Genomic DNA, 55750 nt, shown 5'->3' with positions numbered 1-55750 from the left:
GGGCCGGGGTGGGCAGCGGCGTGCGCCAGTCGTGCCACTGCCAGACCAGGACCCCGCCGAGCACGATGTTTGCGATGAGCGCGGGCGTGCGGCTCATGTCTCCTCCCCGCGCACGAAACCGAATACGTCGAGCCGCAGCATCAGCGCCCCCTCGGGCGCGGTGGCCAGTGACGGGGGGGCGGCGCGACTGGCGCGCAGCCGCTGCTCCGGCTGTGCCGCCGAGCGCGCCGAGAGCCGCTCGACGAAGAGCAGGGGGCGGGCCTGTTCGATGCGGTAGAGGATCTCGAACAGGGTCGCGGTGGTGCCCTGGATCTGGGCGCGGACATGGAGGCGGGTGGGTGCCTCGGCATCCGCGCTGGTGGCCGGCAGGAGCTGGACGCTGATCAGTCGGCCGCGGGCGGCGGCGATGATCTCCTGGAGCTGGCGCTGCAGTTCGGCGCCGGCGATCGTCTCGGTGGCGGCCTGGACATAGAGCCCGGCGAGCGTCGGATCGGTGCGTACCCGTTCGAGTTCGGTGCGCAGCACCGGGAGCCCGGCGGCGATGCGCTGATAGCGCGCGAGCCGGTCCTCGGCGCTGGCGATGCGTGCATCGAGCGCGTCGAGTGTGAGCCACCAGGGCAGCAGCGTCAGCGCGAGCAGGCCGGCCAGCAGCGACCCGGCGAGTCCCCAGACGAGCAGGCAGTCGGTGCGTCCCCGGGTCATGGTGCAGGCTCCGCCGCCTCCAGCTGGAAGGCGAGGTTGAAGCGCTCCTTGCCGTTGCGGTCGATCTGGACCACCGGCGAGCGGAATCGCACCGAGGCGATCCCGGGGGCGCCTTCGAGCAGGGCGATCAGCGCCGTGGCGCTCGCCGACTCACCGGTCAGCTCGACCTGGCGACCGTCGAACTCCAGGCTCTGCACCCAGGTGTCGTCGGGGAGGCGGGTGCTGAGCGCGCCGAGCAGTTCGAGCGCGCGGGGCTGGAGACGGCGCTGTTCGAGGGCGACGAGACTGCCCTGACGGGCCTGTTCGAGCGCCTGGCGCACCCGGTCGCTCTCGAGCGCCTGGGCGCGCGCCGCCCCGAGCGCCTGCTCGAGCCGCGCGAGATGGGCATGACGCTGCCACAGCGGGGACGCCAGCGCCGCGATCAGCAGCGTCAGCGCGAGCAGCGCGAGCCAGCCGTCGGTCCCGAGTCGCGGCGGCCGACGACGGGGACGCCGATGCGGTGGCAGCAGGTTGGCCCCGCGCCAGGCGCCGCTCCAGTCGATGCGCTCGACCGTGGCTCCGGCCCGCGCCAGCCGCGCGAGCCAGTCCTCGAGCGGGGCGCGCGGACAGAGCGCGAGCTCGACGCGGATGCGTGCGGCGCGCTTGGCCGTCGGCAGCAGCCGCGCATCATAGAAGAGCTGGTCGGCGGGGAAGGGCGAGAGCCGGTCGAGTTCGTGGTGGAGCACCTCGCTCAGGCGCGGTCTGACCTGGGCGGGGAGCGAGAGCTCGCGGCGCAGCACCGCGGTCTCGGGCAGGCGCAGCGTGGTGCGACGACGATGGTCGGCGAGTGCCTCGGGCAGCCGCTCTTCGGTGTCGAGCGTGAGGCTGCCGACCGGTTCGCGGGCCTCGCCGCGCAGCTGCGTCAGTCGGGCCTGGCCGTCATCGGGCTCGATCAGCAGTCTGCGGTTGCGCTCGATGAGCGCCCGACGCAGTCGTTCCGGCAGGCAGCGGGCGATCCGGATACGGGCGGGCTGGAGCCGCGCATCGAGTGCGTCGAGCCAGTGTGCCGCGGTGCGATGGCGGGGCTCGCGGGTGTCGGTCTGGGCCATGAAGAGGGGACGATCCTGGTCGGTCTGGCGGTCGCGGCGGGGCAAGTGTAGATCGATTGCGTGGGCGTCGGCCAGCATGCGCGACCGCTGGTCGATGCCTCGGTCTTGACAATTGCGCAGGGTGGGTGTGCGTGGTATCCTCGCGCGTTTACTGAATTTTCCACAGCCCGAGCCGGGCCAGAAGGGTCAGCCATGAAAGAAGGAATCCACCCGGAATACGCCGAAGTCAAGGTGGTCTGCAGCTGCGGGAACGAATTTGCCACCCGCTCCACCTTGGGGAACGATGTCATGCAGGTCGAAGTCTGCTCCGCCTGCCACCCGTTCTACACCGGTAAGCAGAAGGTGATCGATACCGGCGGTCGCGTCGACAAGTTCCGTCGTCGCTACGCGCGCTAAGTCTCGCGCCGCCCGCGTCGTCCCCGCTCCGCCGCGCCGCACCTCTCGTGCTGGCGCGGAGTTCTCCCGCTCCCCATGCCCGGGTGTCCTGCACACCTGAGGCTGCGTGCGCCATCGTGCGCGTCGCCCCGACTCCCCCTCGCGATCTCAGCACGGCCCCGCGTGGGCGCCGGCGCGCTAGTTACGCGCGCGCGAGCGGAACGCCTCGCAGTGGAGTCCGCGCCGTTTGACTCGCGGGCCGGGCGCGAACATGATTGTTCGCTACGATCGCCCCAGTGGCACCCTGAACAATGTTGTTTGTTGGAGACCAGCAGTGACCGATCCCGAGAGCTTCGCCCATCACGACGCGGACCTGAACAAGCAGGCGCTCGCCTATCATGCCGAGCCGCGACCCGGCAAGATCGGTATCGAGGTCACCAAGTCGGCCAGCACCCAGCATGAACTCTCGCTCGCCTATACTCCGGGCGTTGCCGAGCCGGTGCGCCACATCCACGACGATCCCGAGAACGCCTACCGCTACACCAACAAGGGCAACCTGGTGGCGGTGATCACCGACGGCAGCGCGGTGCTCGGCCTGGGCAAGGTCGGCGCACAGGCGAGCAAGCCGGTGATGGAGGGCAAGTCGGTGCTGTTCAAGCGCTTCGCCGACATCGACTGCTTCGACATCGAGGTCGAGGCCCGTCACCCCCAGGCCTTCATCGAGACCGTGGTGCGCATCGCCCCGACCTTCGGCGGCATCAACCTCGAGGACATCGCCGCGCCGCACTGCTTCGAGATCGAGCAGGCGCTGATCGAGCAGCTCGACATCCCGGTGTTCCACGACGACCAGCACGGCACCGCGATCATCATCGCCGCCGGTCTGCTCAACGCCCTCGAACTCCAGGGCAAGTCGCTTGCCGAGGCGCGCATCGTGGTGCTCGGCGCCGGTGCCGCGGGGATCGCGGCAATCCGTCTGCTGCTCGCCCTCGGCGCCCACCGCGACAACATCTTCGCCATCGATCGACAGGGTGTGATCCATGTCGGTCGTCAGGACCTCAACCCCTACAAGTTCGGCATCGCCGCCGATACCGAGCGCCGCACCCTGGCCGACGCCATGGACGGGGCCGATGCCTTCATCGGCGTCTCGGGGCCGGATCTGGTCACCGCCGACATGCTCGCCTCGATGGCGCCGCGTCCGGTGGTCTTCGCGCTCTCCAACCCGGTGCCCGAGGTGCGTCCGGCGCTCGCCCGCGAGGTGCGCGACGATCTGATCATGGCCACCGGTCGCTCGGACTACCCGAACCAGATCAACAACGTCCTCGGCTTCCCCTTCATCTTCCGTGGCGCGCTCGACGTGCGTGCCTCGCGGATCAACGAGAGCATGCAGATCGCCGCGGTCGAGGCGCTGCGCGCCATCACCCGCGAGCCGGTGCCGGCCGAGGTGCTCGCCGCCTACGAGGGGCTGGAGTCGCTGGAGTTCGGTCCGGACTACATCATCCCCAAACCCTTTGATCCGCGTCTGCGCGAGCGGGTGTCGGCCGCCGTGGCCCGTGCCGCCATCGAGAGCGGTGTCGCGCGTGCCCCGTATCCGGCGCACTATCCCGGCTGAGCCCGCAGCGGGCGCGATCTCCGTCCCATCCATCCACTGAGCGGCGTGCCAGCCCCGAGAGGAGGCTCGCCGCTCACCGACGGGAGACAAGCGACGTGAACAAGATCAGCATCGTTGGTGGGGCCGGCCGAGTCGGCGAGACGACCGCGCAGATCCTGGCCGAACAGGAGCTGTGTCGGGAGGTGGCGCTGCTCGACGTGAACGAGGGCATGAGCGAGGGTGTGGCGCTCGACATCGTTCAGACCTCACCCTTCTTCAAGTTCGACAGCCGGGTGATCGGCAGCGATGACCCGAGCATCCTCGCCGGCTCCGATCTGGTGGTGATCACCGCGGGGCAGGCGCGCAAGCCGGGGATGTCGCGCTCGGACGTGCTCGAGGCCAACGTGCGGGTGATCGACGCGGTCACCGACGAGATCATGACCCACGCCCCGGATGCGATGATCCTGGTCGTCTCCAACCCGGTCGACACCCTCACCTATCGCGTCGCCCAGCGCACCGGCTGGGACCGGCGGCGGATCTTCGGTCAGGCCGGGGTGCTCGACGCCTCGCGGATGGCCGGATTCATCGCCCAGGAGACCGGCTTCTCGGTGCGCGACATCACCACCATGGTGCTCGGCGGCCATGGTGACACCATGGTGCCGGTGTCGCGCTTCTGTACCATCAACGGCATCCCCCTCAGTCATTTCCTTCCCGAGGAGCGTATCGCGGCGATCATGGAGCGCACCCGCAAGGGTGGCGCCGAGATCCTCGCGCTGCGCAAGAACTCCAGCGCCTACGATGCCCCCGGTGCGGCGGTGGCGACGATGATCGACGCCATCGTGCGCAACCGACGTCGGCTGCTGCCCTGTGTCGCCATCCTCGATGGCGAGTACGGCGAGCGCGATATCGCCATGGGCGTGCCCTGCGTGCTCGGCTGGCAGGGCGTGGAGCAGGTCGTCGAACTCGACCTCGAAGCGACCGAGCGCGCCGACTTCGACCGCTCGGCGGCCTCGGTGCGCGCCGATATCGAGCGACTGCGCGAGATCAGCTGAAGACCCCGGGCCGCGCGTGCGCGGCCCTGCTTTTCGAACCGACCATTCGCGGACGTCCAGTCGGACGGATGCCGGGGCCGGCCCGAGCGCGGGCGGTCCCCTCGGGCGATACGCGAATCCACCCAACCATCCACCGGCCCCGCGACCAGGCGTCCCGGGACCGCTCAGGAGCGAGCCTATGGCGAACGATACCGTCACCATCAACAACAACGCGACCGGGGAGCAGTTCGAGTTCCCGTTGCGTCGTGGCACCGTGGGTCCGGCCGCGGCCGACATCTCCTCGCTCTATAAGGAGGCGGGCATCTTCACCTACGATCCCGGCTTCATGTCCACGGCCTCCTGCAACAGCGCCATCACCTATATCGACGGCGAGCAGGGCATCCTGCGCTATCGCGGTTATCCGATCGAACAGCTCGCCACCAAGGCGAGCTTCCTCGAGGTCGCCTATCTGCTGCTCTACGGCGAGCTGCCCAAGGAGCAGGAGCTCGATAACTTCGAGGGTGTGATCACCCGTCACACCATGCTCAACGAGAACCTCAAGGACTTCTTCAAGGGGTTCCATCACGACGCCCACCCGATGGCCATCCTGGTCGGCGTGGTGGGCTCGCTCTCGGCCTTCTATCACGACTCGCTGAGCGTCCACGACGAGCGCCACCGCGAGATCTCCGCGCACCGGCTGATCGCCAAGGTGCCGACCATCGCCGCCGCTGCCTACAAGCACAGCATCGGCGAGCCGATCATGTATCCGCGCAACGACCTGCGCTACTGCGCCAACTTCCTGCGGATGATGTTCGCCACCCCGTGCGACGACTACGAGCCCGAGCTGATCGCCGAGAAGGCGCTCAACCTGCTGTTCATCCTCCATGCCGACCACGAGCAGAACGCCAGCACCTCGACCGTGCGTCTGGCCGGCAGCTCCGGGGCCAACCCCTTCGCCTGTGTCGCCGCCGGCATCGCCTCGCTGTGGGGTCCGGCCCACGGCGGCGCCAACGAGGCGGTGCTCGACATGCTGCTCGAGATCGGTGACGTCAAGGAGGTCCGGCGCTTCATGGAGAAGGCCAAGGACAAGGACGACCCCTTCCGGCTGATGGGCTTCGGCCACCGTGTCTACAAGAACTACGACCCGCGCGCCAAGATCATCCGCGAGGTCTGTCACCAGGTGCTCGAAGAGGTGGCCGACGTCAACAACCCGCTGTTCGAGCTGGCGATGGAACTCGAGGAGATCGCCCTCAACGACGACTACTTCGTCGAGCGCAAGCTCTACCCCAACGTCGACTTCTACTCCGGCATCATCTATCGCGCACTCGGCATCCCGCGCAACATGTTCACGGTGATGTTCGCGGTGGCGCGCACCGTCGGCTGGGTGTCGCACTGGATGGAGATGATGTCCGACCCCAACAACCGCATCGGTCGTCCGCGTCAGATCTACTGCGGCCCGGACCAGCGCGACTACCTGCCGATCTCGCAGCGCTGAGCGCCCATCGCGCCCCGTCCCGCCGTCGGGACTGGGGCGCGTGTCGATTCCGCCCTACAATATCCCCCGATCCATCAACCCGAGCCTAGCGGCAGCAAGCACATCATGTCCGACTCCGAGCGTTTCGCAGACCTCCTCCAACAGTTCGATCAGGCCAATCCGCAGTCCGTCAAGGGCGAGCCCAAGGTGGGCGAGCCGGTGAGCGGCACCCTGATCGCGATCGACGGCGAGTACGGCTTCGTCGACCTCGGCGCCAAGTCCGAGGGGCGCATCGAGCTGGCCGCCCATCGCGACGCCGAGGGCCAACTCAAGCTCGAGATCGGCGATCGCATCGAGAGCAAGGTCAGCGGCAAGGATCCCGAGAGCGGCATGCTGCTGCTCGGCACCCAGCACGGCCAGCGCTCCCACGGCATCGAAGAGGTCGAGCGCGCCTATCAGGCGGGACAGCCGGTGCAGGGCCAGGTCAGCGGCGCGGTCAAGGGCGGGCTGGAGGTCCAAGTCGCCGGGCTGCGCGGCTTCTGTCCCGCCTCCCAGGTCGATGTCCGTTTCATCGAGGATCTCTCCGAGTTCGTCGGCCAGCGTCTCGACTTCCGCGTCACCAAGCTCGAGGGCGGGCGGCGGCCCAACCTGGTGCTGTCGCGCCGCGCGGTGCTCGAGGAGGCGCAGCGCATCCAGGCCGAGGAGACCCGCGCCAAGCTCGTCGAGGGCGCGGTGCTCAGCGGCACCGTCACCTCGCTCAAGGACTATGGCGCCTTCGTCGATCTCGGCGGGATCGAGGGCATGATCCACGTCAGCGAGCTGGCCTACGGCCACATCAAGCACCCCAACGAGGTGCTCACCCAGGGGCAGGTGGTCGAGGTCGCGGTGCTGCGCATCGAGCCGGCCACCGCAAAGCGGCGCGAGCGTATCGCGCTGTCGGTCCGTGCGCTCGCGCGCGATCCCTGGCTGGAGGTCGCCGATCGTCATCCGGTTGGCAGCTTGGTCAGCGGCAAGATCTCGCGGCTGCAGCCCTTCGGCGTCTTCGTCGCCATCGCCCCCGGGGTCGACGGTCTGATCCACATCAGCGAGCTCGGCGCCGGACGGCGCATCAACGACCCGAGCGAGGTGGTCAAGGTCGGTGACGAGGTCGAGGCGACGGTGATCGCGATCGATCGCGAGCGCAAGCGCATCAAGCTCTCGCTCGACGCCGAGCGCGCCGCCGAGGCGGTGGTCGACGCCAGCGCCTATGCGCCCAAGGCCCGCAAGGGGCAGGGCGAGGAGAAGGCCATCGGCAGCTTCGGCGAGCTGCTCAAGGCGCAGTTGCAGAAGGACTGAGGTCCGTGGCGGGCGCCGTCCGGCGCCCGTCGCCACGCACAACACCAACGAGAAGAGAGGGACCCATGCAACGTCGTGACTTCATCAAGGGGGTGGGTGTCGGTTCGCTGGCGCTCGGCGCGGCCGCCACCGGGGCGGCGCACGCCAAGGCCGAGTATCGCTGGAAGATGGTCACCACCTGGCCGAAGAACTTCCCCGGGCTCGGTACCGGCGCCAACAAGCTCGCCGAGCTGATCGGCGAGATGAGCGGCGGGCGCATCGCGGTGCGCGTCTACGGCGCCGGCGAGCTGGTCCCCGCCTTCGAGGTGTTCGATGCCGTCTCGCGCGGCACCGCCGAGATGGGTCACGGCTCGGCCTACTACTGGAAGGGCAAGAGCGAGGCCGCGCAGTTCTTCTCCACCGTGCCCTTCGGCATGACCGCCCAGGAGATGAACGCCTGGATCTACTACGGCGGCGGACTCGAGCTGTGGCAGGAGCTCTACGGCCGGTTCGGTCTGGTGCCGGCGCCGGCGGGCAATTCCGGGGTGCAGATGGCCGGCTGGTTCAACAAGGAGATCAACTCGGTCGACGACCTCAAGGGGCTGAAGATGCGCATCCCCGGTCTCGGCGGCGAGGTGCTGGCGCGCGCCGGCGGCACCCCGGTCAACCTCCCCGGCGGCGAGCTGTTCACCGCGCTGCAGAACGGCACCATCGACGCTACCGAATGGGTCGGTCCCTACAACGACCTCGCCTTCGGTCTCTACAAGGCCGCGCGCTACTACTACTATCCCGGCTGGCACGAGCCGGGCACCATCATGGAGGCGATGGTCAACCGCGAGGCGCTGGAGTCGCTGCCCAAGGACCTGCAGGCGATCGTGATGAACGCCTGCAAGGTGATCAACCAGGACATGCTCGCCGAGTACACCGCACGCAACCCGGTGGCGCTCTCGACCCTGGTCGACGAGCACGGCGTCGAGCTGCGCCGTCTGCCCGATGACGTCATCGCCAAGCTGCGCGGCCTGGCCGACGAGGTGGTCGCCGAGATCGCCGAGCGCGATGCCTTCTCGGCCAAGGTCTACACCTCCTATCGCAAGTTCCTCGCCCAGGCCCGCGAGTGGAGCGCGATCTCCGAGCAGACCTACCTGCGCGCGCGCGACCAGGTGTGACCGGGCGCGCCGCCGGGGCCGGGGGCGGCGCGCCGCCCCTCGGGCTCTATATCCATCTGCCCTGGTGCGTGCGCAAGTGCCCTTACTGCGACTTCAACTCCCATCCGGTCGCCGGGGCCGCGCTCGCGGCCTATGTCGAGCACCTGCTCGCCGATCTCGACCGTGCGCTCGCCGTCCCCGAGGCACGCCGTCCGGTGGTCTCGATCTTCATCGGCGGCGGCACCCCCAGCCTGCTCCCGGGGTCAGCGGTGGCCCGCCTGCTCGACGGCGTACGGGCGCGCCTGACGCTCGCCCCCGATGCCGAGATCAGCCTCGAGGCCAACCCCGGTACCGCCGAGGCGCGGCGCTTCGCCGCCTATCGCGAGGCCGGGGTCAACCGGCTCTCGATCGGGGTGCAGAGCCTGGAGGCCGAGCGGCTCGTCGCGCTCGGGCGCATCCACTCCCCGGAGGAGGCGCGCGCGGCGGTGACGATGGCGCGCGCGGCGGGCTTCGACAACCTCAACCTCGACCTGATGTTCGGCCTCCCCGGACAGACCCCGTCGCTCGCGCGCGCCGACCTCGAGGCAGCGCTCGCGCTCGCGCCCGAACACCTCTCCTACTACCAGCTCAGCCTGGAACCCGGTAGCGCCTTCCACGACGACCCGCCGCCGCTGCCCGACCCCGACCTGGTGGCCGACATCGCCGCCGCCGGGCAGGAACGGCTCGCCGCCGCCGGGCTGGCGCGCTACGAGGTCTCGGCCTACGCACGCGCGGGGCGGCGCTGCCGTCACAACCTCAACTACTGGCGCTTCGGCGACTATCTCGGCATCGGCGCCGGTGCCCACGCCAAGCTCTCGCGCTGGCGCGACGGACGGGTCGAACGGGTGTGGCGCGAGGCGCGCCTGGCCGACCCCGAGGCCTATCTGGGGGCCGCGCCCGAGGCGCTGATCGCGGAGCGGCGGGTGCTCGATGCCGATGACCTGATCGTCGAGTTCGCGCTCAACGCGCTGCGGCTGGTCGAGGGCTTTGCGCCGGCGGACTTCGTCCGCGCCACCGGGCTACCGGTGACGCGCCTGGCCGCCCCGCTCGAACGCGCGCGCGCGCTGGGACTGATCGAGCCCGATCCGGCTCGGGTGGTACCGAGCGCGCGCGGGCGCGACTTCCTCGACGATCTGGTCGGGCTGTTCGTCCCGGGGGACGACTGAGCCGCCCTCAGGGCAGCAGGGTCGAGCCCGGCAGCAGGGTCTCGAACAGCTCCACCACCTCCAGGTTGATCGCCTCGGGCATGCCGTCGAGCGCCGAGTCGACCAGCCCGAGCGCGCGTGCCTGGGCGTGCAGCAGCTCGGCGTCGGGCGCGCGCCCCTCGAGCAGACAATCGCGCAGCTCGCGGGCGATGCGCTCGGCGGCGCCGAGGATGGCGGCGTCGCGTGTCCGCTCGGCGGTGCTCGCGCGCTCCGGGTGGAGGCGGCAGGCGATCGGCTCGCGGATCGATTCGGGGAAGTGCCAGTGCGCGAGCAGCGCCGCGCTCACCGCGTCGGCGTCGAAGCCGAACTCGGCGCGCTCGGCCTCGGCGAGCGTCGCGCCCTTGGTGTCGACCTGCTCGAGTACCCGCAGATAGCGCTCGGGGCAGCGCGCGAAGAACACCAGCCGTCCCAGCCCGTGCAGCAGCCCGGTGATGAACAGCCGCTCGCCGTCGTGCCTGCCGCTACGCATCACGAGCTGGCGCGCGGCGATCGCGCAGGCGATGGCATGGAGCCAGAAGCGTTCCATGTTCACCCGCTCCGGCGGCAACCCCTTGAACATCTCCACCGCGCAGGTGGCGAACACCAGATCGCGCAGTGCGCGATAGCCGATCAGCCCGATCGCCTGACCGACCGTCTCCACCGCCTGTACCTGGCTGCGCCCGGCGCTGTTGACCAGCCGCAGCAACCGCGCCGAGAGCGCGGGATCGCAGCGCATCACCTCGGCGAGATCGGCTGGGGTGGTCTCGGGGTGGTCGATCAACTGATTGAGCCGCAGTGCGACCTCGGGCAGGGAGAACAGGGTGTCGATATCGCGGACCAGGGTATCGGGGTGCATGTGACTCGGCTCCGGCTGCGGTGACGGGGCGCGTGTCCGGCGCGGGGCCGCACGCGCGTGCGCTCCTCTGGCCCCAGGTCCTTGTGCACCCTGGGTCGGGCGGTGGTGACGCGCCGGGGTGCGTGCTGGAGCCGTCGGCTCAAACATACTGGATGCGCCGGGGCTGTGGTAGGGGCGGTGGTCGGTGTCAGCCGCCGGCGAGGCGGCGATAGAGCGCGAGATACTGATCCATGATCACCGCGCGGCCGAACTCGTGCTCGACCCGCTCGCGCCCGCGCGCCACCAGCGCGGCGCGCAGCGTCTCGTCGCCGAGGGTCTCGCGGATGCCGGTGGCGAGCGCCGCGGTGTCGGCGCAGGGCACGCACCAGGCGTCCTCGCCGTGACGGGTCAGTTCGCGCGCGCCGCGGAACTCGGCGGTGACCAGGGGGCGCCCCCAGCTCCAGGCCTCGAGGATGACGTTGCCCAGGGTCTCGGCCTCGAGCGAGGGGAAGACCACCAGATCGGCCAGTTGCAGATAGGGTCGGGGATCGCGCTGCCAGCCGGCCCAGACGATGCGTTCCTCCTGACCGAGCTGGCGCGCCTGGGCGCGCAGCGGTTCGGCCAGCGGGCCGTCGCCGACCATCACCAGACGCAGCGCTCGTCCGGCGATGCGCTCGGGCAGCGCCGCGAGCGCCGCGAGCAGATGGGCCTGCCCCTTGACCGGGACGAAGCGCCCGAGCGTGACCAGCACCCAGGCGTCATCGGGGATGGCGTGATGCGCGCGCAGCGCCGCGACCGTGTCGGCTGCGACCGGCACCGCCGGGTCGGCGAAGTTGTAGATGTGATGGACGCGGTCGGCGGGCAGCCCCTGGCGCACCATCCAGTCGCACAGCCCGCGGGTGTTGCCGATCCAGCCGTGGGCATGGCGATAGGGCGAGAGCTTGTAGTAGCCGCCGAGCCGGGCGAGATGGATCGGGCCGCCGCGCGGGGAGAGCCGCGTCAGCCGGGTGGCGCGTCCCATGTAGGTCTGCACGATCTCGGGACGGCGCCGCGCGATCAGCCGCGAGAGGGCATGGCGCGAATAGGGGTCCCAGGTGGTGAGGAAGGGCAGGCGGTGACAGGCCAGAGCGCCGAGCGGGTGGCCGTCGAGCGCGCTGTCGCGGCGGATCGCCAGCTCCGCCGGCGCACCGCGCTCGGCGAGCGCCTCGGCGAAGCGGATGAACCAACGCTCGGCGCCACCGAGCGCCTTGCTGGCGACGATCTGCAGACTACTGGGGTCGGACATGCGGAATTCCTGAGGTCGAATCGGCTCGGGCTCGCGAGCGCAGGGGAAGGATCGAACCGCAAAAGATTGAACCGCGAAGGCGCGAAGGACGCGAAGGGATCGAAAGTGCGCCTTTGCTCGGTGTTCAGCACGTCTTCATCCCTGATCGCGGTCTTTGCGGGTCGATGGTTGTTCGGTAAAGACGCCGAACCCAGCGGCGATCCCGCCGCGTGCTCGGCGTCTTCTCGCAGCCGTCATGGCCTGCGGTACTGGCGACTGGAGGCTGGGGGCCGGTCGCTGTCGGCGCTCGCGCCTGCCACTGAGCCTTGCCGTGACGCTTGATCCAGGCGCCGAGTCCACGAAGCCGCGCATCCCTTTGCGCACTTCGCGCCTTTGCGGTTGCCATCTTCACGGTCGCCGGGCTTTTCGGGCACGTTTGATACCGGCGCGAAGTGCACAAAGACGATCATTCCTTTGTGCGCTTCGCGTCTTGGCGGTTGTGATTCCCAGCGCGCTCGGCGAGCAGTTCGCGGTAGACGGCGAGGTTGCCCTCGACCATGCCGTCGATGGAGAAGTCGCGGCGCATCAGCGCCTGACCGCCGGCGCCGAGCGCACGGCGACGCGCCGGGTCGGCGAGCAGGGCGCTGATCGCCGCGCCCAGCGCCTCGGCGTCGCCCGGCTCGACCAGTACCCCGTTCTCGCCGTCGCGCACCGCCTCGGGGATGCCGCCGGCGCGGCTGGCGACGATCGGTACCCCGGCGCTCGCCGCCTGCAGTAGCGACACCCCCAGTCCCTCCATCAGCGCCGGGTGCACCACCAGATCGAGACAGGGCAGGATCTCGGCGAGGTCGTCGCGGAAGCCGCACAGATGGACCCGGCCCTGCAGCCCCAGCGCGTCGATACGCTCGGCCAGCGCCGCCGCCTCCGGTCCCTGACCGAAGCAGCAGAGGTGCAGCCGGGGGTGGCGCGCGATCAGCGCGGGCAGGGTCTCGAGCAGGATCGCATGGCCCTTGCGCCGGATCAGCTGGGCGATCACCCCGACCATCAGCGCGTCGGCGGGTAGCCCGAGCCGGGCGGTGATCAGCGCCCGCGCGCAGGGCCCGGCATAGGGCGCGGGGTCGATCGCGCTGCGCACCACGCGCAGCCTGTCGGCCGCCAGCCCCTCGTCGCGCAGCACCCGGGCGATGCCCTCGGAAATGGCCACCACGCGGTCGTGCAGCCGGTACTTGAGCGCCACCAGCCAGCGCGGCTCGGGGTTGTCGACGCGGCGGGTGTGGATCACCGGCACCCCGCGCAGCCGTGCGGCGATGCCGCCCATGACGTCGGCGCCGATGCGGCTGTGCAGGTGTACCAGGTCGGGCCGGGTGCGGTCGATCAGCCGCGCCAGCCGCGCGGCCATCAGCAGGTCGGCGTCGCCGTGCATCGGCATGCCGTGGACCTCGGCCACCGGGGCCGCGGCCCGGGCCAGGTCGCAGCCGCGCGGACAGGCGAGCAGGTTGTGATGACCGCGCGCGTGCAGTCCGCGCAGCAGGTGCAGCACCTGGAAGGCGCCGCCGTAGAGATGACGCCCGCCCTCGACGTGGAGGACGCGCAATGTCCGCTCAGGGGTCGGCTCAGTCATCGGCGAGCAGCTCGCGGGCGGCCTCGACCACCGCCTCGACGGTGATCTCGCGCATGCAGTCGAAGCGCCCCTCACAGCTCGGATGGCGCTTGCACGGTGAGCAGGGGCGCGGGTGATAGAGCACCCGGGCGTTGTCGCGGGTGGTGTCGAGATAGGGACAGGTCGAGCCGAACAACAGCAGGCTCGGGGTGTTCATGGCGATGCCGATGTGGCCGAGCCCGGTGTCGACCGCCACCGCGAGCGCCGCGCGGTCGATCAGCGCGGCGGCCTCGGTGAGGCTGGTGGCGCCGGCGAGATCGAGCAGCGGCGCCTTGCAGCGCGCGACGATCCGCGCCGCCGCCGCGCGGTCGCCGGGGCCGCCGAGCAGTACCGGGACGAGCCCCAGCTCCTGATGCAGCCGCTCGGCGAGGTCCGCCCAGCGCGACTCGATCCAGTGCTTCTGGGGCCGGGTGGTGAAGGGGCTGAGCGCGACCAGCCGCGCCCCGGCCCCGGCCGGCGCGACCAGCTCGGCGACGCGCGCGCGCTCGGCCTCGCCATGGTGCACCGCCATCGCGAAGGGCTCGACGGCGAGATCGAGGGTCCGGGCCAGGTGCAGATACTCGGAGCCGATGCGCTTGTAGGGACCGTCGCGCGCCACGGTGCGGGTCATCAGCCACTGGCTGCCCTCGCGCGAGCCCAGACCGATGCGCTCGGGCGCGCCGCTGAACCAGGTCAGCATGCCGCTCTTGAGCAGCCCCTGGAGGTCGATGGCGCGATCGAAGCGGCGCGCGCGCAACTCGGCGCGCATCGCGCGCAGCTCGCGCGCGAGCGTGCCCAGGCGACGCTCGCGCACCAGTCTGCGCCAGCGGTTGATCGGGCAGGGGATCACCTCGTCGAGGTCGGGGTGCTGGGCGAGCAGCGGCGCGCACTCGGGTTGGACCAGCCAGGCGATGTGGGCGTGTGGATGACTGCGGCGCAGCGCCGCGACCAGCGGCGAGGCGAAGACCACGTCGCCGATGGCCGAGAGGCGCACCAGCAGGATGCGCGGGGCGTTGGGGTCTGGGCTTGGTGACATGTCGGTTGATCGGGTTCGGCGCAACGATGGTGTCCGGCCGGGGCGACCGGCGGGGTTGCTGATGGTCGTTATGATCCCAGAAATCGCCGGGCGCCGCGCGGCTGTCCGGACCCCGCCGGTTTTCGCCATAATGATGTCCATCCCGCCGGCCACGCGTCGGCCCACCGCCAGCCTCCGGACCCCGAGCATGACCCCAGCGACCCCCAGCCAGCCGAGCCCCCGCCCCGTGTGTCTCTTCATCCCCAGCTTCGGCGACGGCGGGGTGGAGCGGATGATGGTCAACATTGCCCGCGGGATCGCCGGGCACGGCCATCCGGTCGACTTCGTGGTCAACGACGCCGGGGCGCCCTTCGTCGACACCCTGCCGCCCGAGGTGCGGGTGCACGTGCTCGCGGCGAGCGGGCTGCGCGCGCGCACCCGTTTTCTCGCCGAGCTGGTCGCGCGCACCCGCCCGGCGGCGGTGCTCACCGCCAAGACCCGCGACGACCGGGTCGCGCTCGCGGTCAAGCGTCGGCTCGGCGGCGACACCCGCTACGTGCTGCGTCCCGGCACCGCGATGAGCGAGCGCTGGCGCGCCCGCGGCAAGGGCTGGCTGTGGCGCTGGCGCGAGACGCGCCGGCTGCGCGCGCTCTATCGTCGCGCCGACGCCGTGGTGGCGGTCTCCGAGGGCGTGGCCGAGGACATCGTCGCCATCACCGGCATCCCGCGCGAGCGGGTGCGGGTGATCCGCAACCCCAACATCACCCCGGAACTGGCGGCGCTGGCCGCGGCCGAGGTCGACCACCCCTGGTTCGCGCCCGGCGCCGAGCCGGTGATCATGGGGGTCGGTGGGCTGCGTACCCAGAAGGATTTCGAGACCCTGATCCGCGCCTTCGCCCGGGTGCGCGAGGCTCGTCCCTGTCGGCTGCTGATCCTCGGCGAGGGCCGTCAGCGCGAGCGCTTGCTGCGTCTGGCCGCCGAGCTGGGGGTGGCGGACGCGGTGGCGCTGCCCGGGTTCGAGTCCAACCCCTATCGCTTCCTCGCCCGCGCCGCGCTGTTCGCGCTGTCCTCGCGCTGGGAGGGCTCGCCCAACGTGCTCACCGAGGCGCTCGCGCTCGGCACCCCGGTGGTCGCCACCGACTGTCGCAGCGGTCCGCGCGAGATCACCCGTGGCGGCGAGTACGGCCCGCTGGTCGCCGTCGGCGACGTCGCGGCCCTGGCCGCGGCGATCGAGCGCACCCTCGATCGGCCGCTGCCCGCCGAGCGGTTGCGCGAGGCAGTCGCCGAGTACCGTCTGGAGACCAGCGCCGGGCGCTATCTGGAGGTCTTCGGGCTGCGCTAGCCGGGCGCTGTTCGCCAATCGCGACCGCTGCCGATGCCGGACTCGGCATCGGCGCGCGCCGCTGTCGCGCTGGTGCCGCGACCGTGGTGGCCGCAGTGCGCGCACTCGAGCAGATGGAAGCGCTCGGCGAGTCGATAGTGGGCGAGGCGGGGCTGGCCGCACTGCGGACAGGTCTCGGTGCCGACCCGACTGCGCGCCTTGTGCGCCTGCTCGGCGTCGCGGATGAGCTGGTGCAGCGCCGCCTTGGAGCGTCGGCAGGCCTGGGCCTTGGGGCCCTGGCTGAGTTGTTCGAGGATCAGCGACTCCGGGGTCGCGCTGCCGCGGATGCCGTAAGCACCGGGGGCCGGGTGGGGCGTCTCCGGGGTGTCGTCGCGTGGTTCTTTGGGGGAAGTCATGACGATTCCTGGCTGGTCGATGTTGACGGATGATCGGGGTGCGAACGGTCGGTGGCAAGTCGCACCGAGCGTCTCGTCAATGCTGGTCCTGCGTTCGTTCGTGGTGCTGCTATGCTTAACGCTCTGGACCCGATGGTGTTCCGATCGCAACCGCAGGAGCCTGTGTATGAGCAAGCGCATCACGACCGTCGCCGCGGCCTGTCTGGCCGCCGGTATCGGCCTGCCCCAGGGCGGCGAGGCCTGTACCCGCACCCTCTATGTCGGCGACGACGAGACGGTGATCACCGGTCGCAACATGGACTGGATGCAGTCGATGGAGACCGCGCTCTGGGTGTTCCCGCGCGGCATGGCGCGCGATGGCCGGGCGGGACCGGACTCGCCGAGCTGGGTGTCGAAGTACGGCAGCCTGGTCGCCTCGTCCTACGATCTGGCAACCAGTGACGGCATGAACGAGAAGGGGCTGGTGGCCAACCTGCTCTATCTGGCCGAGTCCGACTACGGTGAGGACGCCGCGCTGCCGCCGCTCTCGATCGCGCTCTGGGCGCAGTACGCGCTCGACAACTACGCCACCGTCGCCGAGGCGGTGCAGGGGCTGACCGAGCAGCCGCTGCGGGTGGTCGCCAAGGATCTGCCCAACGGCAAGCCCGCCGCGCTCCATCTCTCGCTCTCCGACCCCAGTGGCGATTCGGCGATCTTCGAGTACCTCGACGGCGAATTGGTCGTCCATCACGGCCCCGAGTACCGGGTGATGACCAACTCGCCGCCCTATGCCGAGCAGCTGGCGATCGATACCTATTGGCAGGGGGTCGGCGGTATGGCCTTCCTGCCCGGCACGGTGCGCGCCGCCGATCGCTATGCGCGCGCCTCCTTCCTGCTCGATGCGGTGCCCAAGTCGCTCGACGACGACTATCTCGACGCCGTGCCCAATCGTACTTATGCCAACCAGGCCGTCGCCCAGGTGCTCTCGGTGCAGCGCGCCGTCTCGGTGCCGTTGGGCATCAGCGTCGAGCAGCAGCCCAACCTCGCCTCGACCCTGTGGTCGGTGGCCGCCGACCAGAAGAATCGGGTCTATTACTTCTCCTCGGCGACCACGCCCAACACCTTCTGGGTCGCGCTCGACGACCTCGATTTCTCGCCCGGGGCCGAGGTCAAGACCCTGCCGGTCGACGGCGGCTATGTCTATGCCGGCAACGCCGCCGCGCATTTCACCGCCGCCGAGCCCTTCACCTTCATGGACGCCTCCGGCAGCGACTGAGCCGGTGCGCCGGGGCCAGCGCGCCCCGGCGCGCGCCCTCAGTGGGCGAAGCTGGGCGCGGGCGGCGCCGGGTCGTGTGCGCGTAACCCCTCGAAGTGGGCGACGGCCTTGGCGAGGTCGGCGAGCAGCAGCTCGGCGAGATCGGCGCTGAAGCCCTCGCGCACCACCACGCGCAGCACCGCGACCGACTCGGCGTGCTCGGGCATGGTGTAGGCGGGTACCTGCCAGCCGCTCTCGCGCAGCTTGTGGGAGATGTCGAAGACGCTGTAGTCGGTGATCTCGTCGCGCAGCTTGAAGGCGAACACCGGGATGGTGCTGGCGTCGCTGACCAGCTCGAAGGGGCCGAGGTCGGCGACGTTGCGCGCCAGTTCGGTAGCCACCTCGCGCAGTGCCGTCATCACCTGGGTGTAGCCGGCGCGCCCCAGACGCAGGAAGTTGTAGTACTGGCCGACCACCTGGTTGCCGGGGCGGGAGAAGTTGAGGGTAAAGGTCGGCATGTCGCCGCCGAGATAGTTGACCCGGAAGATCAGCTCCTCGGGCAGGTCCTCGTGGCCGCGCCACACCACCCAGCCGACGCCGGGGTAGACCAGGCCGTACTTGTGCCCGGAGACGTTGATCGACTTGACCAGCGGCAGGCGGAAGTCCCACACCAGCTCGGGGTCGAGGAAGGGGGCGACGAAGCCGCCGCTGGCGGCGTCGACGTGCATCGGGATCTCCCAGCCGGTGGTGGCGTTCTGCGTCTCCAGCGCGGCGTGGATCGCTTCGATCGGCTCGTACTCCCCGGTGAAGGTGGTGCCGAGGATGGCGACCACGCCGATGGTGTGCGCGTCGGTGCGGGCGATCACCTCCTCCGGGGTGATGACGTAACGCCCCTTCTCCATCGGGATGTAGCGCGGCTCGACGTCCCAGTAGCGACAGAACTTCTCCCACACCACCTGGACATTGGCGCCGAGGATCAGGTTGGGACGATGGGTATCCTCGCCGCGGGCGCGGCGCCGCGCCCGCCAGCGCCACTTCAGCGCCATCCCGGCGAGCATCACCGCCTCGCTCGAGCCGATCGCCGAGGCGCCGACCCCCTGCTCGGGGGCGTGGAAGAGGTCGGAGACGATGTTGACGCAGCGCGCCTCGATCTCGGCGGTGCGCGGGTACTCGTCCTTGTCGATCAGGTTCTTGTCGAAGGCCTCGGCCATCAGCCGCTCGGCCTGGGGTTCCATCCAGGTGGTGACGAAGGTCGCCAGGTTGAGCCGGGCATTGCCGTCGAGCATCAGCTCGTCGTGGATCAGGTCGTAGACCGTCTCGGGCTCGATCTCGTGCTCCGGCAGACGGTATCGCGGCACCGCCTCCAGCATGCGTCGCCGCGCATAGGCCGGCGCGAGCAGTGCATCCTGCTCCTCCGGGCTGATCGACTCGATCTTTCGCGTCACCATCGCCAATCCCTCCATCGCCACCGCCCCGGGGTTCGGGGCGCTAGGTGCAAGCGTAGTCAATGGTGCGCGGGTCGCCCGTCGGTGTGCATTCGGATCGGGCAAAGGGGCCGCAGTCGACTGAATCCGTTGTGGAAAGTTTGCCTTCCGCCGCCGCCCCGGCCATACTGCCGCCGCCCCTGAGTTGCAGCGTGGCGTCAGCGACGTTCAGCGTCGCACGTCACCCTCTTCCAACCCCGAAACGAGTCTATCCGCCGTGCCCATCGAGCTATTCTGGCTGCTCCTGCCGTGGAGCCTCGCGTTCATCTTTCTCGGTCGGTTGCGCGCCTGCCCGCCGCTGACGCGTCCGGTCGGTGGGGGCAAGGTGTCGGTGATCATCCCGGCGCGCAACGAGCAGTCGCGGTTGCCGCCGCTGCTCGCCTCGTTGCGTGAACAGGACCACGACGACTACGAGGTCATCGTCGTCGACGACAATTCCACCGACGCGACCGCGGCGCTGGCGCGTGCCGCCGGGGCAAAGACCTTGTGTCTCGGCGAGTTGCCGCCCGGCTGGCTCGGCAAGCCCCATGCCTGCTGGGTCGGGGCGCAGGCGGCGAGCGGCGACCTGCTGGTCTTTCTCGACGCCGACACCGAGCTCGAACCCGCCGGACTGCGGCGCATCGCCGCCACCCATGCCGCGCGTGGCGGGCTGGTCTCGGTGCAGCCCTATCACCGCATGGTCGCGGCCTACGAGCGGCTGTCGTCGATCTTCTTCGTCATCATGATGGCGAGCATCCGCTCCTTCACCCTGGCCGGCGACGCGCTGCGCGCCAACGGCAGCTTCGGTCCCTGCATGGTGTGCTCGCGCGCGGACTACTTCCGCACCGGCGGGCATCGTCTGGTGCGCGCCGAGATCGTCGATGACGTGGCGCTGGCGCGCGAGATGGCGCGGCGTGGTGTGCCGACCTCGAACTTCATCGGCGCCGGCACCATCGCCTTTCGCATGTATCCCGACGGGGTGCGCGATCTCGCCGACGGTTGGACCAAGAACCTCGCGCGCGGGGCGATGACCACCGGCCCGCTGATGCTGCTGATGACCACCTACTGGATCTATGGCGCGGTGGCCGCCGTCGACGCCTCGCTGGGCTGGGCGAGCCAGGGGCTGTCGGCCTGGGTGGTCGCGGGGCTGATCGCCTACGCGGCCTATGTCGCGCAGCTGTGGTGGCTGTTGCGCCGGCTCGGCAACTTCGGGCTGGCCACGGCGCTCACCTATCCGGTCTCACTGGCCTTCTTCGTCGCGGTCTTCTTCCGCTCGCTCTATCGCACCCTGGTGTGCAACAGCGTGCGCTGGAAGGGGCGCTCGATCGCGGTGCGCACGCCGGGCTAGGAGCGCGATCGCGCGCAGCAGCCGCGCGCGGTTGTAGCGTTGCACCAGGATGCAGGGGGCGTTGACCAGCGCACCATAGATCAGCATCGCCACGCCGACCGGCCAGGGGGTCCAGACGAAGAAGCTCAGCGCCATCGCCCAGGTCAGCCAGTGCGAGACCTCGGCGCGCGTGGTCTCGCGCACGAAGCGGTGTAGATAGGCGAGATCCTGACCCCGCAGGTTGCGCTTGGAGAAGCCGCCGGCATAGAAGGCCCCGGCCTCAGGCAGATGATCCTTCCACGTCTGGATGCCGAGCCGCTGATAGAGCCGACCGTCCAGCTCCCAGCGATAGCTGCGACCGAGCAGCGGCAGCCCGGCGAGCAGGCGCTCGGGCAGGCGATGCGCCAGATAGCCCGCGCCGAAGTGGATCGACAGCCAGATCAGGGCATAGAGCGCGACGGTCGTCAGCACGGCGGGGAGTCTCGCGGTAGTGGGGGAGGGGCGGCATCTTAGAGGCGTTCGGCGAGCGCGACCAGCCTTGAACCCAGGACGCGCGGCCCTCAGAGAGCACGGGTCGGCGCGCGCTGGCCGCTCTCCATGCCGGGCGCGAGGGCGCCATCACACGAGGAGGTATCGATTATGCGGGTTCACACCCTGTTGCTGGCCGTCGTCACCGGGCTGTGGGCGCTCCCGGCCACCGCCGACTGGACCGACGCGCGCTGCGAGATCTACCCCAAGGGTGAGGACCGTGCCGAGCAGACGCTTCCCTGTACCTTCAGCCAGCGCCAGGGCTATGTGACCATCACCCGCGAGGACGGCGTGGTGCACGAGCTGGCGCCGAGCGGTGAGGCGGTGGGCAACTTCCGCGATCAGGCGGGCCGCCCGGTCTATCGCCAGAGCGGGCTCGGCGACCAGGGGGTGATCTTCCGCTTCCCCGACGAGAGCCTGTATGTCTATTGGGATCGCGGCCCGACGACGACCGCCGCCGCAGACAATCCGACCTGGCCCTTCTCCACCGCCGACTACGACGCCACCACGCTGCTGCGCTGTCGCGCCCTCACCGCCGAGGCGTTCGGCCAATGCCCGGCCGGCATCCTGCGCATGGACGAGGGCCAGGCCTCGATCGTGGTGCAGAGCCCAGCCGGTGAGCAGTTCACCATCAACTTCATGACCGGGTACGTCAACGCCACCAACCGCAGCGTCGAGGCCTCACGCGATGGCGATACCTGGACCGTCGTCATCGACGGCCAAGAGGTCTATGAGGTGCCACTCGCCGCGATCGAGGGAGGCTGAGGCGATGAGATATCCGACCATTCTGCTGATCGCGCTGCTGTGCGGCGTCAGTTCGCTGGCGCTGGCCGAGTCCTCGCTCCTGGCGGGGACGGCCTGGAGGCTGGTCGAGATCCAGTCGATGGACGACCAGGTCTATGTCCCCGACGATGAGGCCGAGTACAGTCTCGAACTGCGCGATGACGGCATGGTGGCGATTCGCGCCGACTGCCAGCTCGGCACCGGCACCTGGACGTCGGACGCGCCCGGTCAGCTGCGCTTCGGCGCCATCGCGACGACCCGGGCGCTGTGCCCGCCAGGCTCCCTGTCCGAGCGCTATCTGGCGCAGTTCCAGTGGGTGCGGAGCTATGTCATCGAGGGCGGACACCTCTTCCTCGCCACCATGGCCGACGGTTCCATCATCGAGCTGGCGCTGCTCGAGCCTCCGGCACCGGTCGCGACCCTCTTCGGCGAGTCGCTGCGCGACGTCGATGCCACGCAGCTCCAGGAGATCATCCTCGGGCGCCTGTTCGAGCACTATGCCGACGAGCAGGGCATCGTCGCCGAGCCAGACGAGATCGCCGCCATGCTCGAACGGCTGCGCGCCGGTCGGGCGGCGGCGGGACTGGACGCCGAGACCGCGTTGAGCCCGGAGGAGCGTGAACAACTGGCGGTCATGCAGCGCGACATGGCCCGCGCCCTGATCCGTCACTGGAAGATCAACCGTGCCCTCCACCAAGAGTACGGCGGGCGCATCATCTATCAACAGCTCGGCCCGGAACCGCTCGATGCCTATCGCGCCTTCCTCGACGCACAACAGACCGCGGGCGCCTTCAGTATCCACGACCCCGCCCTGGCCGCGGCGTTCTGGCGCTACTTCACCGATGAGTCGATCCACGACTTCATGCCCCCGGGCAGCGACGACGAGACGCAGGCGTTCGCCGTCCCGCCCTGGGAACGTTGATCTGGTAGGCGCTGAGCGGTGAAGGCATGGCAAGGCGCGACAGGGCGTCGTGATGTCCACCAGAACGGCGCCGAGCCCTCGTGCGGTCTCCGATGCGCAGCACCTCGGGCAGGCGCTTGGCCGGCCTCAGGCCGCCAGCCCCCGCCCCGGACCGAACAGCGCCCTGGCGCGCCCGACACCCCGCAGATAACGACACTCCCGCTGCGCGGCGAGCGCCGTCAGCCGCTCTGGCGCACCGATCGCGGTACCAAACCCCTTGAGCAGGAAACCCGCGTGCTCGACGAAGCGCTCCGGCGCAATGCCGAGTCGGGTGAGGATGTCGGGCAGCTCCGCCGGGATCGCCCCGCGCTTGCGTGGATGCAGGGCGCGACCGAGCGAGTCGACCAGGGTCAGATAGTCGTCGAAGGTGAAGGGGATCGACGCGGGGATCTCGGCGGGGTTGCCGAAGGGCAGTAGTGGGGCAGGGGGAAGGCGGTCGAGCGCGGTCTCCCAGAGATTGGTGCTACGGGCGTCCGGCGAGGTGTCGTTCTCGGGTTCGGGCGGTGTGGGTGCGTGACTGGCTGGTGTCTTGCGCTGGGGAATCGGTCGTTGCGAATCGGGAGAGACCTCTGGTGGTGTCTCCGGCCCGACATCCGGGCGGTACGCCACGTCGAGATGCTGCCCGATCGCCGTACCCTCATCGCCCGCGCGCAAGTCGGCGATCCGCGCCGCGATCCCGGTATGCGCACTCTCCTCCGGCGTCTCCGCGATCCCGGCGCGGATCGGGTTGAGATCGACATAGGCCATCACCGCCAACAGTGCCGTCTCGTCGAGGATCGCCTGCGAACGGAAGCGTCCCTCCCAGAACCGCCCGCGGACCCCATCCTCCCGATTCGCCGCCCGCGCGATCGACTCGTTCAACACCCGCATGAACCACGAGAGATCCGCCAGCCGCGCCCGATAGGTCGCGATCAACCCTGCGACCACCTCCAGCTCCGCCTCGGTCATCCCGGCCCGCGTCGCAGGCGACAGGAACCGCTCCACCACCATAGGACCCCGGAACAGACACCGCCAGCGCCGCAGCACCTCGGTCTCCGACCACCCCGCCGCCCGATCGGCATCCACCCGCACCACCAGATGCACGTGATTGCTCATCACCGCATAGGCCGCGACATCAATCGCGAACACCCCCGCGAGCTGTCGCAACCGCAACTCCACCCACCCGCGCCGATGCTCGAAGCTCCGCCCCGTCAGCCGATCGAAGCCACACAGATACGCCCGGCGCACGCAACGCGTGACGACGTGATACCAGGGCGTATCGGAGAGGGAGACGAGCGAGGCGCGGGGACGAGTCATGAAGCATCTCCGCTGGGGGAGTTGGGAGAAGCGTAGGAGAGCGCCTTGGGAGCGTCAACGGTAAGTGGTAAGTGGATGTCCTTTCAACGCCACCAGGGCGTATCGGACAAGGAGACGAGCGCGGCGCGAGGACGAGTCATGGGGCATCTCCGCTGGGGGTGTTGGGAGAAGCATAGGAGAGGGCCTTGGGAGCGTCAACGGTAAGTGGATGTCCTTTTCTTGCCACCCGGCGCACGCACCGCGTGACGACGTGATACCAAGGCGTATCGGACAAGGAGACGAGCGAGGCGCGGGGACGGGTCATGGGGCATCTCCGCTGCAGGTGTTGGGAGAAGCGTAGAAGAGGGCCTTGGGAGCGTCAACGGTAAGTGGGTGTCCCTTTGCTTGCGGTTCCCTTTAATTTGATTCTACCCGTTTTAGCTGCTCAATTCTTGAGTTAATGGCTTCCTGAAGTTCGCTATAACCGGCAAACCATGTTGTTTTATTATTTTCTTCAAAATGATATCTCCATTTCTCAAAAGCCTCCGATGAATTTGATATGAGTTTACGCGGCTCCCATGCAAACTGTATTTTGAACTTCTCGTTGATTGCTTTAGCGATACTTTTGTGCCATTCAGATGGCTTTGTGATTTCTCTTGTTTTTTCTTGAATGTGGGTTTTTGATTCGCTGCTTAAACTCTCGTATAAAGGCATTAGCTTATGCCCCCTTTCAAACTTGCCTTTCTCTATTGCAAGAATGAGTTTTATTTTTAACTCCAGGCTAAACGATGCCATTGTTATGTATGCTTCTATGAAATCCGCGTTTGGGGTTTGTTTAGAGCTTGCATCAATGATGCAGATAGGTTCGTTGCCTTTTTTTACTATCACTGGGAAGGATTTTGGCTTATATTTATCATTGTTAATGATGCGGTCCACTATTGCTTCTGTAGCCATGTGGTGGCTGCGCGCGGCTTTTTCTAGTTTTTCAATATTCATTTCATGAGGTGATTCGGTCATTATTTGGTTGGTGTGTCGGTTATTTAATGCTAATATTTTTAATATTTTTAATATTTTTGCGCGTATGGCGGTAATTGTGTGTCCCTTTACTTGCTACGATTTTTCGATGTTAATAGTTGTTGTGAATCACACGCATTGTTAGCGAGGGTATGTCAAGGGCTGGTAAGTTTTTCGGTAGTGCCCTGGCCGATAGGATTTTGAGTCGCTCAATGTTTTTGGCTCGCCCGCAATGAATCACGCGCACATCGTAGCGTTGTAATGATGAGTGAAGTTCCAGAGTGCGCCCAGATGGTTTTCCTGGTTCTTCGAGAACGCGAGCGACTTTCTCACCAAGCGGGAGATACGCTGCCGGAGTGTACCGTTGAACCGTTCGATGTGGTTGGTTTCCCCTTGTGACTTCGCACTGGGATAATGTCGGTGTGCCGGGATGATCCGCGCATAGGCGCTCCAGAAATCTGTGTAGACGGGAGCGGAAGTCTGATATTGCGCTGGGATGGAATCCCACAGAGCCTGTGCGGAGCGCTCCGTACGATCGCCAACATGGACTCCGACGATACGCCGGGTCAGGCGATCCATGGCGACCCATGGCGACCCAAATCCATTGTTTGTTCAGGCGTTTTCCGACAAAGGACCACAGCTCGTCGCACTCCAGGATCACTCCGTAGGGTGTGGTGTTTTTTTTAGCGCGACCTGACGAGGAACCTTCTTGTACTTCTCGTTCACGTAGTTCTGCAGCCAGGCCTCGGAGACCTTCACCGCACGGGCAATTCCGGCCAGGGAGATTTTTTCCAGCAGCAACCGATCGATCAGTTCCCGGGTTTCCTGAGAAACCGGTCCCTTGGCAGGATGGAGAACGAACTGGCGCCCGCAATCTTGACACTTGTACAACTGCTTTTTCAGCCGGTTGAATCCATTTTTGGTCACATGGTTGGAGTGACACTGCGGACATGTCAGATACATCGTCTTCACCCTTAAAGCAAGAGATTCTGATCTTATCGAAACCTATCAGTCAGGGCACTGCCCGTGTCGGTTATTTAATGTGCTGATTTTTAAGCTTTTTTGCGCGTATGGTAAGTGTGTTTTTTGCCGGTTCGATTTCATATCTATAGACTTCAAATGGCCAATCATCAAAAGTCATCAGCTTTCTGAATTCACCACCATCTGGTGAGATGAGTTGGGTTATTTCACTTGGTTCCATTGTCTGATTCGCAACAGTGCCATCGAAGTCCTTAAATTTGACCTGTATATTGATCGTTCCTTGATTTGAAAATAAGCACAAATACTCGTTCAAATGCATACGTAACCCGTTTTTGGTTGGTTAAACGGCACACGCCGGCAGCGTATTTCCCCCTTGGTGAGAAGGTCGCTCGCGTTCTCGAAGAAACAGGAAAACCATCTTGTTGCACTCTTGAGCTTCGCTCGTGACTAAAATTTCACGATTTGTGTTTGACTCATTGCGGGCGAGCCAAAAACACCAAAAGATTCGGGTGGCGCTCTGACCGATAGGGATTTGATTGAGCTTTTATATATCCTCCGCGCGTCGCTCTATCCCCCCCAAATACCCCCCAACCGCCCGCTCAATCTCAAACCGCCCCGCCGCCTCCCGCAACACCGCCTTCGGCAACGGATCATCCAGCGTCGCCTTGATCGCCTCGGCCAGTGCCGCATCGTCGCCGACCGGGACCAGGGGGCCGTAGCGGCCGTCCTGGAGGATCTCGCGCGGGCCGCTGGGGCAGTCGGTGGAGACCACCGGGGTGCCGACGGCCAGCGCCTCGACGGGGACGAAGGGCAGGCCCTCCCAGCGCGAGGAGAAGGCGAGCAGGGCGGCGTGGGCCATGTAGGCGTAGGGCTCGGGGACGAAGCCGGGGAGGGCGAAGTCGGCGCCGACGCCGAGGTCGTCGGCGAGGCGCAGCAGGCGCTCGCGGGCGCTGCCGCGCCCGAGGATCATCAGCCGGCAGGGGCGCTCGGCGCGCACCCGGGCGAAGGCGCGCAGCAGGGTGGCGAAGTCCTTGCGGCTGCACAGCTCACCGACGCTGAGGATGAGCGGCGGGGCGTCGTCGGCGAACCAGGGGTGATCGGGACGTGGCTGTTGCTCGGTGAACAGCCGCGCCGGGACGATCGGCGAGTCGACCGGGTGGATGCGCTCACGCGGCAGGCCGGTGTAGCGGGCCATGTCGTCGGCGGCGCCGACGCTCGGCACCAGCACGCGATCGGCGAAGCGGTAGAGCCAGCCCATCGAGTGACGTTGCACCCAGCGATCGAGCGGTCCGCGCGAGGCGAGATCGACCGAGATGGTGATCCCCGAGCGCAGCACCAATCGGGTCGGGGTGCGTGCCAGTGCGCGCGCGGCCAGTGCCAGGCGGTTGACCTTGTCCTTGTCGGAGAGCAGTACGTCGGGGCGCTCGCGGCGCAGATAGCGCACCAGCGCGGGCAGGGTGGCGAGGGTGTGGCGGGTGCCGAGATCGATGATGCGCAGCCCCGGCGGCTGATCGGTGAGTTCGGGGCCGTGGCCGCGCACCTTGAGCAGGTCGACGCGATGGCCGCGCCGGGCGATCGCCGGCAGCAGATGACGGGCGAGCCGGTCGACGCCGCTGTGTCCCGAGGTGGAGAGGAAGCAGGCGATGTGTGCGGGCTCGGTCATGCGGCGCGGGTCTCGGTGGCCGGATGACGATCGGGCGCCATCCGTGGTGCTCGGGCGTCCGCCAGCGGCGCGCGGCGGATGCTGTCCTGTGGGGTCATTCTGCGCCAGCGCGCGCGGCTTGGCCAGCGGCGCGTGGCGCGGGCTCAGTCGCTCGCGATCCAGTCGAGCGGGTCCTCGTGCGGGGCGGGCGTGAGCCCCGGCCGCTCAATGAACAGACGGTGCCAGATCGCGAACTGCAGCAGTCCGAACAGCTCGCGCCCGCCGCCGCGCCCGGCGCGACGCGCGGCGACCAGCGCGGGCAGGGCCTCGGGGCGGAACCAGGTGCGGATGCCGTCGTTGCGCGCCAGCAGCTCGCCGACCCGGGCGGCGCGCTCGCCTCCGAGCCAGTCGCCGACCGGGACGTGGAAGCCGCGCTTGGGCGCGCTCAGGTGCCCCGGCGGCAGCAGCGGCTCGGCCCAGCGCTTGAGCAGCCACTTACCGCTGCCGTCGCGGGTCTTGAGCGTGTCGGGTAGCGCCAGCCCGAACTCGACCAGACGGTGGTCGAGGAAGGGCACCCGGCCCTCGACGCCGAACCCCATCAGCATGCGGTCGGTCTTCACCAGCAGGTTGTCGGGCAGCGCGGTCACCAAGTCGGTGTACTGACGTCGCTGCAGGTCGGACCAGTCGCCGGGGGTGGCCTGCCAGGCGGCGACGAAGGGGGCGCGATCGGGCGGCTCGACGGTCGCGAGCGCCGCACCGTACAGCGCCCGTTGCCAGCGTCTGGCCCACTGTCCCCGGGTGCGGAAGCCGCCGCTGCCGGGACGCAGCAGCCCCTTGCCCCAGCGCTCCAGCCGCGGCGGGCGGTAGCGGCCATAACCGCCGAACACCTCGTCGCCGCCCTCGCCGGAGAACACCACCTTGAGCTCGGCGCTGGCCTGCTCGGCGAGGATCGAGGTCGGCAGACAGGCGTAGTCGCGCATCAGTTCGTCGGCGGCCCAGATGCTGTGGGGGATGCGACCGAAGACCTGATCCAGCTCCAGCTCCAGGCGGTGATGCTCGAAGCCGAAGTGCGCCGCGACCCGCTCGGCGGCGTCGAGTTCGTCGGCCATGCGGGTGCCGCGATAGCCGACCGAGAAGCTATGGATGCGCCCGGCGCCGTGGCGGTGGAGCAGGGCGGCGAGCACCGCCGAGTCGACCCCGCCGGAGAGGAACAGGCCGAAGGGCACGTCGGCGCGCATGTGCTCGCGCATCGCCGCGTCGAGCCGCTCGCCGAGTTCGTAGCTGGCGTACTCGGGGCCGATGTCGCGCGGGGCGACGCGCCGCGCCGACCAGTAGCGGTGATGGGTGAGGTTGAGCTCGGAGTCGATCACCAGTGCCTCGCCCGGCGGGACGCGGCGCACGCCCTCGATCAGGGTGTCCTCGCCGGCGGCGAACTGGTGGTGGAGGAACTGGCGCAGCGCCGGGGCCGAGACCCGTGGCGACTCGGGCAGCAGCGCGAGCAGCGCCTTGAGTTCGGAGGCGAACACCACCCGGTCGGGCAGCCGGGCGTAGAACAGCGGTTTGATGCCGAGCCGGTCGCGGGCGAGGATCAGCCGCTCGCGCCGGCGATCATGCAGCGCGAAGGCGTACATGCCGCGCAGCCGTTCGAGCGCGTCGAGCCCGTGCACCGCGTAGGCGTGGAGGATGGTCTCGGAGTCCGAGCCGGTGCGCGCCACCCGCCCGGCGGCGCCGAGCGCGGCGTTGAGTTCGCGATAGTTGTAGACCTCGCCGTTGGCCACCAGCGCCAGCCCGTCGGCGGGCGCGAGCAGCGGCTGGTGCCCGGTCTCCAGCCCGATGATCGACAGCCGCGACTGCGCCAGCCCCACCGCGCCCTCGCGATAGAGTCCGCTGTCGTCCGGGCCGCGGTGTCCGAGTCGCTCGATCATGCGCTCGAGCGTACCGGGCGCGGGTTCGACCCCGGCGCGCAGGATGAAACCGGCGATCCCGCACATCAGCGCGACCCCGTCTTGGTTGGATGATATCTGGCCATAGGTCCTCGCCCCGTCATGTCTCGACGCACCGCGCTGGTGCGACCGCTCCCCATGATACGAGGCGCCGGCCGGTTGTCGAGGGTTGCGGTTGCCGACCGGGGCGCTGCCGTCAGCCTTCGGGAGATGTGAACCGTAAAGATGCGAACCGCCAAGCCGCGAAGAACGCGAAGGGGTTGTGTGGTTGGCGTCCAGGCGTTCGATAAATGGGTGTCCCTTTTTGATTAAATGGGTGTCCCTTTTTAAGCCGCAAAGATGTGAACCGCCAAGCCGCGAAGAACGCGAAGGGGTTGTGTGGTTGGCGTCCAGGCGTTCGATAAATGGGTGTCCTTTTTCAAGTATTAAGGATGGGCAAAGCGCAGCGTGCCCATCGGTGAACTCAAAACCCCTTCGTGTCCTTGGTGTCTTTGCGGTTCGAACCAGCTTCCAGCCTCCAGTCGGGGAGGCTGGTGTTGCATGGTCGGCGGTTGACGGGCAAGACGGCATCTTTGCGGTTCACAATCTGGCTGGAGGCTGGAGGCTGGAGGCTGGAGGCTGGAGGCTGGAGGCTGGAGGCTGGAGGCTGGAGGCTGGAGGCTGGAGGCTGGAGGCTGGAGGCTGGATGCTGGAGGCTGGATGCTTTCTCCCTCCCGCCCGCGGCCCGATCAGGCCGCGCTGGCGATGCGCGAGTGCATCAGGCTGTCGTGGTCGGGTTCGCCGGGGAGGCGGGTGGGTTCCTGGCCGGACTGGACGTGGGTCGCAAGCAGGTCGATCGCGCGCTCGAAGTGTGCGACCACCTCGGGGTCGAACTGGTCGCCGGCATGGCGGGCGATCTCCTCGGCGGCGGTCTCGACGGGCATGCCGCGGCGATAGGGGCGGTCCGAGGTCATGGCGTCGAAGGCGTCGGCGACGGCGATGATGCGTGATTCGAGCGGGATCTGCCTGCCGTGCAGCCGGTTGGGGTAGCCGAGTCCGTCGATGCGTTCGTGATGGTGGAGGACGATGCGGGCGACCTCGCGGAAGGTCGGCAGGCGCTGGAGGATGTCGAAGCCGATGCGCGGGTGGAGCTGGATCTGCAGTTTCTCGACCTCGGTGAGTCGACCGGGCTTGTTGAGGATGCCGTCGGGCACGCCGACCTTGCCGATGTCGTGCAGATGAGCGGCGATGTGCAGCCGCTGATGGGTTCGGGCGGGCAGCGACATCTGCTCGGAGAGCAGCTCGGAGAACAGTGCCACCCGGAAGGAGTGCTCGGAGGTATAGGGATCGCGAGCATTGAGGGTGCTGATCACGACATCGATGACGTCATGGATGCGGACGAGTTCGGGGATCATCTGGGTCCTGGTGTGCAGGGACTGCGGGCGCGGCGGGGCCTGAGGCCCCGCCCCGGGGTCAGGCTGCCGAGCGCGTGGTGGCCGGTGGCGGCTCGACCAGATCGGCGATGGCGCGGGCGAAGGCGTCGACGCTGGAGCGTTCGAGCAGCACGCAGGGCTTGGCGGTGCGCTTGCAGAAGCGCTTGGTGCGCAGATAGGCGTCGTGGCTGCAGTTGTCGGCGGGACAGATCACCGCATCGGCCTTGGCGAGCAGCGATTCGAGCCGCTGGCGGTTGTCCTCCAGCCCGCCGTCATGGCGCAGCAGCTCGCCGTTGCAGCGTGCCACCAGGTTGCGATAGCGGCTGGCCAGCGAGCCGCGACCGCCGACACAGAGGATGCGCCGCCCGGCGAGGTCGGGTACCGAGTCGTCGGCGGCGGCGCAGCCACCGCAGCAGTCCTCCGGCTCGATCTGCGCGAAGCGCTGTTCGAGTCGTCGCAGCGCGTCCTCGCGCTGTGCCAGGCGCTCGGCGAGTTCGGCGCGGTGTTCGCGTTCGCGCTTGAGCTGTGCCTCCAGGGTCGCGACCCGGGCGCTGGCCTGATCGGCGCGACGCCGCTCCTCGTCGAGGCTGGCCGAGCGCTCTTGGTCGCGCAACGCGGCGAGTTCGCCCTCGGCGCGTTCGAGGGCGCGCTCGAGCCCCTGGTGCTGCTCGACCGTCTGTTCCAGCTGCTCGATGCGGGCCTCGCGCTCGGCGAGGCTGCGGTTGAGCCGGCGCTCGCGCTCGGCGGCGTCGCGCTGGGCGCGGTCGAGCTGGGCGCGGGTCTCGCGCAGCGCGCGCAGATCGGCACCGAGCCCGGCACCGATCTGGTGCGAGAGCATGTGCACGTCCTCGTAGGCACGCACGCAGAGCATGGCGTCGGCATGGGGGTGGGTCATCAGCGCCCAGAAGGCCCCGGGGATCTCGCCCTCGGCGCGTGCCTGATCCCAGAGCGCGGCGACCTGTTCGCTGTCCTTGGCGCGGGCGAAGCGCTTGATCATCCGCGCGTGCTTGCGTTCGAGCGCCTTGTGGGTGGCCTGGGAGAGCGGTCCGCGTTGTTCGGCGGCGGCGACACAGCGCACATGGATGTCGAAGTCGCTGGCGCGCGCGTGCTGGCGCACCCCGCTCTTGCGCGCGATCTCGCGCAGCTCGTCGACGTGCAGACAGGTACCGATCACCGGACAGTGGAACTTGTGCGCGAGCTCCCACAGCTTGCGGCGCCGGCTTGATGGGCGCTGCCCCGGCTGCGGTGCTTCGAGTGGCGGCGCGATGACATTGGAGGACACGATGGACGGTCGGGACTCACACATGCCGGACTCCTTCGGCGTGGGTTGGCTCTGGGATGGAGTCAATAATAATTCTCATTAGCGAGAAAGCAAGGGGTTTCAGCTGACAGCGACCAGCCATCAGCCACCAGTTGCCAGCCATCAGATGCCGGAGAGGATGAACCGCAAAGAACGCGAAAGGGAACATGCGAGCGGCTTCCAGACGTCGTCTGGCGACTGGGCGTCCCCGCATCGTCCTCCCTTCCCTGGGAACGACAGACAGCAGTAAAGCCTCTCGTGCCCTGCGCCAGTCGTTGAGGTCAACGCTCACTGATGGCTGGTCGCTGGTGGCTGGCAACTGGTGGCTGTCCCCTCCTTGTTAACAGGCAGCCTCCGGTTTGCGGTCAACCTTGGCGATACGAGACGAGCCTGCTCCTCTCGCTGGCGGCTGACAGCAGAAAGCCTGTCTTCTCTTCGCGTTCTTCGCGTTCTTCGCGGCTTTGCGGTTCACCCTCTCTGGCGACTGGCGACTGGCGACTGGCGACTGGCGACTGGCGACTGGCGACTGGCGGCTGGCGGCTGGAAGCTGGCCGCTACCCCTTGCCATTGATATCTCGCATTTGAGAATCGTTATCGTTCCATTAACTTGGTCGGTCCTTTTCCAGATGCCCCTCCAAAGGAGGCCCGATCATGTCCCTCTCCCGTCCTCGGACGCTTGCGCTGTTGTGCGCGTTCGCTATCGCCCCGGCCCTGGCGCAGGAGGCGCCCCGGACGCAGGCAGACGACCATCACGGCACCATGCACGAGGTCGAGCTGCTGTCGCTGCCCCATACCCGGCTCCCGGTGGCGATCCTGGAGCTGCCCACTGAGCAGCGCGAGCGCATCCAGCGTGCGTTGTTGCAGGTCTATCCTGCGCGCATCATGCCTCGGATCGAGCAGGCCCAGTCGCTCGAACGACGGTTGCGCGTGGCGGTGCTCGAGCGTGGCGCGACGGTCGCGGAGCTGGCCCCCGAGCTCGACGAGCTGGCCCGGCTCGAGCGTGAGATCACCGAGCTGCGCATCGAGGCCCTGGGACGGCTGCGTGAGCTGACCAGCGCCGAGCAGTTCACCCGCCTGACCACGCCGGTAGCGGCGGAGGTCGCGCGATGAGCGATCCTCGTGTCCGTGGATCCCTGATGCTGGGGTTGGTCTGTGGCGCCGGGTTCGTCCCGGCGCTGGCCGATCCGGTCGTCGAGCTGGGGGCGATCAGTGTCACCGCCACTCGCTCTCAGACCTCGCTCGACCGGGTGCCGGCGGCGGTGCAGGTACTCGATCGCGACACCATCGAGCGGCACGACGCCAGTCGGCTCGGCGATGTGCTGCCGCTGGCCCAGGGTGTCCACCTGCAGCGCAGGGGGACCAACAAGACGGTCTCGATTCGCGGCTTCTCCAACGAGCAGACACTGATCCTGATCGACGGTCGACGGGTGGCCGCTGAGCCCTCGCAGCGCTACGAGCTCAGTCGTATCCCCTTGGCCGACGTCGAGCGCGTCGAGATCGTGCGCGGTCCGGGCAGCACCCTCTACGGCGCCGATGCGCTCGGCGGGGTGATCAACGTCATCACCCGCGACCCCACCGCGCCCCGGCTCGACTGGCGCGCCCGCTGCACCGGTTATGAACTCGACGACGGCTCGCGCTGCGAGGGCGATGTCTATGGCGTGATCACGCCGCTGCCCGGGCTCGGGGTGTCGCTCTCCGGGACGACGATCGATCAGGGCGAGGTCGCACTCGACGACGGCGAGACCCAGATCGAGCGCGAGCGCTTCAACCGCTTCGCGCTCGGCCTCGACTGGCGTCTCGCCCCGGACTGGCGACTGGTGGCCGATCTCGCCCATCTGCAGAGCGACAGCGCCTACAGCACCCTGGCCGGCAAGGGCGGTCTGCAGCGCACCGACGAGGACGATACCCGCACCGATCTCGCGCTCGCGCTCGAGTACGACGACGGCGAGCGCGACGGGCGGCTGCGCGTCTATCGCTCCGAACTCGACAAGGATCGCGAGCTCAGTGATGAGTCCAGCGGTCGGCTGATCGACTTCGACGAGGTCGAGATGGTGCGCACGGTGGTCGAGGGGCAGTTCGGCTGGCGTCCCTGGGACGACCACCATCTCACCCTCGGCGCCGAGTACCGCCAGGAGGCCTTCGAGGGCAACACCATCGACAGCGGCGAGGGGGTCTACGAGGTCGAGCGCGACGGCATCCTCACCCTCGGCTCGGAGTCGACCATCGACTACTCGGCCTTCTATCTGCAGGACCAGTGGCAGGTCTCGTCGCGCCTGGAGCTGGTGCTCGGCGGTCGCTACGACGCCTCGGATCAGTTCGACGACCGCGCCACCGGCAGCCTCGGCGCCGTCTACAGGCTGTTCGACGGCGGCGATCGCGGGCTGCGGCTGCGCGCCCAGCTCGGCCAGGGCTATCGGGTGCCGACGGTGCGCGATCTCTATGTCGATGTCACCAAGCCGAAGTTCACCCGGCTCGGCAATCCCGACCTGGAGCCCGAGCAATCGACCAGCCTGGACCTCGGGATCGAGGGACACTGGGGCGCCTGGCAGGCGAGCCTGGGGGTCTTTCGCAACTGGGTCGACGACCTGATCGATGTGCGCACCATCGATCGGCGCGCCGACGGCAAGCCGATCTATCAGTACGCCAACATCGGCACGGCGCTGCTGCAGGGCGTTGAGACCGCGCTCGACTGGCGCCCGAGCGCCGATCTCGGGGTCGGGCTGCAGTACAGCTATCTCGATGCCAACGACACCGAGGCCGATACCCGCCTCCAGGACCGGCCGCGCCATCGTCTGGTCGCCACCCTCGACTACGACTATCGCCCCTGGGATCTGGGGGTGAGCCTGGTCGGCGACTACAGCCTCGGGGTGCTCGACTCGGTCTCCGGGCGCGAGAAGGGCACCGGGGTGTGGAACCTCGACCTGTCGCGTCCGCTGGTCGCCGGGCTCGACCTGCGCCTCGGCGTCGACAACCTGTTCGACGTGCGCGACGACGACCTGCTGTTGGTCGGGCGCGCCGTCTATCTCGGGGTCGAGGGGCGGTTCTGAGCCGCCGCCGCGCGTCCTGTGGTGCTCAGCGCTCCGGCTGCGTCGGCCCGTGCGGGCCGACGCAGCTCGAGTCGACCGCGCGGCGCGACGCATCGCCGGTAGCGTGCCCCGATGGATGGCTGCGACATGATTAGGTGAGTTCTGCTCTCGGGTATTGCGGTCATCGGTCCAATGAGTAATAATGATAACCGTTATCATCTAATTGTGAAGTCCGGCCATCCGCGCTGTCGCGCGTGCACCGGGCCTCGGGAGGTCTTCGCATGCGTCTTCACCTGTCACTCCTGCCGCCGATCGCCGTCATCGCCGCGCTGCTCTGCCTGATGCTGCTGCCCGAACACGGTGCCACCGGGGCGATGGCGCCGGGCGCCGAGGTCGTCGCGCAGGTGCGCCGATGAGCGCGGCGACGATGCTCGCCGACCCGGGTGAAGCGGAGGCTGCGCCGGTGGCCTCCCGTCAGCTCGCCAACCTGGTCGGCGGCTGCTGGCGCATCCCCTGGTCGGGGGCCGCGTTCAGGGTCGGGCCGGTGCGGGTGGCGCGCTCCTCCGGGCTGGATGTGACCGCGGCGATCGCCGCCGCCGGGGTCGCCGCCCAGGTCTGGCAGGTCCGCGGCAGCGCCGCACGCGCGGTGCGGCTCGACCAGGTCGGGGGGCTGATCGATCGACGGCGCTTCGAGCAGGGCATCGCCGGCTGTCGCTCGGACTGTGAGCAGGCCGCCGCGGTTTGGTGCGAACCGAGTCGGCTGGTGCGTGCGGCCTGGCGCCAGGCGCTGGAATCCGATCTGCGCGGCGAGCCGCGCGGCGGGGTGGCGATCGACGCCCGTGGCGTGCGCTGGCTGGCGGTGTCGGTGAGCGCCGACCCGTTGCCCGAGCTGGCGCGTGCGCTGCGCATCCTGCAGCGCGGCGAGACCCTGGTGGTGGCGCTGCTGTTCGACGACCGTCGCCCCCAGGGGGTCGCGGTCGCCGCGCTCTGGTGCGCGCTGGCGCGCTGTCTGCCGCCCGGGGTGTTGAACGTGCTCTGTGGTCTGGGGCTGGAGCTGGGGGTGGCGCTGGTCGAGGCCGATCGGCGCGCCCGCTGCCCGGTGGCCCGTCAGCGTGCGCCGTTGGCGCGGCGTCCGGGGGCCGCGCCGCCGTCCCTGGCGGCGCTGTCCTGACGCCCTCGCCGGGCGCGCTCAGCGCGCGCGCAGCAACCGCGAGGAGTTGGCGAGGATGCCGAGGGTGTGGGTGACGTGGATCAGCCCGCCCATCGCCGGGCTGAGGATGCCGGCGGCACCGAGCGCGATGCCGGCGACGTCGGTGCCGACGGCGAGATAGTAGTTCTGGTCGGCGACGCGCAGGGTCTGGCGGCTGAGCGCGCGCAGCTCGGCGAGGTTGCCCATGGCGCTGTCGGCCAGGGCGATGTCGGCGACCTCGATGGCCACCTCCGAGCCGCCGCTGCCCATGGCGATGCCGATGTCGGCCTCGGCCAGCGCCAGGGCGTCGTTGACCCCGTCGCCGACCATCACCACGGCGCCGTGCTCGGCGCGCAGCGCGCGCACCACCTCGGCCTTGTCCTCGGGCAGGCGTCCGCCATGACAGCTGTCGAGCCCCAGCTCCTCGGCCAGGGCGGCGGCCACCCGCGGCTCGTCGCCGGAGATCAGCGCGATATGGCTGACGCCGTCGGCACGCAGTCGCGCCAGGGTCTCGTGGACCTCGGCGCGGAGCTGGTGACGGATGCCGATCACCCCCAGCGCCTTGCCGTCGAGGGCGACATAGACCGCGGTCAGGCCGGAGTCGATGAGCTGTTCGGCGGCGGCCTTGTAGCGGCGCAGCGAGACCTTGCCCGAGGCCATCATCCGCGCGTTGCCGACCAGCACCCGGTGCTCGCCGATGCGGGCCTCCAGTCCGTGACCGAGCAGATGCTCGCTGATGCCGCAGGTGTCGGGCTCGATCCCCAGGGTCTCGGCGTGGCGGACGATGGCGTGGGCGAGCGCATGGGTGTTGTGGTGTTCGGCCGAGGCCGCCCAGTAGAGCAGGGCGTCCTCGTCGTCGCCGATCACGGTGGCGACCTCCGGGGTCTCGGTGGTGAGGGTGCCGGTCTTGTCGAAGCAGAGACAGGGCGCGGTGCCGACGCGCTCGAGATGGACGCCGCCCTTGATCAGCATCTGTCGCCGGGTAGCGCTGTGCAGCGCCGCGCTCACCGCGGTGGCGGCGGCGAGTACGGTCGAGCAGGGGCAGGACATCACCAGCATCACGGTGAGGGCGCGCTCGACGCTGCGGGTGAGCACCAGGGTGGCGAGGGTCGACAGGGTGCCGAGGCGCAGCAGCCGCGCGGCCAGCTCGTCGGCGCGCTGCTGCACCGGCGCCTTCTGATCGAGCGAGGCGTCGACCAGCGCGGCCATCCGCGCCAGATAGGTCGCCTCGCCGACACGTTCGGCGCGGATGCGGATGACGCCGCGCTCGACATAGCCGCCGGCGAAGACCGCGTCGCCGACCTGCTTGAACACCGGCTCCGAGCGCCCGCTGATGCTCGCCTCGTTGAGCTCGGCCTCGCCGTGCTCGATGACCCCGTCGATCGGGATCTTCTCGCCGGTGCGTACCACCACCCGGTCGCCCTCGCGCAGCTCGGCGACCGCGACCTGCAGCTCCTGACCGTCGACCCACACCCAGGCGTCCTTGACCGAGAGCGCGAGCATGCGGCGGATGGCGCGGCGCGAGCGGTTGGCGACGAAGCCCTCGAGCAGCTCGCCGCCGCGCAGCACCAGGATGATCTCGAAGGCGGTGAGCGCCTCACCCATGAGGATGCCGAGCACCAGCGAGAAGGCGAGGAACTGATGGAGGCTGAAGCGGCGCTCGACGAAGGTCTCGTGCCAGGCGTCGCGCAGCAGCGGGATGGCCCCGGCCAGGGCGATCAGCCCGGTGGGGCTGAGCGGGTTCTGGGCGACCGGGCGCTTGAGCAGGTGCTCGCGGATCAGCACGTAGCCGAGATAGCCGGCGAGCAGCACCAGCGAGAGGATCCGTCCCAGCGTCGGCGTCTGGTCTTGCGCGCCGCGTTGGCAGCTGCGACAGCGGCCGTCCGCGGGGTCGCAGGTCAGCCGGGTGGGGTCGATGGGGCGGGCGATGATCGCCTCGAGATGGGCGCGGATGGTCTCGGGGTCGAGCCGCGAGTGGCCGTAGCGCACCACCAGCGAGGCGCAGCCGGGGTTGCAGGTGGCCTGCTCGACGCCGGGCACCGCGCCCAGCTCGTGCTCGATCCAGTCGGCGAGCGGGCGGTTGCGGGCCAGCGCGGGGATGCGTAGCCGGATGCGTCCCGGGATCTGGTGACGGATCTGGATCATCGGCAACGACTCCCGCACCGGCCGTGGTGCATGACTGAGGGTTCTTGTGAATGAGAATGGTTGCGCTTATCGCTGTGTAGTGCATTGCGATCGCGCAAGCGGCTCCTCACTCCCGTCTCAGGCGGCGCTCAGTGCGGGACGGATCTGCTCGATCCAGCGCGCCAGTCGGGCCTCGGTCAGCCCCGGCTGGTTGTCCTCGTCGAGCACCAGTCCGCAGAACTGGCCGTCGCCGAGATCGGCCTTGGAGGCCTCGTAGTCGTAACCCTCGGTCGGCCAGTAACCGATCAGCCGGGCGCCGCGCGCCGCGAGTTCGGCGTGGAACATCCCCAGGGCGTCGACGAAGACATCCGGGTAGCCCAGCTGGTCGCCGAGGCCGAAGAGCGCCACCGGGCGGTCGTTGAAGTCGACCGCGTCGAGCTGGTCGAGAAAGCGTTCGAGCGCATAGGGGTAGTCGCCGTAGCCGACCGTGGGGGTGCCGAAGATCAGCGCGCGATGGCTGTCGATCAGTGCCGCGTCGCTCTCGTCGAACGGGTGCAGCGCCAGGGTGTCGGGAGAGAAGTGATGGTGCTGGATGCGCTGGGCGATGGTCTCGGTGGTGCCGGTGTCGGTGGCGAAGAAGAGTCCGATCTGCTGCATTGCAAGGGTCTCCATGACGGGGCGGTTGGTGTGCCGGTGGCGGTCGTGACGGCCACCGGCAGCGGGTCACAGCCCGAGGACCCAGGTCACCAGGGTGTCGATGTCGGCGTCGCTGACGTGCGCGTTCGGTGGCATCGGCATGTCGCCCCAGACGCCCACGCCCCCCTGCTTGACCTTGGCGACCAGCTTGGCCTTGGCATCCGCCTGACCGCGATACTTGGCGGCGATGTCGCGGTAGGCCGGACCGATGATCTTGCTGTCGACCTGATGGCAGACCAGGCAGCCGCTCTGCTGGGCCAGTTCCGGGCTGGCGTTGGCGAAGGGGGCGGCGAGCAGGAGCGAGAGGGCAAGACCGTGACGGAGGGATGGGGTCAGACTGCGCATGGTTGGATCCTTCGGGGAAGGGGTCGATGGGGTGGGCCCGGTCGTGCCGGCCTGTCCGTGGAGGTGGTCGGACTGGTCGGTGCCGGGCCCTGTTGCTCGGGGCGAGCATAGGTCGATCGTCTTTTTAATGCAAATGCTAAGTGTTCGCATTAGCTTTTGTGCAAAGCCAGGTCGCGCTCGCGCTCAACGCAGCGCGAAGTCGATGGGCACCTGGATCGTGAGCCGGTCGCGCGCGATCTCCGCCGGTGGGCGTGGCATCGGGTTGGCGCGCTGGAGCATCGCCTTGACCTCGGCGTCGAGCAACGGATGGCCGGAGCTGGAGACGATGCGGTGCGCGACCAGCCGTCCCTGACGGTCGATGGTGAAGGAGATCTCGACTCGCCCCTGCTGGCGCAGCCGTCGGGCCTGGCGCGGATAGCGTTTGTGACGATCGAGCCAGTGAGCGAGCTTGCCGTAGTAGTTGCCGCTGCGCACCGTGCCCGAGCCGCCGCCGCCTCCACCGCCGCTGCTCTGGCTGCTGCCCTTGGCGCTGCCCTGGCCGGAGCCGGTGCCGCCGGGGGCGCGATGCACCGGCTGCTCGGTGCGTGGTGGTTGCGGCCTCGCTTGGGGCTTGGGTTGCGGCTTGGGCGCGGGCTTGACCGGTTTCGGCTTGGGCTTGGGCGGCTCGGGTTCGAGTTCGCGCACCGGCACCAGCTCGGCTTGGGCGACCGGGGTCAACGGGGGCAGGGCCGGTGTGGCCGCCGGGATCGGTGCCGGCGCGGCCAGTGGCGCGGCGCTCGCCGGCTCGGCGGCGGGACCGGGGAGCCCGCCGAGTGCGATCTCGTAGGGGATGACCGCCACGGGTTCGGGCTGGCTCGGGCGGGTCAGCGCCATCAGCAGCGAGCCGTGCAGGAGCAGCGCCAGCGCCGCCGCCGCCAGCCAGTGTCGGGATCGGATCTCCATCAGCTCGCTTGCGTCGCCAGTAGGGTGATGTGTTCGATGCCGAGCTCGCGCAGCAGCGTCAGGGTCTCCTGGAGCTGGCGGGAGCTGAGTCGGGCATCGGCCTTGATGCGCAGCTCGCCGCTGGGCACGGCCTGGTGCCAGGCGGCGAGCCGTTGCTGCAGCGCGGCGGCGGCGAGCGCCGTGCCGTCGAGCGCGAGTGCGCCGTCGGCGGCGATCAGCAGGGTGCGTTGCTCGGGCTGGGGCGCCAGCGCCTCCGGGGCCTCGGTCGAGTGCGGCGGCTCGATCTCGATCGGGTCGCTGGGGGCGATGCGTCCGGCGAGCATGAAGAAGATCAGCATCAGGAAGATGACGTTGATCAGCGGGATCAGCTGATCGTCGCCGCTGGGTCGCTGATGGCGATGAGCGAACTTCATTGCAGTCGCACCTCCGGGGCGCCGGCCGCGACCAGACGGTCGATGGTGGAGACGATGGTCTGCAGTTCGACCTCGGGGTCGGACTGGATCACCACGATCAGTTCGGGGTCGCGGTCGAGCGCCTCGACGACACGCCGTTCGAGTTGCGCCGGGGTGAGCGGTTCGCCGCCGAGATCGAGCCGGGCGTCGGCATGCAGTCGCACCAGCATCGCCGCGCGCGCCGCGCTCGGTGCTGTCGCGCCGACCTTGGCGCCGCGCGCGTCGAGCGCGAGCGCGCGCCACTGATCGAAGTGCGAGGCGAGCATGAAGAACAGCAGCAGGATGAACACCACGTCGATCAGCGGGGTCAGCGAAATCGGGTTGCGCCGAACGCGCCGGGCGAGGTCAAGACGCATACTCGACCCTGGGCGTGATCAGCGCCGCTGCTCCGGTCTCGGGGGCAGAGTCGACGGGCGCGCGTGCCGCTGTCTGCTCGGGGATCGCGGCCTCGTCCTCGGCACCGGCGAGATCGCGGGTGAACACCCGGGTGACGGCATCCTCCATGCGATGACCGCAGCGCTCGACACGACGCTCCAGCCAGCTGTGCGCGATCACCACCGGAATCGCCAGGGTGAGGCCGGCGGCGGTGGTCAGCAGCGCCTGCCAGATGCCGCCGGAGAGGATCGAGGGGTCGACCTGAGCGCCGGCCTGCTCGAGCTGACGGAAGGCCTCGATCATGCCGAGCACGGTGCCGAGCAGGCCGAGCAGCGGGCTGAGCGCGGCGATGATCTCCAGCGCGCGCAGATGGCTGCGCAGCTGCTCGAGCTGGAGGCTGGCGACGCGGGCGATCTCCTCGCGCAGCAGCGTCAGGTCGAGCTTGGGATGGCGCAGCCCGACCAGCGCCAGATGGACCACCCGCGAGACCGGCTGCGGGCGCTCCTCGAGCTTGCGCAGCGCGCCGTGGACGTCGCGTTGGTGCCACAGCAGCAGCGCCTCGTCGACCGGGGCGCGGGCGTCGATGCGCAGCCGCGCGAACTGCCACAGCTTGACCAGGATGATGGCTGCGGCCACCACCGAGAGCACGGCGAGACTCGCCAGCACCGGACCGCCGACCTCGGTGAACACACTCAGCCGCTCCTGCGCCATTCCGATCAGCCCCGCCCAGGGCGAGGGGTCGACGAGGGCGGTGGGGTCGACGGCGGTCGCGGCGTCGGCGGCGGCCGTGGGCTCGATGTCCGGGGCGGGCGTCGTGGCGGCGCTCTCCAGGGATGCGTCCGGGGCCTCGGTGATCGGGGTCGGCTGCTCGGTGGCGGTGGTCGCGGGTGGGGTCATGGTATCCAGTCCTGCGCGCGTGGCGCTCACTTGAAGAGTTTCGTGGAGAGGCGCGAGCTGGGCTCGATGCGCTGGAGACAGTCGGTGAGCGTGCCCTCGGCGCTGGAGCAGGCACCGATGCCGTTGACGAGGATGCGTCCGATCTGCTCGCAGCGGGTGTCGGCCACCTCGAACAGCTTGACGCTGGTCTTGCCGGCGGCGAGGGGCGCGGCCTCGAGGGCGAGTCGCTGCTGGATCAGGCCCTGGTCGTCGAACAGCACCAGTTCGAGCTGCAGACTGGTGAGATCGACGGCGGTGCGGTTGCCGAAGACCAGGTAGGTCACGCAGGCGTCGGCGCGTTGCTCGAGCTTGTTGAGCTCGACCTCGAGACCGCCCTCCGGTGGCGTGGCGGCCTGGGCTTGGGCACAAAAAAGGGTAGTGACGAGCGCGAGCGCGCTCGGGATCCGGGAGCTCTGGGTCATGGTGTGGACTCGGGGTTAGCAATCCTTGCAATCAAGATGCGTTCTCATTATCACTATAAACCAGCCCGTTGGTAGGGGCAACGCACGGGCTTGCGGTGCCTTGGGGGACGTAGCAAGATGAGATGCAATCAGCGCACGCGGCCGAGGGAACTGCCGGTATGGATTGGAGGATCAGCGCGATCGCCGAGGAGGCGGTCGATGCACGAGGGATCGACGGGCAGCTTCGCGTGCGCCCACGTCCGGCATCGCTTCGATGCGCCCCCTGTTGTGTGCTTCCACCGCCGGCATTGCGCCGGGCGATCTGTCGAGCCGGATCCGCTGGCGGCCCTCGCGGCAGGTCCGCCGCGGTGGCGCGAGGGGCGGGGGGATCAGCGTCGGCGCACGGCGCGACCCGTCCACCACCAGTAGAGCGCGGCGAGCAGCCCGATCCAGGCCGCCGCGAGCCAGCCGATGGTGCCGTCGTAGTCGCCGGCGAGGAAGGCCAGGGACGCGCCCGGGTCGCCGTCGGTGAGCTGGCGCGTGACCTGGATCACCAGCACCCAGCCGGCATGCAGCCCGATGCACCAGCCGATGTGACCGCTGCGCTCGCGCACCAGGGCGAGGAACACCCCGACCATGAACAGCGCCACCATGGAGTCGAGGTGGTGCCACTGGAACAGGTCGATGAAGACGTGGCTGAACATGTACCACAGCCCGGCGGCATCGAGCGCCATCCCCGGCGGCAGTTCACCGGGCTTCATGAAGTGCAGCACCGCGTAGAGTCCGGCGCTCCACAGCACCGCCGAGCGCACCCCGCTGTCGCGACGGATGGCGGAATAGAGCGCGCCGCGGAAGAAGGCCTCCTCCAGCAGCCCGATCAGCAGACCGCCGATCAGCGCCTGCAGCGCCCGCGAGGCGAGCGCTGCCCAGCCCGGTGGGGTCGGGTCGGGGATGCGGATGCCGAGTCCGAGCAGTGCCAGCGCCAGCGCCAGCAGGATGGCGACGCCGAGCACCCAGCCCTGCCAGACGGTACGGCGCAACCGTGCCGCCGGGTGGTCGAGGCCGAGCGCCGCGCGCGTGTTCAGCCGCAGCGCGATCAGCAGCGGCCACAGCCCGAGCAGGATGAACACCTGCGCCAGCCGGCCCATCACCCGCTGGGTCTCGTAGTCGATCCAGCCGGTCTGCATCAGCGGGCCGGTGAGCAGCGCGGCGAGCGCGAGACAGACGAAGAGATAGAGGAAGAACAACGAGGTGGCACGCATGGTAGGCTTCGGTGGCTGAGGCGTCGGGCCATTGTCGGCAAAACCCGGTGCCTCCGCAAAGTCGTGCCGACCTCCCGAACGGATCCAACAGATGACCCCAGATCGACCCGCCACCCCCGAACTCGTGCTGGTGGCCGCGGTGGCCGACAACGACGTGATCGGTCGCGACAACGCGCTGCCCTGGCACCTGCCCGCGGATCTCGCCCACTTCAAGGCGCTCACCCTCGATCGTCCCATCGTCATGGGGCGGCGCACCTGGGAGTCGCTGCCCGGGCTGCTGCCGCGCCGCCGTCATCTGGTGCTCACACACGACCGCCACTATCGCGCCGAGGGCGCCGAGGTGGTGCACTCGCTCGATGCGGCGATCGCTGCCGCTGGCGCGGTCGAGCAGCTGATGATCGTCGGCGGCGCGCGGGTCTATGCCGAGGCGCTGGCGCGCGCCGGGCGCATCCAGCTCACCCGGGTGCATGCCGAGGTCGCGGGCGATGCCCGCTTCCCGACGCTCGATCCCGCGCAGTGGCGCGAGGTGGCACGCCACGAGCGCCCGGCCGATGCGCGCAACCGTCATGCGATGAGCTTCGTCGAGCTGGAGCGGGTGGCCGACTAGTCGCCCTTGCCCGGGCGCAGATAGCCCCGGCAGTCGAGCTGGATCGGCGCCGAGGGGCCTTCCGGGTCGAGCCGCACCGCGGTCAGTGCGCCGCCCCACAGACAGCCGCTGTCGAGCGCCCAGGTGTTGTCGCCGGCGCGATAGCCGAGTGTCGACCAGTGGCCGAAGAGGATGCGGCTGGCGGCGCTGCGCCGGCCCGGCACCTGGAACCAGGGCAGCAGCCCGGGCGACTGGGCGCCGAGCGCGCCCTTCTCCTTGAGCGCCAGGGTGCCGTCGGCGGCGCAGTAGCGCAGCCGGGTGAAGGCGTTGGTGATGAAACGCCAGCGCTCGGTACCGCTCAGGGTGCTCGACCAGCGCGCCGGTTGGTTGCCGTACATGGCGCGGAAGAAGTCGCGATGCCGGGGGCCGCGCAGCACCCCTTCGAGCTCGGCGGCGCAGTCCAGGGCCTCGGTCAGATCCCACTGCGGCGCCAGCCCGGCGTGGACCATGGCGTAGCCGAGCGCGGCGTCGTGATGGAGCAGCGGGCGGTGGCGCAGCCAGTCGAGCAGGGCGTCGCGATCGGGGGCGTCGAGCACCGCGCCCAGGGTGCTCTTGCCGGCGTGCTTGCGGTTGCCGGCGGCGAGTGCGAGCAGGTGCAGATCGTGGTTGCCGAGCACCACGACCGCGCGCTCGCCGAGCCCGCGCACGAAGCGCAGCACCGCGAGCGAGTCCGGTCCGCGGTTGACCAGGTCGCCGGCGAACCACAGCCGGTCGTGCGCCGGGTCGAACGCCAGGCGCTCGAGCAGCGCCATCAATTCGCTGTGGCAGCCCTGGACGTCGCCGATGGCATAGGTGGCCATGGGCGATCAGTGCAGGGTGGTGATCGAGGCCAGCGAGAAGGCCGGGATGGTGGCCTCGAAGCGGGTGCCGGCGGCGTCGATCATGCCGTAGCTGCCGTGCATGCTGCCGAGCGGGGTGGGGAGTACGGTGCCGCTGGTGTACTCGTAGCGCTCGCCGGGTTCGAGTCGCGGCTGTTCGCCGACCACGCCCTGGCCGCGGACCTCCTGCGCGTTGCCGTCGGCATCGGTGATGATCCAGTGCCGGTCGAGCAGTTGTGCCGCCTCGTCACCGAGGTTCTCGATGACGATGGTATAGGCGAACACATAGTGCCCTTCATCGGGCGATGAGCGCTCGGGCAGATAACGGCTGTTGGCGGAGATTTTGATTGCGGGTTCGGACACTGGGATCTCCCTAGCAGACAAGCCTGTCTTGGGTACGTGATAATAGTTGCACGGGCGCACGGAGCAATCCGGATCGATTTGGGTTGCCGATTACCATTCCAATAATTTCATGATCTTCTAAACTTTTACTCACAGTTTACTGGAAATGATCCCCGGTATGTCCCTCAACGCCAAACGCCGTCGCCGGAAGCCCGATCTGTTCTCGATCCTCCTGGTCGCCGTCACCATCGGGATGTCCGTGACGCTCGCGTATCAGGTCAATCTCTATCACGGCTCGGGTGAGTTGCCGCTCGCCAAGCAGACGCCGCCAGCCGACAGTGTCGGCGGTTGACCGGGGCCTCCCGCGGGACGCCCCGGTGAACCGGCCACCCGACCCCTTCCAGTCAGGTCTCGTTCGATGTCCTCTTCCTCCCAATCCAGACTCCGCGTCGCCGTCATCGGCGTCGGTTATCTCGGGCGCTTCCATGCGCTGATCTACTCCCGTCACCCCGAGGTCGACTTGGTCGGCGTGGTCGATGCCGACCCGGCGCGCGCGCGCGCCATCGCCGATGAGGCCGGCTGCGCCGTGTTCGCCGACGCCGCGGCGCTGATCGCGCACGGGGTCGACGCGGTCAGCGTGGTGGTGCCGACCACCGCGCACCTCGAGGCGGCCGCCCCCTTCCTCTCGCGCGGTATCCACGTACTGCTGGAGAAGCCGATCGCCACCACCGCCGAGGAGGGGCGCGAGCTGGTGCGCCTGGCCGAGGAGAACGGCGCGACCCTGCAGATCGGTCATGTCGAGCGTTTCAACGCCGGGGTGATGGCGCTCGCCCAGCGTATCGAGGCGCCGCGCTATATCGAGGCGCAGCGCATGGGCGGGTTCGTCGAGCGCGCCACCGATGTCGACGTGGTCTCCGATCTGATGATCCACGACATCGACATCATCCTCTCGCTGATCGGCGCCGAGATCAGCCACATCTCGGCGGTCGGCACCTCGGTGCTCACCGAGCACGTCGACATCGCCAACGCCCGGCTCGAGTTCACCAACGGCGCGGTGGCCAACGTCGTCGCCAGCCGCGTCTCGGAGCGCACCACGCGCCGCATCCGGGTGTTCCAGCCGCGTCGCTATCTCGCCCTCGACTTCATCGCCCAGACCATCGACATCGCCGCGCCGCACCAGGTCGAGGGCGAGCCGCGTCCGCGCATCGAGCGCGAGCGGGTGCAGGTCGAGGCGGTCAAGCCGCTCGACTGCGAGATCGCCGCCTTCGTCGAGACGGTGCGTGGCGGTGGCGCGCCGCTGGTCGACGGGCGCACCGGACTCAAGGCGCTCGAGGTCGCGCTCGAGGTGCGCGCCCGCATCGGCGCCTGAGCCGCGCCTCCCGGCGGTTCGGGTCGACCTCCAGCGGCAGCGCGACCAGCCTCCGCTAAGGAAGGCTGTAAGCCCGGGCGCGACGGTCGATGGGCATGCGGCCCCGGTGGCGTCCGCCACCGGGGCCGCTCTGCGTTGGTTTCGAGTCATGCGCCGCGGCGTGGTTCCGTGACGGGCCTCAGCCGGGGTTGGCGTGCACCTGCTCGGCCATCCGCTGCGCCAGCGCCAGCGCCTGTTCGAGACTGCCGAGATCGGCACGATCGGTACCGGCGAGATCGAGCGCGGTACCGTGATCGACCGAGGTGCGGATGATCGGCAAGCCCAGGGTGACATTGACCGCGCGTCCGAAGCCGAGGTGCTTGAGCACCGGCAGCCCCTGGTCGTGATACATCGCCACCACCGCGTCGCTCGCGGCGATGCGCTCGGGGACGAAGGCGGTGTCGGCCGGCAGCGGGCCGATCAGCTCCATCCCCGAGTCGCGCAGTCGCGCCAGCGCCGGCTCGATCACCTCGATCTCCTCGCGTCCCAGATAGCCGCCCTCGCCGGCGTGCGGGTTGAGTCCGCACACCAGGATGCGGGGTCGGGCGATGCCGAAACGCTCGCGCAGGTCGCGCCCGAGCAGTTCCAGGGTCAGCTCGACGCGCTCGCGGGTGATCGCCGCCGGGACCGCGGCGAGCGGCAGATGGGTGGTGACCAGCGCCACCCGCAGCTCGTCGGTGGCGAGCATCATCACCGGGTGGGCGCGGCAGCGCTCGGCGAGGAACTCGGTGTGCCCGGTGAAGGGGAGGCCGGCGTCGTTGATCACCCCCTTGTGCACCGGGCCGGTGACCAGGGCGTCGAAGCCGCCGTCGCGACAGCCGTCGCAGGCCCAGGCGAGGGTCTCGAGCACATAGTCGGCGTTGGTCGGGTCGAGCTGGCCGGGGGTGACCGGGGCGCGCAGCGTCACCGGCATCACCCGGATGGCGCCCGCCGGGGTCGGCGTCGGCGGTTGGTCGGGCTCAAAGGGCAGGGTCTCGAGTTCGAGCCCGATGGCGCGGGCGCGGGCGCGCAACAGGTGCGGGTCGGCGATCGCCACCAGCTCGGCGGATTGTGGGACCTGGGCGAGCCGGGCCACCAGGTCGGGGCCGATCCCTGCCGGTTCGCCGGGGGTGATCGCCAGTCGTCGCGGTGCTTGCATGCTGTCTTCGGGGCCTCTCTGGCTGAGGATGGAATGGCCGCCCATCGCCTGGCGGCGCTGCCTGCGAAGCAGTGTAACGCCGATGCTTGCGTGATCGGCATGATGTGGTGGGTGCTGATGCGCCCTGAACGGGCTGTCGGACGACGACCGGGTAATGACGGAGGGATGACGGTTCAATCGCTTTTCGGTGCATTATCTGCTATAACCGGCGCGGTTTTACACCCCCCAACGACCGATGGACTGAGGAGTTCAGATGTCAGCTAATGCGTTGATTCCTTTATTGTTCGGGGCGGGTGGCCTATGGGTTGCCTACTCCATCTACAAGCTGGTCCTGCAGTATCCCGAGGGCGAAGACAAGATCAAGAAGATCGCCGATGAGATCCATCTCGGCGCCATGGTCTTCATGCGTCGCGAGCTGGTCATGCTCGCCGTCTTCTGTGCCGTGGTATTGGTGCTGCTCTATTTCTTCCTTGGCTGGAAGACCGCGCTGGCCTTCGTGATTGGTGCCGGCGCCTCGGCCGCAGCCGGGTATCTCGGCATGTTCTCGGCCACCAAGTCGAACGTGCGTACCACCGCCGCGGCCCACAAGGATGGCGCAGCCTCTGCATTGACCGTCGCCTTCTTCGGTGGTTCCGTGATGGGGCTGCTGGTCGCCTCGCTCGGTCTGCTCGGTCTGGGCTTCCTCTATCTGCTCTTCGGTGGTGATCCGGAGAGCTCGCACGCCATCCACGGCTTCGGTGTCGGTGCCTCCTCGGTGGCGCTCTTCTATCGTGTCGGTGGCGGCATCTTCACCAAGAGCGCCGACGTCGGCGCCGATCTGGTCGGCAAGGTCGAGGCCGGCATCCCCGAGGACGATCCGCGCAACCCCGGCGTGATCGCCGATAACGTCGGCGACAACGTCGGCGACGTCGCCGGCATGGGCTCGGACATCTTCGAGTCCTACTGTGGCGCGCAGATCGCCACCATCGCCATCGCCGCGACCCTGACCGCGGCCTCGCTCGACGTGCTGGGCGATCAGTCCTCGCTGATGTTCCTGCCGCTGGCGCTGGCCTCGGTCGGTCTGCTGTGCTCGATCGCCGGTATCTTCCTGGTCAAGCAGGTCTCGGCGAAGCAGCCGGCCACCGCGCTGCGTATCGGCACCACCGCCTCGAGCCTGCTGTTCATGGCCGCCTCCTTCCTGCTGGTGATGATGATGGATGTCTCCAATGGCATCTGGTGGTCGGTGCTCGCCGGTGCCGCCGGTGGCATGGTGATCGGTCTGGTCACCGAGTACTACACCTCGTCCACGCCGGTGCGTCGCATCGCCGAGTCCGGTGAGACCGGTACCGCCACGGTGATGATCTCGGGGCTGGCCGTGGGCATGCAGTCGGTGGTCATCCCGGTGCTGACCATTGCGCTGATCATCTTCGTCTCCAGCCACCTCGCCGGTCTCTACGGCGTCGGCATCGCCGCCGTGGGCATGCTCGCCACCGTCGGTATCACCATGGCGATCGACGCCTATGGTCCGGTCGCCGACAACGCCGGCGGCATCGCCGAGATGGGCGGCCTGGGCGCCGAGACCCGTGGCATCACCGACTCGCTCGACGAGCTCGGCAACACCACCGCGGCCATCGGCAAGGGCTTCGCCATCGGTGCTGCGGCACTCGCGGCGCTGACCATCATCGCCGCCTATATCGCCACGCTGCACCATCACCTGCCCGACTTCGAGCTCAGCCTCGGTGATCCCACTGTGCTGATGGGCATGCTGATCGGCGGTGCGGTGCCCTTCCTGATCGCCTCGATCACCATGACCGCCGTCGGTGACGCGGCCTTCGAGATGATCAACGAGATCCGTCGCCAGTTCCGCGAGATCCCCGGCCTGCTCCAGGGCGAGGCCCAGCCCGATACCGCGCGCTGTGTCGACATCGCCACCACCGCGGCGCTGAAGAAGATGATCCTCCCCGGGGTGATCGCCGTGGCTGCGCCCGCGCTGGTCGGTTTCGGCATCGGTCCCGAGGCGCTCGGCGGCATGCTCGGCGGCGCCCTGCTCAGCGGCGTGCTGCTGGCGCTGACCATGGCCAACTCCGGTGGTGCCTGGGATAACGCCAAGAAGTATGTCGAGAAGGGGAACCTCGGCGGCAAGGGTTCGACCGTGCACGCGGCCACCGTGGTCGGTGACACCGTCGGCGACCCCTTCAAGGACACCTCGGGTCCGTCGATGAACATCCTCATCAACGTGATGGCGATCGTCAGCCTGACCATCGCGCCGCTGCTCGGTTGATCGGCTGATCTCCGCGGGGCCCTCTGGTCCCGCGGGCGGCAGGGATGCCGCGATGCGCGTACCAACGCCCCCGCTCCGTCGGGGGCGTTGGCGTTTTGGACGATGGTTGAGTATCGATATTTTTAGATGGGTCGTATCGGGATTATCACTTTGCATAGATGATCCCCGGCGTTTCTCATAGCGGCGACGCAATCAGCCGGGGTGAGGCATGCGACTGTTCAACGAGATCCGTCTCGACAACCTGCGCGGCGACCTCTTCGGCGGGGTGACCGCTGCGGTCATCGCCCTGCCGATGGCGCTCGCCTTCGGTGTCGCCACCGGTGCCGGGCCCGCCGCCGGGCTCTATGGCGCGGTGCTGGTCGGACTCTTCGCCGCCCTGTTCGGCGCCACCCCCACCCTGATCTCCGAGCCCACCGGTCCGATGACGGTGGTGATGACCGCGGTCATCGCCAGTCTGATCGCGCTCGACCCCGAGCAGGGCATGGCGATGGCCTTCACCGTGGTGATGCTCGCCGGGGTGTTCCAGATCCTCTTCGGCCTGCTGCGGCTGGGCAAGTACGTCACCCTGATGCCCTATACCGTGGTCTCCGGGTTCATGACCGGGATCGGGTTGATCCTCATCGTGCTGCAGATCGGTCCCTTCCTCGGTCAGGCGGCCCCGGGCGGCGGGGTGCTCGGCACCCTCGGCGAGCTGCCGGCGCTGATCGCCGGGATCGAGCCGGCCGAGACCCTGCTCGCGCTCGCTACCCTGGCGCTGATCCTGTTCTTCCCCAGACGCTGGCGCCGGGTGCTGCCGCCGCAGCTGCTGGCCCTGGTGCTCGGCACCCTGGCCTCGCTGTGGTTGCTCGGTGACGGCGAGATCCGCCGCATCGGCGAGATCCCCAGCGGGTTGCCGGAGCTGCAGCTGCCGGTGTTCAGCGCCGAGCAGTGGCGGCGCATGCTCACCGATGCCCTGGTGCTCGCCGCGCTCGGCAGCATCGACGCCCTGCTCACCTCGGTGATCGCCGAGAGCATGACCCGCAAGCCGTGCAGCGCCGACAAGGAGCTGGTCGGGCAGGGGCTCGGCAACCTCGCCTCCGGGCTGTGCGGCGGCATCCCCGGCGCCGGCGCCACCATGGGCACCGTGGTCAACATCCAGACCGGGGCGCGCAGCGCGCTCTCGGGGATCGCCCGCGCGCTGATCCTGCTGGTGGTGGTGCTCTGGGCCGGTGGGCTGACCGCGCAGATCCCGCTCGCGGTGCTCGCCGGGATCGCGATGAAGGTCGGGCTCGATATCGTCGACTGGTCCTTCCTGCGCCGCGCCCACCGGGTCTCGTTCAAGGCCGCCGCGATCATGTACGCGGTGATCGGGTTGACCGTGTTCGTCGATCTGGTGACCGCGGTGGCGCTGGGCATGTTCGTCGCCAACCTGCTCACCATCGACCGGCTCAGTCGGCTGCAGAGCCGCGAGGTGCGGGCGATCCAGCACCCCGACGACCCCGCCGCGACGATTCGTCTCAGCGACGACGAGCAGGCGCTGCTCGAGCGCGGCGGTGGACGGGTGCTGCTGTTCACCCTCGGCGGCCCGTTGATCTTCGGTCTGGCCAAGGCGATCTCGCGCCAGCACGCGGTGCTCGAGGACCACGACGTGCTGATCCTCGACGTCACCGAGGTGCCGCTGCTCGGGGTGTCCTCGTCGCTGGCGCTGGAGCGGCTGGTGCTCGAGGATCTCGAGCAGGGACGCACGGTGATCCTCGCCGGGGCGCGGGGCGAGGTGAGCGCGCGGCTCGAGCAGCTCGGACTGCTCGCGCGCCTGCCCGCCAAGCACCTGGTGGCCGACCGGGCCGGTGCGCTGGCGCTCGCCGAGCGCCTGCTCGAGAGCCGCGCCGCGGCCTGAGCGCGCTCATCGACCCCGATCGATGGTCGGTGACGTCGATTCGAATTTCCGAGTCTTTTGGTTGGATACCATCTTGGAGAGCAGACGGCCCGCCCCGGGCCGTGCCCGCCACCCCCAGCGAGGTCCAGCCATGTCACACCCCGCCGCATCGCGCGCTGCCGACCAGCCCCCCGCCGAGGCTCGCATGCTCGCCGGTCTCGGCGCCTGTCTGAACCCATCCTGCGTGGTTCGTATCGAGCATGCCGCCGACCCCGATCCGCGCCGCCCCTGCTGGTCGTGCTGGGGCGAGCCGCGCGGCTACGACGGTGATCTCGAAGGGTTGCTCGGCGCCATCGACGCCTGTCGCGCCCGTCATCCCGGCGATCAGGTCCGGCTGCGCATCGACGACCTGCGCTGGCACAGCGCCCTCGCCCTGGTGGTCCATCGTCCGCGTCCCCTCATCCCCGCCTGATTCCTGCCGTTCATCGGATCCTCCCGGGGCCGCGCACCGGCCCCGCGTGAACGACCATCGGGGTCATTCGCGCGCATTCCGCTTCATTCCTCATCGCATTCATTAAATGGGCGTCATCGTCGATGAGTTCATCGACGATGGTCTATCGATAGCATTTTCTATATCGATTGGTAATGAATGATCGATCTATCTATCGTTGCGCCCGAACGCGGCCGAATTCATTGAATGGAGTAAATCATGAGCACCAAGACCTACGACGCGGGCGTCAAGGATTACGCGCTCACCTATTGGACCCCGGACTATGTCCCGCTCGACTCCGACCTGCTGGCCTGTTTCAAGGTGACGCCACAGGCCAATGTCCCGCGCGAGGAGGCGGCCGCCGCGGTCGCCGCCGAGTCCTCGACCGGCACCTGGACCACGGTGTGGTCCGATCTCCTCACCGATCTCGACTATTACAAGGGCCGCGCCTATCGCATCGAGGACGTGCCCGGCGACAAGGAGAGCTTCTATGCCTTCGTCGCCTACCCCATCGATCTGTTCGAGGAGGGCTCGATCGTCAACGTGCTCACCTCGCTGGTCGGCAACGTCTTCGGCTTCAAGGCGGTGCGTCACCTGCGTCTCGAGGACATCCGCTTCCCGCTGCACTACGTCAAGACCTGCGGCGGACCGCCCAATGGCATCCAGGTCGAGCGCGACCGCATGGACAAGTACGGTCGTCCCTTCCTCGGCGCCACCGTCAAGCCCAAGCTCGGGCTCTCGGCGAAGAACTACGGCCGCGCCGTCTACGAGATGCTGCGCGGCGGGCTCGACTTCACCAAGGACGACGAGAACGTCAACTCCCAACCCTTCATGCGCTGGCAGAACCGCTTCGAGTTCGTCATGGAGGCGGTGCGCAAGGCCCAGGAGGAGACCGGCGAGCGCAAGGGCCACTATCTCAACGTCACCGCGCCGACCTGCGAGGAGATGTTCAAGCGCGCCGAGTTCGCCAAGGAGCTGGGCGCGCCGATCATCATGCACGACTTCCTCACCGGCGGTTTCACCGCCAACACCAGCCTCGCCAACTGGTGTCGCGACAACGGCATGCTGCTGCACATCCATCGCGCCATGCACGCGGTGATCGACCGTCATCCCAAGCACGGCATCCACTTCCGCGTGCTCGCCAAGTGTCTGCGCCTCTCCGGTGGCGATCATCTGCACACCGGCACCGTGGTCGGCAAGCTCGAGGGCGACCGGCGCTCGACGCTCGGCTTCGTCGACGCCATCCGCGAGTCCTTCGTCCCCGAGGATCGCTCGCGCGGGCTGTTCTTCGACCAGGACTGGGGCGGCATGCCGGGGCTGCTGGCGGTGGCCTCGGGCGGTATCCACGTCTGGCACATCCCGGCGCTGGTGGCGATCTTCGGTGACGACGCCGTGCTCCAGTTCGGTGGCGGCACCCAGGGTCACCCCTGGGGCAACGCCGCCGGCGCGGCGGCCAACCGGGTGGCCACCGAGGCCTGCATCAAGGCGCGCAACGAGGGCGTCGAGGTCGAGCAGCATGCCCGCGAGATCCTCACCGAGGCGGCCCGTCACAGCCCCGAGCTGGCCGCGGCGATGGAGACCTGGAAGGAGATCAAGTTCGAGTTCGACACCGTCGACAAGCTCGACGCGGCCTGAACCGTGCGTTAGCCAAACAGACAACGCGGAGTGCATCACACCATGAGCGACCATCTGATCATCGGCGATCACGCCACCGTCGGCCGTCACGAGACCTTCTCCTACCTGCCGCCGCTCAGCCGCGAGGAGATCGTCGAACAGATCCTCTTCATCCTTGACAACGGCTGGAACGCCTCGATCGAGCACGAGCACCCCAGCCGCGCCTTCGAGTACTACTGGCCGATGTGGAAGCTGCCCTTCTTCGGCGTCCAGGACCCCGAGCAGCTGCTCACCGAGATCGAGGCCTGTCGGCGCAGCTATCCCGACCACCATGTCCGTCTGGTCGGCTACGACACCTTCGCCCAGACCAAGGGACACGCCTTCCTGGTGCATCGCGCATCCTGAACCGAGGCAGCCGCGCCGGCGGCGAGGCGACCATCCGCGAGCGAGGAGTGACATGGCAGAGCCAACACGCGAGAACAGCTTGAACGGGCGTGCCGCGGCGATCGCGCGTCGTCGTGCCCAGGCCAGCGGTGGCAAGCGTGCCGCCTCGGGAGGTGCGCCAGCGCCGGCGCCCGCCGCGCCACCGGTCAGCGCGCCACTGCCGCGCAACGGCGAGCGCGTCGCGCCGGCGGCCGGTCGGCGCGAGGCGATGGCACGGCGTCAGCGCATCGCCGAGTCGGGTGGTCGCGCGCTGCCGGCGTCACGCTCGCGCTCCGCTGCGCGGACCGAGCCCCGCGCCGCGGCCCAGACGCGACGGCGCGCCCAGCGCCCGGAGTCGGCATCCACTGAGGGTGCGTCGACGGCGGGGGCGGGGCGCACGCGAGGTGAGTCCCCGTCGCCGCGTCGCGTCGCGCGTCCCGGCAGTCCGCCGCGTCGGGCACGAGCGCGTGCCGCGAGCACGGCCCGGGAAGGGACGCATCCGGCCGGGCGCGTGCTGGCGATGGCCAGGCGCGCGGCGGTGTCGGGTCGCGGCAAGGCGGGGCTGGAGGCGATCGGCGGGCGCTCGCGCGATGCCGCCACCACCACCCTGATGCGGCGTGCCGGTGCCAGCTCACGCGAGATCGCCCGGCGGGTGCGCGAGCAGCGCTGCGAGCACGGCAAGGGCGGCGAGTCCTGTCCGCGCCCGACCGGTCGC

General features: G+C 68.8%; 53 protein-coding genes and 2 pseudogenes (2 of these 55 only partly in view). 26 read left to right on the top strand and 29 right to left on the bottom strand.

Annotated elements, in window-relative coordinates; translation table 11 throughout:
- The 3 genes in view from ACAM26_RS02110 to ACAM26_RS02100 are tightly spaced (each overlapping or abutting the next) and all read right to left on the bottom strand, a layout consistent with a single transcriptional unit that may run on beyond the window.
- On the bottom strand, positions 1-97 hold the 5' end (the start) of the coding sequence (locus tag ACAM26_RS02110) for a type II secretion system protein N (RefSeq protein WP_132228399.1). The gene continues 452 nt to the left of window position 1, outside the view; 97 of the gene's 549 nt are visible here — the first part of the coding sequence; it begins with the start codon at positions 95-97; its stop codon lies beyond the left edge, outside the window.
- Positions 94-702 (bottom strand): type II secretion system protein GspM, encoded by a 609-nt coding sequence (gene gspM, locus ACAM26_RS02105; RefSeq protein WP_123141203.1) that lies wholly within the window; start codon positions 700-702, stop codon positions 94-96. Before gspM ends, ACAM26_RS02110 begins: the two co-directional genes overlap by 4 nt.
- Complete coding sequence (locus ACAM26_RS02100) at positions 699-1790, bottom strand: PilN domain-containing protein (protein ID WP_369613044.1); 1092 nt, start codon at positions 1788-1790, stop codon at positions 699-701. The genes gspM and ACAM26_RS02100 overlap by 4 nt, the downstream gene beginning before the upstream one ends.
- Positions 1791-1982: 192 nt before the next feature.
- Here ACAM26_RS02100 and rpmE point away from each other — a divergent pair, with 192 nt between their 5' ends.
- The 7 genes from rpmE to hemW all read left to right on the top strand — a co-directional run bounded on the left by rpmE (position 1983) and on the right by hemW (position 9922).
- On the top strand, positions 1983-2186 hold the full coding sequence (gene rpmE, locus ACAM26_RS02095) for a 50S ribosomal protein L31 (RefSeq protein WP_005222923.1): 204 nt from the start codon (positions 1983-1985) through the stop codon (positions 2184-2186).
- Positions 2187-2499: 313 nt separating this feature from the next.
- Complete coding sequence (locus ACAM26_RS02090) at positions 2500-3774, top strand: malic enzyme-like NAD(P)-binding protein (RefSeq protein ID WP_123141205.1); 1275 nt, start codon at positions 2500-2502, stop codon at positions 3772-3774.
- Positions 3775-3869: 95 nt separating this feature from the next.
- Positions 3870-4805 (top strand): malate dehydrogenase, encoded by a 936-nt coding sequence (mdh, locus tag ACAM26_RS02085; protein ID WP_123141206.1) that lies wholly within the window; start codon positions 3870-3872, stop codon positions 4803-4805.
- A 178-nt stretch (positions 4806-4983) separates the two neighbouring features.
- Positions 4984-6279, top strand: a complete 1296-nt coding sequence (locus ACAM26_RS02080) for a citrate synthase (protein ID WP_062274247.1) — start codon at positions 4984-4986, stop codon at positions 6277-6279.
- Positions 6280-6384: 105 nt separating this feature from the next.
- Positions 6385-7593 (top strand): 30S ribosomal protein S1, encoded by a 1209-nt coding sequence (locus tag ACAM26_RS02075; RefSeq protein ID WP_369613043.1) that lies wholly within the window; start codon positions 6385-6387, stop codon positions 7591-7593.
- Between the two features lie 65 nt (positions 7594-7658).
- Positions 7659-8738 carry a TRAP transporter substrate-binding protein gene (locus ACAM26_RS02070; RefSeq protein WP_123141208.1) on the top strand — a complete coding sequence of 360 codons (1080 nt, stop codon included), beginning with the start codon at positions 7659-7661 and terminating at the stop codon, positions 8736-8738.
- Positions 8735-9922, top strand: a complete 1188-nt coding sequence (gene hemW, locus ACAM26_RS02065; protein WP_132228405.1) for a radical SAM family heme chaperone HemW — start codon at positions 8735-8737, stop codon at positions 9920-9922. Before ACAM26_RS02070 ends, hemW begins: the two co-directional genes overlap by 4 nt.
- A 7-nt stretch (positions 9923-9929) precedes the next feature.
- Here hemW and ACAM26_RS02060 read toward each other — a convergent pair whose 3' ends face one another.
- The 4 genes from ACAM26_RS02060 to waaF all read right to left on the bottom strand — a co-directional run bounded on the left by ACAM26_RS02060 (position 9930) and on the right by waaF (position 14714).
- A complete protein-coding gene (locus ACAM26_RS02060; protein ID WP_369613042.1) occupies positions 9930-10796 on the bottom strand; it encodes an HDOD domain-containing protein in 867 nt (288 codons plus the stop codon).
- Positions 10797-10983: 187 nt separating this feature from the next.
- The gene (locus tag ACAM26_RS02055; RefSeq protein ID WP_369613041.1) at positions 10984-12060 is read right to left on the bottom strand and encodes a glycosyltransferase; all 1077 of its coding nucleotides are present in this window, start codon (positions 12058-12060) and stop codon (positions 10984-10986) included.
- 445 nt (positions 12061-12505) lie between these two features.
- Entirely contained in the window at positions 12506-13633 is a 1128-nt protein-coding gene (locus tag ACAM26_RS02050) for a glycosyltransferase (RefSeq protein ID WP_369613476.1), read from the bottom strand.
- A gap of 19 nt (positions 13634-13652) precedes the next feature.
- Positions 13653-14714: a lipopolysaccharide heptosyltransferase II gene (gene waaF, locus ACAM26_RS02045; protein WP_369613040.1), complete on the bottom strand. Its 1062-nt coding sequence runs from the start codon at positions 14712-14714 to the stop codon at positions 13653-13655.
- 187 nt (positions 14715-14901) lie between these two features.
- Here waaF and ACAM26_RS02040 point away from each other — a divergent pair, with 187 nt between their 5' ends.
- Complete coding sequence (locus ACAM26_RS02040; RefSeq protein ID WP_369613039.1) at positions 14902-16035, top strand: glycosyltransferase; 1134 nt, start codon at positions 14902-14904, stop codon at positions 16033-16035.
- On the opposite strand, the gene ACAM26_RS02035 is transcribed toward ACAM26_RS02040, so the two are convergent.
- Positions 16032-16430: a hypothetical protein gene (locus tag ACAM26_RS02035; protein WP_369613038.1), complete on the bottom strand. Its 399-nt coding sequence runs from the start codon at positions 16428-16430 to the stop codon at positions 16032-16034. The two genes, ACAM26_RS02040 and ACAM26_RS02035, sit on opposite strands and share 4 nt — an antisense overlap.
- A gap of 166 nt (positions 16431-16596) precedes the next feature.
- Here ACAM26_RS02035 and ACAM26_RS02030 point away from each other — a divergent pair, with 166 nt between their 5' ends.
- Positions 16597-17685 (top strand): linear amide C-N hydrolase, encoded by a 1089-nt coding sequence (locus ACAM26_RS02030; RefSeq protein WP_369613037.1) that lies wholly within the window; start codon positions 16597-16599, stop codon positions 17683-17685.
- Positions 17686-17723: 38 nt separating this feature from the next.
- Here the strand turns inward: ACAM26_RS02030 and ACAM26_RS02025 are convergent, their stop codons facing one another.
- Entirely contained in the window at positions 17724-19112 is a 1389-nt protein-coding gene (locus ACAM26_RS02025) for a glutamate decarboxylase (protein ID WP_369613036.1), read from the bottom strand.
- A 253-nt stretch (positions 19113-19365) separates the two neighbouring features.
- Here ACAM26_RS02025 and ACAM26_RS02020 point away from each other — a divergent pair, with 253 nt between their 5' ends.
- Entirely contained in the window at positions 19366-20475 is a 1110-nt protein-coding gene (locus ACAM26_RS02020; RefSeq protein ID WP_369613035.1) for a glycosyltransferase family 2 protein, read from the top strand.
- Here the strand turns inward: ACAM26_RS02020 and ACAM26_RS02015 are convergent.
- On the bottom strand, positions 20368-20925 hold the full coding sequence (locus ACAM26_RS02015; RefSeq protein ID WP_190288065.1) for a hypothetical protein: 558 nt from the start codon (positions 20923-20925) through the stop codon (positions 20368-20370). The genes ACAM26_RS02020 and ACAM26_RS02015 overlap by 108 nt on opposite strands.
- A gap of 168 nt (positions 20926-21093) precedes the next feature.
- Between ACAM26_RS02015 and ACAM26_RS02010 the strand changes: the two genes are divergently transcribed.
- Complete coding sequence (locus ACAM26_RS02010; RefSeq protein WP_369613034.1) at positions 21094-21747, top strand: hypothetical protein; 654 nt, start codon at positions 21094-21096, stop codon at positions 21745-21747.
- 4 nt (positions 21748-21751) lie between these two features.
- The gene (locus ACAM26_RS02005) at positions 21752-22687 is read left to right on the top strand and encodes an META domain-containing protein (protein WP_369613033.1); all 936 of its coding nucleotides are present in this window, start codon (positions 21752-21754) and stop codon (positions 22685-22687) included.
- Between the two features lie 126 nt (positions 22688-22813).
- Here the strand turns inward: ACAM26_RS02005 and ACAM26_RS02000 are convergent, their stop codons facing one another.
- From ACAM26_RS02000 to ACAM26_RS01990, 3 genes and pseudogenes are all read right to left on the bottom strand, one after another.
- Positions 22814-24022: a transposase gene (locus ACAM26_RS02000; RefSeq protein ID WP_369613032.1), complete on the bottom strand. Its 1209-nt coding sequence runs from the start codon at positions 24020-24022 to the stop codon at positions 22814-22816.
- Positions 24023-24418: 396 nt separating this feature from the next.
- Positions 24419-25018: a hypothetical protein gene (locus ACAM26_RS01995; RefSeq protein ID WP_369613031.1), complete on the bottom strand. Its 600-nt coding sequence runs from the start codon at positions 25016-25018 to the stop codon at positions 24419-24421.
- 234 nt (positions 25019-25252) lie between these two features.
- A pseudogene (locus ACAM26_RS01990) lies at positions 25253-25972 on the bottom strand (IS1 family transposase).
- A 364-nt stretch (positions 25973-26336) separates the two neighbouring features.
- On the opposite strand from ACAM26_RS01990, the pseudogene ACAM26_RS01985 reads away from it, so the two are divergent.
- A pseudogene (locus tag ACAM26_RS01985) lies at positions 26337-26447 on the top strand (IS1 family transposase); the annotation flags it as partial.
- Between the two features lie 93 nt (positions 26448-26540).
- Here the strand turns inward: ACAM26_RS01985 and ACAM26_RS01980 are convergent.
- From ACAM26_RS01980 to ACAM26_RS01965, 4 genes are all read right to left on the bottom strand, one after another.
- Positions 26541-27659 (bottom strand): glycosyltransferase, encoded by a 1119-nt coding sequence (locus ACAM26_RS01980; protein WP_369613030.1) that lies wholly within the window; start codon positions 27657-27659, stop codon positions 26541-26543.
- Positions 27660-27802: 143 nt separating this feature from the next.
- Positions 27803-29629, bottom strand: a complete 1827-nt coding sequence (gene asnB / locus ACAM26_RS01975; RefSeq protein ID WP_369613029.1) for an asparagine synthase (glutamine-hydrolyzing) — start codon at positions 29627-29629, stop codon at positions 27803-27805.
- A gap of 680 nt (positions 29630-30309) precedes the next feature.
- Entirely contained in the window at positions 30310-30975 is a 666-nt protein-coding gene (locus tag ACAM26_RS01970) for an HD-GYP domain-containing protein (protein ID WP_223806160.1), read from the bottom strand.
- 58 nt (positions 30976-31033) lie between these two features.
- Positions 31034-32299, bottom strand: a complete 1266-nt coding sequence (locus tag ACAM26_RS01965) for a DUF2325 domain-containing protein (protein ID WP_234526494.1) — start codon at positions 32297-32299, stop codon at positions 31034-31036.
- 645 nt (positions 32300-32944) lie between these two features.
- On the opposite strand from ACAM26_RS01965, the gene ACAM26_RS01960 reads away from it, so the two are divergent.
- From ACAM26_RS01960 to ACAM26_RS01945, 4 genes are all read left to right on the top strand, one after another.
- Entirely contained in the window at positions 32945-33403 is a 459-nt protein-coding gene (locus ACAM26_RS01960) for a hypothetical protein (protein ID WP_369613028.1), read from the top strand.
- Positions 33400-35340 (top strand): TonB-dependent siderophore receptor, encoded by a 1941-nt coding sequence (locus ACAM26_RS01955; RefSeq protein ID WP_123143270.1) that lies wholly within the window; start codon positions 33400-33402, stop codon positions 35338-35340. The genes ACAM26_RS01960 and ACAM26_RS01955 overlap by 4 nt, the downstream gene beginning before the upstream one ends.
- A gap of 260 nt (positions 35341-35600) precedes the next feature.
- Entirely contained in the window at positions 35601-35735 is a 135-nt protein-coding gene (locus ACAM26_RS01950) for a hypothetical protein (protein ID WP_255419403.1), read from the top strand.
- Positions 35732-36490, top strand: a complete 759-nt coding sequence (locus tag ACAM26_RS01945) for a hypothetical protein (RefSeq protein ID WP_369613027.1) — start codon at positions 35732-35734, stop codon at positions 36488-36490. The genes ACAM26_RS01950 and ACAM26_RS01945 overlap by 4 nt, the downstream gene beginning before the upstream one ends.
- Positions 36491-36508: 18 nt before the next feature.
- Here ACAM26_RS01945 and ACAM26_RS01940 read toward each other — a convergent pair whose 3' ends face one another.
- The 9 genes from ACAM26_RS01940 to ACAM26_RS01900 form a co-directional block, all read right to left on the bottom strand.
- Positions 36509-38653: a heavy metal translocating P-type ATPase gene (locus ACAM26_RS01940; RefSeq protein WP_369613026.1), complete on the bottom strand. Its 2145-nt coding sequence runs from the start codon at positions 38651-38653 to the stop codon at positions 36509-36511.
- 117 nt (positions 38654-38770) lie between these two features.
- A complete protein-coding gene (locus ACAM26_RS01935) occupies positions 38771-39289 on the bottom strand; it encodes a flavodoxin (protein WP_005222865.1) in 519 nt (172 codons plus the stop codon).
- Positions 39290-39355: 66 nt separating this feature from the next.
- On the bottom strand, positions 39356-39673 hold the full coding sequence (locus ACAM26_RS01930) for a c-type cytochrome (protein WP_062272925.1): 318 nt from the start codon (positions 39671-39673) through the stop codon (positions 39356-39358).
- Between the two features lie 183 nt (positions 39674-39856).
- Entirely contained in the window at positions 39857-40615 is a 759-nt protein-coding gene (locus ACAM26_RS01925; protein ID WP_369613025.1) for an energy transducer TonB, read from the bottom strand.
- Complete coding sequence (locus ACAM26_RS01920) at positions 40615-41028, bottom strand: biopolymer transporter ExbD (protein ID WP_123141571.1); 414 nt, start codon at positions 41026-41028, stop codon at positions 40615-40617. Before ACAM26_RS01920 ends, ACAM26_RS01925 begins: the two co-directional genes overlap by 1 nt.
- Positions 41025-41423 carry a biopolymer transporter ExbD gene (locus ACAM26_RS01915; protein WP_123141572.1) on the bottom strand — a complete coding sequence of 133 codons (399 nt, stop codon included), beginning with the start codon at positions 41421-41423 and terminating at the stop codon, positions 41025-41027. The genes ACAM26_RS01920 and ACAM26_RS01915 overlap by 4 nt, the downstream gene beginning before the upstream one ends.
- The gene (locus ACAM26_RS01910) at positions 41413-42339 is read right to left on the bottom strand and encodes a MotA/TolQ/ExbB proton channel family protein (protein ID WP_369613024.1); all 927 of its coding nucleotides are present in this window, start codon (positions 42337-42339) and stop codon (positions 41413-41415) included. Before ACAM26_RS01910 ends, ACAM26_RS01915 begins: the two co-directional genes overlap by 11 nt.
- Positions 42340-42365: 26 nt before the next feature.
- A complete protein-coding gene (locus ACAM26_RS01905) occupies positions 42366-42800 on the bottom strand; it encodes a Tat pathway signal sequence domain protein (protein ID WP_369613023.1) in 435 nt (144 codons plus the stop codon).
- 368 nt (positions 42801-43168) lie between these two features.
- Entirely contained in the window at positions 43169-44041 is an 873-nt protein-coding gene (locus tag ACAM26_RS01900) for a CPBP family intramembrane glutamic endopeptidase (RefSeq protein ID WP_123141574.1), read from the bottom strand.
- A gap of 91 nt (positions 44042-44132) precedes the next feature.
- Here ACAM26_RS01900 and ACAM26_RS01895 point away from each other — a divergent pair, with 91 nt between their 5' ends.
- Entirely contained in the window at positions 44133-44648 is a 516-nt protein-coding gene (locus ACAM26_RS01895; protein ID WP_123143263.1) for a dihydrofolate reductase, read from the top strand.
- Here the strand turns inward: ACAM26_RS01895 and ACAM26_RS01890 are convergent.
- A complete protein-coding gene (locus tag ACAM26_RS01890; protein WP_123141576.1) occupies positions 44645-45487 on the bottom strand; it encodes a symmetrical bis(5'-nucleosyl)-tetraphosphatase in 843 nt (280 codons plus the stop codon). The genes ACAM26_RS01895 and ACAM26_RS01890 overlap by 4 nt on opposite strands.
- 6 nt (positions 45488-45493) lie before the next feature.
- On the bottom strand, positions 45494-45868 hold the full coding sequence (gene apaG / locus ACAM26_RS01885; protein ID WP_062272940.1) for a Co2+/Mg2+ efflux protein ApaG: 375 nt from the start codon (positions 45866-45868) through the stop codon (positions 45494-45496).
- Positions 45869-46025: 157 nt separating this feature from the next.
- Here apaG and ACAM26_RS01880 point away from each other — a divergent pair, with 157 nt between their 5' ends.
- Together ACAM26_RS01880 and ACAM26_RS01875 are read left to right on the top strand one after the other, a co-directional pair.
- Entirely contained in the window at positions 46026-46199 is a 174-nt protein-coding gene (locus tag ACAM26_RS01880) for a hypothetical protein (RefSeq protein ID WP_165913414.1), read from the top strand.
- A gap of 66 nt (positions 46200-46265) precedes the next feature.
- Positions 46266-47216, top strand: a complete 951-nt coding sequence (locus tag ACAM26_RS01875) for a Gfo/Idh/MocA family protein (protein WP_132228445.1) — start codon at positions 46266-46268, stop codon at positions 47214-47216.
- 178 nt (positions 47217-47394) lie between these two features.
- Here the strand turns inward: ACAM26_RS01875 and pdxA are convergent, their stop codons facing one another.
- On the bottom strand, positions 47395-48393 hold the full coding sequence (gene pdxA / locus ACAM26_RS01870) for a 4-hydroxythreonine-4-phosphate dehydrogenase PdxA (protein ID WP_165913415.1): 999 nt from the start codon (positions 48391-48393) through the stop codon (positions 47395-47397).
- A 253-nt stretch (positions 48394-48646) separates the two neighbouring features.
- Between pdxA and ACAM26_RS01865 the strand changes: the two genes are divergently transcribed.
- The 6 genes from ACAM26_RS01865 to ACAM26_RS01840 all read left to right on the top strand — a co-directional run.
- Positions 48647-50653: a sodium-translocating pyrophosphatase gene (locus ACAM26_RS01865; RefSeq protein ID WP_123141579.1), complete on the top strand. Its 2007-nt coding sequence runs from the start codon at positions 48647-48649 to the stop codon at positions 50651-50653.
- Between the two features lie 208 nt (positions 50654-50861).
- Entirely contained in the window at positions 50862-52529 is a 1668-nt protein-coding gene (locus ACAM26_RS01860) for a SulP family inorganic anion transporter (protein ID WP_369613022.1), read from the top strand.
- Positions 52530-52659: 130 nt separating this feature from the next.
- Positions 52660-52980, top strand: a complete 321-nt coding sequence (locus tag ACAM26_RS01855; RefSeq protein WP_165913416.1) for a ribulose bisphosphate carboxylase small subunit — start codon at positions 52660-52662, stop codon at positions 52978-52980.
- 237 nt (positions 52981-53217) lie between these two features.
- Positions 53218-54633: a form I ribulose bisphosphate carboxylase large subunit gene (locus ACAM26_RS01850; protein WP_005222839.1), complete on the top strand. Its 1416-nt coding sequence runs from the start codon at positions 53218-53220 to the stop codon at positions 54631-54633.
- Between the two features lie 42 nt (positions 54634-54675).
- Positions 54676-55017: a ribulose bisphosphate carboxylase small subunit gene (locus tag ACAM26_RS01845; RefSeq protein WP_005222837.1), complete on the top strand. Its 342-nt coding sequence runs from the start codon at positions 54676-54678 to the stop codon at positions 55015-55017.
- A gap of 52 nt (positions 55018-55069) precedes the next feature.
- On the top strand, positions 55070-55750 hold the 5' portion of the coding sequence (locus tag ACAM26_RS01840) for a CsoS2 family carboxysome shell protein (protein ID WP_369613021.1). Its footprint extends 1452 nt past the window's final position; only the first 681 of its 2133 coding nucleotides appear in the window; the start codon lies at positions 55070-55072; its stop codon lies beyond the right edge, outside the window.

Origin of the sequence: Marichromatium sp. PS1 (assembly GCF_041155115.1) — a bacterium.
GTDB lineage: Bacteria > Pseudomonadota > Gammaproteobacteria > Chromatiales > Chromatiaceae > Marichromatium > Marichromatium gracile.
The sequence above is the reverse complement of the archived record's forward strand: the minus strand, read 5'-3'. Positions and strand labels throughout refer to the sequence as shown.

Coding starts and splice junctions, on each gene's coding strand:
- ACAM26_RS02040 (WP_369613039.1), top strand. CDS start 14,902: ATGACCCCAGCGACCCCCAGCCAGCCGAGCCCCCGCCCCGTGTGTCTC.
- waaF (WP_369613040.1), bottom strand. CDS start 14,714: ATGTCACCAAGCCCAGACCCCAACGCCCCGCGCATCCTGCTGGTGCGC.
- ACAM26_RS01910 (WP_369613024.1), bottom strand. CDS start 42,339: ATGACCCCACCCGCGACCACCGCCACCGAGCAGCCGACCCCGATCACC.
- ACAM26_RS01940 (WP_369613026.1), bottom strand. CDS start 38,653: ATGATCCAGATCCGTCACCAGATCCCGGGACGCATCCGGCTACGCATC.
- ACAM26_RS02035 (WP_369613038.1), bottom strand. CDS start 16,430: ATGACTTCCCCCAAAGAACCACGCGACGACACCCCGGAGACGCCCCAC.
- ACAM26_RS01980 (WP_369613030.1), bottom strand. CDS start 27,659: ATGACCGAGCCCGCACACATCGCCTGCTTCCTCTCCACCTCGGGACAC.
- pdxA (WP_165913415.1), bottom strand. CDS start 48,393: ATGCAAGCACCGCGACGACTGGCGATCACCCCCGGCGAACCGGCAGGG.
- ACAM26_RS01845 (WP_005222837.1), top strand. CDS start 54,676: ATGAGCGACCATCTGATCATCGGCGATCACGCCACCGTCGGCCGTCAC.
- ACAM26_RS01860 (WP_369613022.1), top strand. CDS start 50,862: ATGCGACTGTTCAACGAGATCCGTCTCGACAACCTGCGCGGCGACCTC.
- gspM (WP_123141203.1), bottom strand. CDS start 702: ATGACCCGGGGACGCACCGACTGCCTGCTCGTCTGGGGACTCGCCGGG.
- ACAM26_RS01900 (WP_123141574.1), bottom strand. CDS start 44,041: ATGCGTGCCACCTCGTTGTTCTTCCTCTATCTCTTCGTCTGTCTCGCG.
- rpmE (WP_005222923.1), top strand. CDS start 1,983: ATGAAAGAAGGAATCCACCCGGAATACGCCGAAGTCAAGGTGGTCTGC.
- ACAM26_RS01875 (WP_132228445.1), top strand. CDS start 46,266: ATGTCCTCTTCCTCCCAATCCAGACTCCGCGTCGCCGTCATCGGCGTC.
- ACAM26_RS01925 (WP_369613025.1), bottom strand. CDS start 40,615: ATGGAGATCCGATCCCGACACTGGCTGGCGGCGGCGGCGCTGGCGCTG.
- ACAM26_RS02060 (WP_369613042.1), bottom strand. CDS start 10,796: ATGCACCCCGATACCCTGGTCCGCGATATCGACACCCTGTTCTCCCTG.
- ACAM26_RS02030 (WP_369613037.1), top strand. CDS start 16,597: ATGAGCAAGCGCATCACGACCGTCGCCGCGGCCTGTCTGGCCGCCGGT.
- ACAM26_RS01965 (WP_234526494.1), bottom strand. CDS start 32,299: ATGTGTGAGTCCCGACCGTCCATCGTGTCCTCCAATGTCATCGCGCCG.
- ACAM26_RS01945 (WP_369613027.1), top strand. CDS start 35,732: ATGAGCGCGGCGACGATGCTCGCCGACCCGGGTGAAGCGGAGGCTGCG.
- ACAM26_RS01995 (WP_369613031.1), bottom strand. CDS start 25,018: ATGACCGAATCACCTCATGAAATGAATATTGAAAAACTAGAAAAAGCC.
- ACAM26_RS01850 (WP_005222839.1), top strand. CDS start 53,218: ATGAGCACCAAGACCTACGACGCGGGCGTCAAGGATTACGCGCTCACC.
- ACAM26_RS01865 (WP_123141579.1), top strand. CDS start 48,647: ATGTCAGCTAATGCGTTGATTCCTTTATTGTTCGGGGCGGGTGGCCTA.
- ACAM26_RS01970 (WP_223806160.1), bottom strand. CDS start 30,975: ATGATCCCCGAACTCGTCCGCATCCATGACGTCATCGATGTCGTGATC.
- ACAM26_RS01855 (WP_165913416.1), top strand. CDS start 52,660: ATGTCACACCCCGCCGCATCGCGCGCTGCCGACCAGCCCCCCGCCGAG.
- ACAM26_RS02080 (WP_062274247.1), top strand. CDS start 4,984: ATGGCGAACGATACCGTCACCATCAACAACAACGCGACCGGGGAGCAG.
- ACAM26_RS01915 (WP_123141572.1), bottom strand. CDS start 41,423: ATGCGTCTTGACCTCGCCCGGCGCGTTCGGCGCAACCCGATTTCGCTG.
- ACAM26_RS01890 (WP_123141576.1), bottom strand. CDS start 45,487: ATGGCCACCTATGCCATCGGCGACGTCCAGGGCTGCCACAGCGAATTG.
- ACAM26_RS01895 (WP_123143263.1), top strand. CDS start 44,133: ATGACCCCAGATCGACCCGCCACCCCCGAACTCGTGCTGGTGGCCGCG.
- ACAM26_RS02100 (WP_369613044.1), bottom strand. CDS start 1,790: ATGGCCCAGACCGACACCCGCGAGCCCCGCCATCGCACCGCGGCACAC.
- ACAM26_RS02025 (WP_369613036.1), bottom strand. CDS start 19,112: ATGGTGACGCGAAAGATCGAGTCGATCAGCCCGGAGGAGCAGGATGCA.
- ACAM26_RS02075 (WP_369613043.1), top strand. CDS start 6,385: ATGTCCGACTCCGAGCGTTTCGCAGACCTCCTCCAACAGTTCGATCAG.
- ACAM26_RS01960 (WP_369613028.1), top strand. CDS start 32,945: ATGTCCCTCTCCCGTCCTCGGACGCTTGCGCTGTTGTGCGCGTTCGCT.
- ACAM26_RS02055 (WP_369613041.1), bottom strand. CDS start 12,060: ATGTCCGACCCCAGTAGTCTGCAGATCGTCGCCAGCAAGGCGCTCGGT.
- ACAM26_RS02010 (WP_369613034.1), top strand. CDS start 21,094: ATGCGGGTTCACACCCTGTTGCTGGCCGTCGTCACCGGGCTGTGGGCG.
- ACAM26_RS02070 (WP_123141208.1), top strand. CDS start 7,659: ATGCAACGTCGTGACTTCATCAAGGGGGTGGGTGTCGGTTCGCTGGCG.
- ACAM26_RS01950 (WP_255419403.1), top strand. CDS start 35,601: ATGCGTCTTCACCTGTCACTCCTGCCGCCGATCGCCGTCATCGCCGCG.
- ACAM26_RS01935 (WP_005222865.1), bottom strand. CDS start 39,289: ATGCAGCAGATCGGACTCTTCTTCGCCACCGACACCGGCACCACCGAG.
- ACAM26_RS01955 (WP_123143270.1), top strand. CDS start 33,400: ATGAGCGATCCTCGTGTCCGTGGATCCCTGATGCTGGGGTTGGTCTGT.
- ACAM26_RS01920 (WP_123141571.1), bottom strand. CDS start 41,028: ATGAAGTTCGCTCATCGCCATCAGCGACCCAGCGGCGACGATCAGCTG.
- ACAM26_RS02005 (WP_369613033.1), top strand. CDS start 21,752: ATGAGATATCCGACCATTCTGCTGATCGCGCTGCTGTGCGGCGTCAGT.
- asnB (WP_369613029.1), bottom strand. CDS start 29,629: ATGTGCGGGATCGCCGGTTTCATCCTGCGCGCCGGGGTCGAACCCGCG.
- ACAM26_RS02000 (WP_369613032.1), bottom strand. CDS start 24,022: ATGACTCGTCCCCGCGCCTCGCTCGTCTCCCTCTCCGATACGCCCTGG.
- ACAM26_RS01930 (WP_062272925.1), bottom strand. CDS start 39,673: ATGCGCAGTCTGACCCCATCCCTCCGTCACGGTCTTGCCCTCTCGCTC.
- ACAM26_RS01905 (WP_369613023.1), bottom strand. CDS start 42,800: ATGACCCAGAGCTCCCGGATCCCGAGCGCGCTCGCGCTCGTCACTACC.
- ACAM26_RS01880 (WP_165913414.1), top strand. CDS start 46,026: ATGTCCCTCAACGCCAAACGCCGTCGCCGGAAGCCCGATCTGTTCTCG.